54 protein-coding genes and 1 pseudogene (2 of these 55 cut by a window edge) are annotated in these 56,748 nt (G+C 55.6%); 23 read left to right on the top strand and 32 right to left on the bottom strand.

All coding sequences use genetic code 11. The features are described from left to right. From KRAC_RS33790 to KRAC_RS33780, 3 genes are all read left to right on the top strand, one after another. Window positions 1-248 carry the final stretch of a carbohydrate ABC transporter permease gene (locus KRAC_RS33790; protein ID WP_007915141.1) on the top strand. It extends 703 nt beyond the left edge of the window, so only the last 248 of its 951 coding nucleotides appear in the window; its start codon lies beyond the left edge, outside the window; the stop codon is at window positions 246-248. Then, complete coding sequence (locus tag KRAC_RS33785; protein ID WP_007915140.1) at window positions 248-1,144, top strand: carbohydrate ABC transporter permease; 897 nt, start codon at window positions 248-250, stop codon at window positions 1,142-1,144. Before KRAC_RS33790 ends, KRAC_RS33785 begins: the two co-directional genes overlap by 1 nt. Before the next feature lie 600 nt (window positions 1,145-1,744). Next, window positions 1,745-3,082: an Nramp family divalent metal transporter gene (locus KRAC_RS33780; RefSeq protein ID WP_007915139.1), complete on the top strand. Its 1,338-nt coding sequence runs from the start codon at window positions 1,745-1,747 to the stop codon at window positions 3,080-3,082. Between the two features lie 320 nt (window positions 3,083-3,402). Here KRAC_RS33780 and KRAC_RS76525 read toward each other — a convergent pair whose 3' ends face one another. Beyond that, window positions 3,403-3,732, bottom strand: coding sequence for a DUF2690 domain-containing protein (locus KRAC_RS76525; protein ID WP_420795834.1), 330 nt, complete (start codon window positions 3,730-3,732; stop codon window positions 3,403-3,405). Between the two features lie 594 nt (window positions 3,733-4,326). Continuing rightward, window positions 4,327-4,467 (bottom strand): annotated as a pseudogene (locus KRAC_RS66805) (transposase); the annotation flags it as partial. A 94-nt stretch (window positions 4,468-4,561) separates the two neighbouring features. Between KRAC_RS66805 and KRAC_RS66800 the strand changes: the two are divergent. Continuing rightward, window positions 4,562-4,795: a hypothetical protein gene (locus KRAC_RS66800; RefSeq protein ID WP_075164431.1), complete on the top strand. Its 234-nt coding sequence runs from the start codon at window positions 4,562-4,564 to the stop codon at window positions 4,793-4,795. A 74-nt stretch (window positions 4,796-4,869) separates the two neighbouring features. Here KRAC_RS66800 and KRAC_RS33770 read toward each other — a convergent pair whose 3' ends face one another. Both KRAC_RS33770 and KRAC_RS33765 read right to left on the bottom strand, forming a co-directional pair. Continuing rightward, window positions 4,870-5,850, bottom strand: a complete 981-nt coding sequence (locus tag KRAC_RS33770) for a GNAT family N-acetyltransferase (protein WP_007915137.1) — start codon at window positions 5,848-5,850, stop codon at window positions 4,870-4,872. Between the two features lie 83 nt (window positions 5,851-5,933). Beyond that, window positions 5,934-6,551 carry a TetR/AcrR family transcriptional regulator gene (locus KRAC_RS33765; RefSeq protein WP_007915136.1) on the bottom strand — a complete coding sequence of 206 codons (618 nt, stop codon included), beginning with the start codon at window positions 6,549-6,551 and terminating at the stop codon, window positions 5,934-5,936. Between the two features lie 188 nt (window positions 6,552-6,739). Between KRAC_RS33765 and KRAC_RS33760 the strand changes: the two genes are divergently transcribed. From KRAC_RS33760 to KRAC_RS33730, 7 genes are all read left to right on the top strand, one after another. Next, window positions 6,740-7,504 carry an SDR family NAD(P)-dependent oxidoreductase gene (locus KRAC_RS33760; protein ID WP_007915135.1) on the top strand — a complete coding sequence of 255 codons (765 nt, stop codon included), beginning with the start codon at window positions 6,740-6,742 and terminating at the stop codon, window positions 7,502-7,504. Window positions 7,505-7,596: 92 nt separating this feature from the next. Next, entirely contained in the window at window positions 7,597-8,019 is a 423-nt protein-coding gene (locus KRAC_RS33755) for an FAD-dependent oxidoreductase (RefSeq protein WP_007915134.1), read from the top strand. Between the two features lie 45 nt (window positions 8,020-8,064). Beyond that, on the top strand, window positions 8,065-8,307 hold the full coding sequence (locus KRAC_RS33750; protein WP_007915133.1) for a ferredoxin: 243 nt from the start codon (window positions 8,065-8,067) through the stop codon (window positions 8,305-8,307). Window positions 8,308-8,411: 104 nt separating this feature from the next. Then, window positions 8,412-9,668, top strand: coding sequence for a cytochrome P450 (locus KRAC_RS33745; RefSeq protein ID WP_157507420.1), 1,257 nt, complete (start codon window positions 8,412-8,414; stop codon window positions 9,666-9,668). Between the two features lie 104 nt (window positions 9,669-9,772). Then, window positions 9,773-11,035 carry a cytochrome P450 family protein gene (locus tag KRAC_RS33740; protein ID WP_007915131.1) on the top strand — a complete coding sequence of 421 codons (1,263 nt, stop codon included), beginning with the start codon at window positions 9,773-9,775 and terminating at the stop codon, window positions 11,033-11,035. A gap of 101 nt (window positions 11,036-11,136) precedes the next feature. Further along, window positions 11,137-12,768: a CocE/NonD family hydrolase gene (locus KRAC_RS33735; RefSeq protein ID WP_007915130.1), complete on the top strand. Its 1,632-nt coding sequence runs from the start codon at window positions 11,137-11,139 to the stop codon at window positions 12,766-12,768. A gap of 277 nt (window positions 12,769-13,045) precedes the next feature. After that, entirely contained in the window at window positions 13,046-13,771 is a 726-nt protein-coding gene (locus KRAC_RS33730; RefSeq protein ID WP_007915128.1) for a hypothetical protein, read from the top strand. On the opposite strand, the gene KRAC_RS33725 is transcribed toward KRAC_RS33730, so the two are convergent. Then, complete coding sequence (locus KRAC_RS33725) at window positions 13,732-14,046, bottom strand: hypothetical protein (protein ID WP_007915127.1); 315 nt, start codon at window positions 14,044-14,046, stop codon at window positions 13,732-13,734. The two genes, KRAC_RS33730 and KRAC_RS33725, sit on opposite strands and share 40 nt — an antisense overlap. A 434-nt stretch (window positions 14,047-14,480) precedes the next feature. On the opposite strand from KRAC_RS33725, the gene pdxR reads away from it, so the two are divergent. Further along, a complete protein-coding gene (pdxR, locus tag KRAC_RS33715) occupies window positions 14,481-15,938 on the top strand; it encodes a MocR-like pyridoxine biosynthesis transcription factor PdxR (protein ID WP_007915124.1) in 1,458 nt (485 codons plus the stop codon). A gap of 284 nt (window positions 15,939-16,222) precedes the next feature. Here pdxR and KRAC_RS33710 read toward each other — a convergent pair whose 3' ends face one another. Next, on the bottom strand, window positions 16,223-16,744 hold the full coding sequence (locus tag KRAC_RS33710) for a COG4315 family predicted lipoprotein (RefSeq protein WP_007915123.1): 522 nt from the start codon (window positions 16,742-16,744) through the stop codon (window positions 16,223-16,225). A 461-nt stretch (window positions 16,745-17,205) separates the two neighbouring features. Here KRAC_RS33710 and KRAC_RS33705 point away from each other — a divergent pair, with 461 nt between their 5' ends. After that, a complete protein-coding gene (locus KRAC_RS33705) occupies window positions 17,206-18,984 on the top strand; it encodes a L,D-transpeptidase family protein (RefSeq protein ID WP_007915122.1) in 1,779 nt (592 codons plus the stop codon). An 82-nt stretch (window positions 18,985-19,066) separates the two neighbouring features. On the opposite strand, the gene KRAC_RS33700 is transcribed toward KRAC_RS33705, so the two are convergent. From KRAC_RS33700 to KRAC_RS63010, 8 genes are all read right to left on the bottom strand, one after another. Next, window positions 19,067-19,636 carry a GNAT family N-acetyltransferase gene (locus KRAC_RS33700; protein ID WP_007915121.1) on the bottom strand — a complete coding sequence of 190 codons (570 nt, stop codon included), beginning with the start codon at window positions 19,634-19,636 and terminating at the stop codon, window positions 19,067-19,069. Between the two features lie 248 nt (window positions 19,637-19,884). After that, window positions 19,885-20,391, bottom strand: coding sequence for an RrF2 family transcriptional regulator (locus KRAC_RS33695; protein ID WP_007915119.1), 507 nt, complete (start codon window positions 20,389-20,391; stop codon window positions 19,885-19,887). Window positions 20,392-20,572: 181 nt separating this feature from the next. Further along, window positions 20,573-20,860: a hypothetical protein gene (locus tag KRAC_RS33690; protein ID WP_007915118.1), complete on the bottom strand. Its 288-nt coding sequence runs from the start codon at window positions 20,858-20,860 to the stop codon at window positions 20,573-20,575. Between the two features lie 8 nt (window positions 20,861-20,868). After that, window positions 20,869-21,192 (bottom strand): heavy metal-binding domain-containing protein, encoded by a 324-nt coding sequence (locus KRAC_RS33685; protein WP_007915116.1) that lies wholly within the window; start codon window positions 21,190-21,192, stop codon window positions 20,869-20,871. Between the two features lie 147 nt (window positions 21,193-21,339). Beyond that, a complete protein-coding gene (locus tag KRAC_RS33680; protein WP_007915114.1) occupies window positions 21,340-22,332 on the bottom strand; it encodes an alpha/beta hydrolase family protein in 993 nt (330 codons plus the stop codon). A 103-nt stretch (window positions 22,333-22,435) separates the two neighbouring features. After that, complete coding sequence (locus KRAC_RS33675; RefSeq protein WP_007915113.1) at window positions 22,436-23,206, bottom strand: ABC transporter permease; 771 nt, start codon at window positions 23,204-23,206, stop codon at window positions 22,436-22,438. Then, entirely contained in the window at window positions 23,196-24,137 is a 942-nt protein-coding gene (locus KRAC_RS33670; protein WP_052568777.1) for an ABC transporter ATP-binding protein, read from the bottom strand. Before KRAC_RS33670 ends, KRAC_RS33675 begins: the two co-directional genes overlap by 11 nt. 16 nt (window positions 24,138-24,153) lie before the next feature. Continuing rightward, complete coding sequence (locus tag KRAC_RS63010; protein WP_007915109.1) at window positions 24,154-24,624, bottom strand: GntR family transcriptional regulator; 471 nt, start codon at window positions 24,622-24,624, stop codon at window positions 24,154-24,156. A gap of 189 nt (window positions 24,625-24,813) precedes the next feature. On the opposite strand from KRAC_RS63010, the gene KRAC_RS33660 reads away from it, so the two are divergent. From KRAC_RS33660 to KRAC_RS33650, 3 genes are all read left to right on the top strand, one after another. After that, on the top strand, window positions 24,814-25,602 hold the full coding sequence (locus KRAC_RS33660) for a Nif3-like dinuclear metal center hexameric protein (RefSeq protein ID WP_007915107.1): 789 nt from the start codon (window positions 24,814-24,816) through the stop codon (window positions 25,600-25,602). A gap of 60 nt (window positions 25,603-25,662) precedes the next feature. Beyond that, on the top strand, window positions 25,663-26,418 hold the full coding sequence (locus KRAC_RS33655) for a carbon-nitrogen hydrolase family protein (protein ID WP_007915106.1): 756 nt from the start codon (window positions 25,663-25,665) through the stop codon (window positions 26,416-26,418). A gap of 125 nt (window positions 26,419-26,543) precedes the next feature. Then, window positions 26,544-30,164, top strand: coding sequence for an adenylate/guanylate cyclase domain-containing protein (locus KRAC_RS33650; RefSeq protein WP_007915105.1), 3,621 nt, complete (start codon window positions 26,544-26,546; stop codon window positions 30,162-30,164). 74 nt (window positions 30,165-30,238) lie between these two features. On the opposite strand, the gene KRAC_RS33645 is transcribed toward KRAC_RS33650, so the two are convergent. Continuing rightward, window positions 30,239-32,185, bottom strand: a complete 1,947-nt coding sequence (locus KRAC_RS33645; RefSeq protein WP_007915103.1) for a PAS domain-containing sensor histidine kinase — start codon at window positions 32,183-32,185, stop codon at window positions 30,239-30,241. A gap of 202 nt (window positions 32,186-32,387) precedes the next feature. On the opposite strand from KRAC_RS33645, the gene KRAC_RS71965 reads away from it, so the two are divergent. Both KRAC_RS71965 and KRAC_RS33635 read left to right on the top strand, forming a co-directional pair. Beyond that, complete coding sequence (locus KRAC_RS71965; protein WP_007915102.1) at window positions 32,388-32,945, top strand: hypothetical protein; 558 nt, start codon at window positions 32,388-32,390, stop codon at window positions 32,943-32,945. 228 nt (window positions 32,946-33,173) lie between these two features. Further along, window positions 33,174-33,635, top strand: a complete 462-nt coding sequence (locus KRAC_RS33635) for a carboxymuconolactone decarboxylase family protein (protein ID WP_007915100.1) — start codon at window positions 33,174-33,176, stop codon at window positions 33,633-33,635. Between the two features lie 96 nt (window positions 33,636-33,731). Here the strand turns inward: KRAC_RS33635 and KRAC_RS33630 are convergent, their stop codons facing one another. The 7 genes from KRAC_RS33630 to KRAC_RS33600 form a co-directional block, all read right to left on the bottom strand. Next, window positions 33,732-34,895 (bottom strand): site-2 protease family protein, encoded by a 1,164-nt coding sequence (locus tag KRAC_RS33630; RefSeq protein ID WP_007915099.1) that lies wholly within the window; start codon window positions 34,893-34,895, stop codon window positions 33,732-33,734. A 170-nt stretch (window positions 34,896-35,065) separates the two neighbouring features. Continuing rightward, complete coding sequence (locus KRAC_RS33625; protein WP_007915097.1) at window positions 35,066-36,418, bottom strand: LLM class flavin-dependent oxidoreductase; 1,353 nt, start codon at window positions 36,416-36,418, stop codon at window positions 35,066-35,068. A gap of 39 nt (window positions 36,419-36,457) precedes the next feature. After that, complete coding sequence (locus KRAC_RS33620) at window positions 36,458-37,453, bottom strand: ABC transporter substrate-binding protein (RefSeq protein ID WP_007915095.1); 996 nt, start codon at window positions 37,451-37,453, stop codon at window positions 36,458-36,460. Window positions 37,454-37,565: 112 nt separating this feature from the next. Further along, window positions 37,566-38,381, bottom strand: a complete 816-nt coding sequence (locus tag KRAC_RS33615; RefSeq protein ID WP_007915093.1) for an ABC transporter permease — start codon at window positions 38,379-38,381, stop codon at window positions 37,566-37,568. 15 nt (window positions 38,382-38,396) lie between these two features. After that, window positions 38,397-39,206, bottom strand: coding sequence for an ABC transporter ATP-binding protein (locus KRAC_RS33610; protein WP_007915090.1), 810 nt, complete (start codon window positions 39,204-39,206; stop codon window positions 38,397-38,399). Window positions 39,207-39,281: 75 nt separating this feature from the next. Beyond that, on the bottom strand, window positions 39,282-39,821 hold the full coding sequence (locus KRAC_RS33605) for a flavin reductase family protein (protein WP_007915087.1): 540 nt from the start codon (window positions 39,819-39,821) through the stop codon (window positions 39,282-39,284). Beyond that, window positions 39,818-40,435 (bottom strand): NADPH-dependent FMN reductase, encoded by a 618-nt coding sequence (locus KRAC_RS33600; RefSeq protein ID WP_007915085.1) that lies wholly within the window; start codon window positions 40,433-40,435, stop codon window positions 39,818-39,820. Before KRAC_RS33600 ends, KRAC_RS33605 begins: the two co-directional genes overlap by 4 nt. 286 nt (window positions 40,436-40,721) lie before the next feature. Between KRAC_RS33600 and KRAC_RS33595 the strand changes: the two genes are divergently transcribed. Continuing rightward, on the top strand, window positions 40,722-41,594 hold the full coding sequence (locus KRAC_RS33595) for a class I SAM-dependent methyltransferase (RefSeq protein WP_007915084.1): 873 nt from the start codon (window positions 40,722-40,724) through the stop codon (window positions 41,592-41,594). Window positions 41,595-41,660: 66 nt separating this feature from the next. On the opposite strand, the gene KRAC_RS33590 is transcribed toward KRAC_RS33595, so the two are convergent. The 4 genes from KRAC_RS33590 to KRAC_RS33575 form a co-directional block, all read right to left on the bottom strand. Continuing rightward, window positions 41,661-42,296: an AAA family ATPase gene (locus KRAC_RS33590; protein WP_040445512.1), complete on the bottom strand. Its 636-nt coding sequence runs from the start codon at window positions 42,294-42,296 to the stop codon at window positions 41,661-41,663. A gap of 463 nt (window positions 42,297-42,759) precedes the next feature. After that, the gene (locus KRAC_RS33585) at window positions 42,760-43,269 is read right to left on the bottom strand and encodes a hypothetical protein (protein WP_007915083.1); all 510 of its coding nucleotides are present in this window, start codon (window positions 43,267-43,269) and stop codon (window positions 42,760-42,762) included. 18 nt (window positions 43,270-43,287) lie between these two features. Next, window positions 43,288-46,524 carry an ABC transporter permease gene (locus KRAC_RS33580; RefSeq protein WP_007915082.1) on the bottom strand — a complete coding sequence of 1,079 codons (3,237 nt, stop codon included), beginning with the start codon at window positions 46,522-46,524 and terminating at the stop codon, window positions 43,288-43,290. Then, window positions 46,517-47,284: an ABC transporter ATP-binding protein gene (locus KRAC_RS33575; protein ID WP_007915081.1), complete on the bottom strand. Its 768-nt coding sequence runs from the start codon at window positions 47,282-47,284 to the stop codon at window positions 46,517-46,519. The genes KRAC_RS33580 and KRAC_RS33575 overlap by 8 nt, the downstream gene beginning before the upstream one ends. Window positions 47,285-47,609: 325 nt before the next feature. Between KRAC_RS33575 and KRAC_RS63005 the strand changes: the two genes are divergently transcribed. Together KRAC_RS63005 and KRAC_RS33565 are read left to right on the top strand one after the other, a co-directional pair. Continuing rightward, window positions 47,610-48,968 carry a sensor histidine kinase gene (locus tag KRAC_RS63005; RefSeq protein ID WP_007915080.1) on the top strand — a complete coding sequence of 453 codons (1,359 nt, stop codon included), beginning with the start codon at window positions 47,610-47,612 and terminating at the stop codon, window positions 48,966-48,968. Beyond that, on the top strand, window positions 48,961-49,665 hold the full coding sequence (locus KRAC_RS33565) for a response regulator (protein ID WP_007915079.1): 705 nt from the start codon (window positions 48,961-48,963) through the stop codon (window positions 49,663-49,665). The genes KRAC_RS63005 and KRAC_RS33565 overlap by 8 nt, the downstream gene beginning before the upstream one ends. A gap of 197 nt (window positions 49,666-49,862) precedes the next feature. Here KRAC_RS33565 and KRAC_RS71960 read toward each other — a convergent pair whose 3' ends face one another. The 5 genes from KRAC_RS71960 to KRAC_RS33540 all read right to left on the bottom strand — a co-directional run bounded on the left by KRAC_RS71960 (window position 49,863) and on the right by KRAC_RS33540 (window position 52,798). Continuing rightward, complete coding sequence (locus KRAC_RS71960) at window positions 49,863-50,459, bottom strand: hypothetical protein (protein ID WP_157507415.1); 597 nt, start codon at window positions 50,457-50,459, stop codon at window positions 49,863-49,865. A 38-nt stretch (window positions 50,460-50,497) separates the two neighbouring features. Then, window positions 50,498-51,115: a hypothetical protein gene (locus tag KRAC_RS71955; protein WP_007915077.1), complete on the bottom strand. Its 618-nt coding sequence runs from the start codon at window positions 51,113-51,115 to the stop codon at window positions 50,498-50,500. After that, on the bottom strand, window positions 51,087-51,386 hold the full coding sequence (locus KRAC_RS33550; RefSeq protein WP_007915076.1) for a hypothetical protein: 300 nt from the start codon (window positions 51,384-51,386) through the stop codon (window positions 51,087-51,089). Before KRAC_RS33550 ends, KRAC_RS71955 begins: the two co-directional genes overlap by 29 nt. 129 nt (window positions 51,387-51,515) lie before the next feature. Then, complete coding sequence (locus tag KRAC_RS33545; RefSeq protein WP_007915067.1) at window positions 51,516-52,346, bottom strand: inositol monophosphatase family protein; 831 nt, start codon at window positions 52,344-52,346, stop codon at window positions 51,516-51,518. Between the two features lie 20 nt (window positions 52,347-52,366). Further along, window positions 52,367-52,798 (bottom strand): cupin domain-containing protein, encoded by a 432-nt coding sequence (locus tag KRAC_RS33540; RefSeq protein WP_007915065.1) that lies wholly within the window; start codon window positions 52,796-52,798, stop codon window positions 52,367-52,369. A 316-nt stretch (window positions 52,799-53,114) separates the two neighbouring features. Here KRAC_RS33540 and KRAC_RS76520 point away from each other — a divergent pair, with 316 nt between their 5' ends. Then, complete coding sequence (locus tag KRAC_RS76520; protein ID WP_052568775.1) at window positions 53,115-53,588, top strand: RNA-guided endonuclease InsQ/TnpB family protein; 474 nt, start codon at window positions 53,115-53,117, stop codon at window positions 53,586-53,588. Further along, window positions 53,585-54,517, top strand: a complete 933-nt coding sequence (locus tag KRAC_RS62995) for an RNA-guided endonuclease InsQ/TnpB family protein (protein WP_052568773.1) — start codon at window positions 53,585-53,587, stop codon at window positions 54,515-54,517. Before KRAC_RS76520 ends, KRAC_RS62995 begins: the two co-directional genes overlap by 4 nt. A gap of 20 nt (window positions 54,518-54,537) precedes the next feature. Here KRAC_RS62995 and KRAC_RS33530 read toward each other — a convergent pair whose 3' ends face one another. Beyond that, window positions 54,538-56,748: the 3' portion of a phosphoketolase family protein gene (locus KRAC_RS33530; protein WP_007915062.1), read on the bottom strand. Its footprint extends 147 nt past the window's final position; the window shows 2,211 of its 2,358 coding nt (coding positions 148-2,358); the start codon falls outside the window, past its right edge; it ends in the stop codon at window positions 54,538-54,540.

The following is a 56,748-nucleotide window of genomic DNA, read 5'->3' as shown; positions in this document are numbered from 1 at the left end:
GATCGACCGTCTTGATTGTTATCTTGCAGGTGATCGCCTCATTACAGCTCTTTACGCAGACCTACCTCTTGACGGGCGGTGGCCCCAACTTCTCCACCCGTTCGATCATTCAATACATTTATGAAAACGGCTTCACCTCATTTCGCATGGGTCTCGCCTCCGCGATGTCCTATGTCTTCTTTATTCTGGTATTACTGGTCTCGTTGGGGCAGTTTGCTCTGCTCAACCGTCAAAGGAGGGATGCCTGATGGCCATACAGAGTGTACAACCAGCTGTTAGCAAGGAAAATAGCACGACGAGGCAGCCCTATGATTATCGCCGCGCCAATAAGCTTGCCTACTGGGCATCTTTTGTGCTCCTCGTTCTCTTAGCGCTTCTCTGGATTCTGCCTCTGCTCTGGGCCATTGATACCTCCCTGAAACCAGAGACCGAAACGACAACGATCCCAATCACCTGGCTCTCTTCACATTTCACGCTGGATGCCTTTACCAGTACGCTGGCAAACAGCCAGATGTGGCGCTGGTATTTCAATAGCACCTTGACCTCTGGCCTGATCAGTCTGCTGACTATCTTCCTGGCGAGCCTGGCGGCCTTTGCCTTTTCGCGCATCCCCTTCCGTGGAAACCGCATCGTGTTCTGGGTGATCCTGGCGGGTATTATGGTCCCGGGTCAGATCTTGATTGTGCCGCTATTTACCGAAATGCAGTCATTCGGACTGGTCGATACCTATTGGGGAATTATCCTGCCCCAGATCGCTTCGCCCGTGGCGGTCTTCATCCTTAAACAATACTTCGATGGCATTCCTGCTGAGTTCGAGGAGGCGGCTCTCCTCGATGGCGCCAGCCGCCTGAACATCTACTGGCGCATCTGGATGCCGCTCGCCAGGCCTGCCCTCGCCGCCGTTGCCATCTTTACCTTTGTGATCTCGTGGAACAACTTCCTCTGGCCATTCATCGTTATCTCCAACAACAATATGATGACCCTACCGGTGGGGTTAGCGACCGTTCAGACCTCGTTTGGTATTCGCTACGCGCAGATTATGGCTACTGCTCTCCTAGGCGGTATTCCGGTCTTGATTGTTTTCCTCTGTTTCCAGAAACAGATTGTACAGGGCATTGCCGGTACCACTGGCTTGAAGGGCTAGCGCTCTCATCCTCTTAGCGAAGCCAGTAAAAAGGCGATACAGGAAGAAATTCTCCCGTATCGCCTTTTTACTGGCTTCGCTACTATTGCCTATTCGTCCGAAAGCCCTTGACTTTTTGTGGGAAGCATAGCTATGATGAGCTTGGAACGTTTTGTGTCCAGTGGATGCGTGCAGGCATTCTTTTGCCAATGGAAACAAGTAGCGCGTGCCTCAGGCGCGCCAGTATGAAGAGGAGAAAAAAAGTCCGTATGGACGGTGACCCTGGCAAACCTCCGCAAGCTATGGAGGTTATCATCTGTTCCATGGCAGACGCCTATCTGAACTGGTAGCCACGATCTATCACCCTCTCGATATTTCCCCGCTATCACCTCACTATCGCGCTTGCCGTGGCCAATAATCCGGTAAGAAGCGAGAAGCTTGGGGTGGTACAGTCCTCAACGAATGTACCTCTACCCCTCCGCAAGTAAGCGAGCGCTACTTATGTGCTGCCTACGAGTTTGCCCTATGCATACGCGCCGGAAGTGTGTATGCGTTGCCCTATGCGAACCCAAACGCGTAGGCGCGTACGTAAGCGAGCGCATCATTCAGGAGGTGAAGACAATGGATATCCAGAAAAATTTGGTGATGGCGGTTTCCCAGCCGAAGGAAACAGGTAGAAAGACTCTGAGGCGAGGGCGGGTGCGCAGGCCTTTCCGCTGGTTGCGCTACCTGGGCATGCTGGGGCCGGGGCTGGTCGCCGCGAGCGCGGGCAATGACGCGGGCGGCATCTATACTTATAGCAGCATGGGTTCTCAGTTCGGCTATTCTATGATCTGGGTCATGGTGGTCCTGACCCTGGGCATGGCTGTCGTGCAGGAGATGTGCACGCGCATGGGCGCGGTCACCGGCAAGGGCCTCTCGGACCTCATTCGCGAGAACTTTCCCCTGCGCCTGGCGGCGTTGATTATGCTGGCCTTTCTGCTTGCCAATAGTGGCGTGATCGTCTCTGAATTTATTGGCATCGCCGCTGCGCTCAATCTCTTTCATGTCCCGGCCTGGATAAGCGCGCCCTGCGCGGGCCTGCTCCTGTGGCTGCTGGTCGTCAAGGGGTCATACGCCCGTGTGGAGAAGGTCTTTCTAGCCCTGACCCTGGTCTTTCTGGCCTACTTCGTGGCCGCGTTTATGGCGCATCCCAATGTGGGACAGGTGCTCCACGGGACGCTGGTCCCCACGGTGCAGTTGAATAGCAGTTATCTCTTGATGCTGGTGACGGCGGTGGGAACCACGATCAGCCCCTATATGCAGATCTATGTTCAGAGCGCGGTAGTTGAGCGCGAAGTCAGTATGCGTGAGTATAACCATGAGCGCGTCGATGTTTACAGTTCTGCCATCTTCTCCAATGTCGTCGCCTCCGTGATCATTATCGCCACTGCCGCGACCCTGTTTGCTAATAGCGGAGGCAAGGGCGTGATCCTTGCGGACGCAGCAGATGCTGCGAAGTCTCTGACCCCCTTTCTAGGCAACTTCGCGACTGATATCTTCGCTTTGGGCCTGCTGGGCGCCTCTTTTCTCGCGGCAGGAGTGATTCCGCTCTCCACCTGCTACTCTATTACGGAGGCGCTGGGCCTGGAGAATGGGGTCAGCAAGCGCTGGCGCGAGGCGCCCGTCTTCTGGGGACTCTTTACGGCCTTGATTCTGATCAGCGTCGTAATCGCGATGCTTCCCAATTTGCCCGTGGTGCAGATCCTACTCAACCTCTACCTGCTCAACGGTATGCTGCTGCCGATCATCCTCTTCTCGATCTTGCGCCTGGTTAACGATAAGCGCCTGATGGGGAGGCACACCAATGGCTGGTTCTTCAATATCCTGGCCTATGGCCTGACGATTACCGTTAGCCTGCTGAGCATTGCCTATCTCATTGTCCAGGTGCTGGGTCTCTTTGGTATCACCCTGTTGTGACACTCCACTGAAGCTGGCACAGGGTGTGGCAAGTTTTTTTGCGCCGAGTTCATCCAGGGAAAGCCGGTCCCGAGGGGGGGTACCATCACCACGGTGTACACAGGCCACTGAGGTGCCAGAGCATTGATCGTTGTTTGTCAATCCCACCATGCTGCTGACGGGATCTGTAGAACTATCCTGGTGTTCGGGATAACTCATCCGCAGAATACGTCTGCAATGCTCGCCAGCAGAAGGTTGGGATTGACATCAAGCGGCCTGGGAAGGGTATGCATTGGAAATTTGCAAGCCAGCCACTTGACTCAAGAAATGTCAGAGAGGGACTAATACGATACTGTGGTGGCTACCTGCTTCCATGTGCCGTTCGTCGAATAAAAGCCAGCAGCATAGGCAGATTCAGATGAGTGGTAATCACCCACCATTGGAGTATAGCACGATGTCTGACCGGGAGAAACCCACCCATTGCCGCCCGCCGAGGAACAATCATAATACTTACCACGTGAACTCTTAATCCCCGCATCTCCGTAGTGACCGGATGGCATCGATGCGTTAAACGTAACTTTTGCCCACGCGGCGCCGCACGTTGCGCTATAGCGAAGGGCAACATCTGCTCTCAACCCTCCTCCTAAATCGCTACTTGTTACCACATGCATATCTTGTCCATCACCAGCGCAGCCCGTAGATATGGGACTTTTCCCATCGCAACTTGTGTCAAGACAGCTTACCGCAGCAAGCGATGGAGAAGTTGTATGCGCGGAGGCAACTCCTGTGGTGAAAACCACCATGGTACTGAGCATGAGGAGCATAAGCCCCAACGATATCATCTGTTTGATACTGAACATCCTTTTTCCTTTTGTTTCCTTACGCTTGACGCAAGGATGGTGCTACATGGTATCCCTACCTCAAGTAGGGGTTTGCCTACTGTGATCATCACAACGTGATCACTACAAAGAAAGAGGGTTGAAAGGTCCTTTTTGGGACAGCTTTCCTGCTTTCTCGTGATGTGGGACGTTGCCAAGACGTCCACCACTTGTGATCGTCGCAAAGCAGACGATTCAACCGTCAGATATGTGACAACGTTCCTCTTTGATGCTGCCCATACCAGACATGTTGAAGAACTGTCCTCGCGATGTGGAAGGAGTGCGCCACGTTTTTGGACACAGTGAGGAGATTAACATGGCATGTGCATCACTGGCTAAAGCGTCCCCTGGGGTGGGTAGTGCAAAAATTCTTGGCGCACCCGCTGGCACATGGGCTTCTCGGCAGCGTTCCTGGTCATCGGTCCAGCTTTTCGGCAGATACAATTCGCGGTCCAACAAGGTGTGCCCGCGCGGGCTGGCATAGGAAAGAAACACGCCTACTTGGCAATTCTCAATGCTTCTTGCGCTTCTTGCGCGAGTGGCACCATCACATGACCATGGTCATTCTTGCCCATCATTTCCTGGTTCGTTGGCGACAGCGCCTGAACCAGAGAGGGGGATCTTGTGCCCGACGACCACCCGTTCCTTGCCCGCGCCCAGTGAGGTGCCCTGCTTGGATACGTATGCCTCTCTTCCACTCAGCATCGCTCAGGTGTGCCTCGTCGCCTTGCCCCAACCGGTGTTGGATCTTCCAGCGACCCTGGCGTTGATCGCTTACCAGCAGCGCCGCAACTACGCCGCCTATTGCTCGCATCGCAAGCGGCTTCTTGCGCAATTGCAAGAGCTACGTTGGTAAACTCTACCTTTGCACTTTTCCTAGAGGAGACTGGGAAAAGTGCAGAGTCAGAATTACGCTCGATCAACTACCAACTACAGCGGTTTGCGATAGCGCGGAAATTCTTTGACCACAGAGAAACCGATCTTTTCGTACAACGACCTGGCACCATGGCGATTGTTGGCGTCTGTGTGCAAGCGGACCCGTTGCACACCACGTTCGCGCAGGGCAATGAGCAAGTACAGGATGAGAGCCTGGGCAATGCCCTGGCGTCGATACCTACTGTCTACACTGACCTCGTCAATATAGCCACAACCCATGGAGATCCGCCCAAGAACCATGCCAGCAGGCTGATCTTGATCCCAGGCCACCTGCCAGAGTGTCTGATCGAGATCAGGTTGGTGGAGAAATTCCTGGTACTCTTCCTCAGAAGGAACCGCCGCGCCCCAAGAGGTTCCAGCCCAAAAACGAGCAATCGCCTCCCAGATCAAGCGACGTTGATCGGGCCTCACGGAACGCCGTTCAATCTTCACGGGCAGATGCGGCTTGGTGAGCTTGCGAAAGTCAGTGAAATCCATCTGGGCATTGATGTGAACGCACCGATACCCCTCGTTCAACAAGAGTTCTGTGGCGGTTTTCTCCGTACTCGAAGCGTTTGCTCCAAAAACACCCTTGCCATTGGTAGGATGCTCGTTGGCAAGCGCGCGGATACGCTCCTCCGCCCAGTGTAGCATCGCCGTGCCAAGCCCGCGCCCGCGCCATTGTGGAACAACCCGACCCAGATGCAGGTAGAGCCAGGTGCCATCTGCTTCTGTCCACCAGGAGAGACGGATTGAGGCGACCATTTCATCGCCATGCAGAGCAAAGAGCACATTCTTCGGGTCGCGATCAGCAAAATCGGCTCGCATCTCCTCAACGGTCGGGATCTCTTCCAGTGTGGAGAGAGGATCAATTGCATCAATCTCGCGACATGCTTCGATGAGCGCGACATAGGCGGGGGCATCTTCTGGACCATAGAGATGACGAAATGTGATCTCGGGTAGAGATGGTAAATATGGAAAGGGGATCTGTATCATACGTACGTGCTTCCTAAACCTTTCTCTCTCATAGTTTGCTTGTCATTCTATATACGCTGTGAACGGCCATCTTCTGTGTAATACTAAGCATGGTGGGAAAGCGACGAGAAGTCGTCCAGGTACCCACGAAGCAAGGAAACCAGATCTCCCTGCGCTTCTTGCTCCAGCCATTCCTCAAGAGCCACACGCAACGCTGCCATGTAGATGGCTACCAGGAAGCGGATCTCCTGGCGGTTTGTAGCCGCTTTTAGCCGGGAGTACAGCGCCTCACAGAGGGATGGCTCTGTTTTCATCAGGGCATAGACATAGATGGACGCGAGCGAGGGGACCTGCATAACCACGTGATAGAGGGTCAGAAAACTGGCCCGCTGCTGTTGATGAAGGCGTGCCAGGTACTCAAAGGTCGCTCGCAGGGCTGCGTGCGGTGATTCCGTTGGCGCAGCGTGCTGCAGAAAGCGGAGACCTTCGCTCTGGATCGCGCGCATGGGTTCCAGGAGCACATCTTCTTTGGAGGCAAAATAGCGAAAAAAGGTGCGCGGCGACATCATCACCACATCAGCAATGTCCTGGATGGAGGTGCGCTCGTAGCCCTTTTGCTGAAAGAGTTGGAGCGCTGCCTCCTCAATGGTGGCTTGAGCCAGACGTTTCTTGCGTTCTCGCAAACTCATTGGCTGCGATTCGTCGCGTGGTGAAGATACCATGGCATTCACTCCCCTTTTTTCTCCTATTGACTTTTGTCGTTGAGTGACATTATAATCCAAAAGGACACAGGTGACAACTGGGGACAGTATACACTTTGTGTCGATGCCTTGAGATGACGATTTTTGAGGGATGTGCCTCAGCGGTTTTTCTCACCCTGAAGCCATGTTCAGATAAGGAGCAAGAAGGTATGAGTTTTGAGCAACAGGTCGCCCTGGTGACCGGTGCCGCATCTGGCATTGGTCGCGCGCTTGTCCAGCGCCTGGTGACTGAGGGAGCAGCCGTGGTCGCGGTTGACATCGTGGAAGCACCACTGCAAGCCCTGGTCGCGGAATTGCGGGAACAGGGAGCAACGATTACCGGATGTACCGCCAATGTGGCGTCAGAGAGTGACGTGGACGCTATGCTGAACACTGCCACGTCTACCTTTGGGCGGCTCGATATCCTCTGCAATAATGCCGGGATTATGGACCTCATGACCCCTGCGGCCGAGGTCTCCCTGGACTTATGGGAGCGTGTTCTGGCCGTCAACCTGAATGGTCCCTTTCTGGCCTGCCGGAGAGCGATCCCTCTGTTCTTAGAACAGGGCGGAGGCAGTATCGTCAATACCGCATCGGAAGCGGGATTACGCGGCGGGGCTGCTGGCACCGCCTATACCGTTGCCAAGCACGGGGTGGTGGGACTGACCAGGAGTATTGCCTTCCACTATGGAGAACGCGGTATTCGCTGCAATGCAGTCTGTCCTGGTGCCGTGGCGACCGCCATCGGTATCGGAAATGGTGTCCCAAGTGAAGCCGGTCTTGGCAGGGTGATGCCGTTTCTCAAGGCCAGCGCTCCCTCGCGGGTCTCTACCCCTGAAGAGCTCGCCGCCGCTATTGCCTTTCTCGCATCCAAAGATGCCAGTTTTATCAATGGTGCAATTCTCCCCGTTGATGGCGGCTGGTTCGCCGCCTGACCTCCCCATTTCTTGATCGCAGCCCGTTTGCTGCTCTTTCCACTGAAGGAAATCTTTCTGTGAAAGAAGCGCAATAGCAAAGGAAACAGGAAATGAGGAATCTCAACAGGATCGAGATTATCGGTGCGGGCGCTGCCGGGCTCACCACCGCAGAAACGTTACGGCGGCTCGGATTTCAGGGAACGATCATGATGGTGCATGCCGAGCACACTCTTCCTTATGATCGTCCCCCTTTATCCAAACAGGTGCTTGCTGGCACCTGGGCACCCGAGAAGGTGCATTTACGTTCACCAGCCGCACTGGAGAAACTGGCCCTTGATTGGTTTCATGGCGTTGAAGCAATCCATCTGGATGTCGCGGCCTATTATGAAGCAGGCGAACGCCTCGTCGCGGTTCTGGGCTGGAATTGCCCGAAGCAACTCCTGTCCTATCGACAACGGTTGTTGGCAGCATATACGCCGTTCCAGGAAACCAATGCTGCCCATGAACACCAAAAGGCTTCTGGTATACTTTAAAAGAAGATTCTCAGGAAAAACCTATGTGAGAGGAAAGAAAGAGCAATGAAAGTAACAGCATTGACCAATCGATGTATTGCCAGTGGAGCCTGTGTCCTGGCCGCGAGCCAGGTGTTTACCCAGCGCGAGAGCGATGGCGTCGTGGAGCTGCTCCAGGAACGTCCTTCCCTGGACCTCCTGAAGAAGGTGCAGCAGGCGGTCGCGGCGTGCCCTTCCCAGGTCTTTGTCGTGGAGGAGGAAGAGGACCTCTCCGAACTCACTCTGACCACCAATGACCAGGATATGTAGTGCTGGATGAGCGGAGCACGCTTTCTTTTCTTGTTGAGAACACCCGAAAAAGTCAACCTGCGAGCTATCTGCGGCTACTAGTGAGTATAGATTGGAAGAAACAGATGAGCAAAGAGCAATTGATACCCACCAATGAAGCCAGTCAAGAAGAGCTTCCCACATATCCGTTTTCATTTGCCGATCATAGCCTGCGTCTTTCCGAGGAGTATGATCAGCTACGGCAAAAGTGTCCGGTCGCCCGGGTTCATATGCCCCATGGGGGCGATGCGTTTATGCCCACACGCTATCAGGAGATTGCACAGGCCTTCGCCGATCCGAAATGTGGCGCGATCCGAGCTTCAGATGGAGATGTTCCCCGGCTGGAAGCAGGCCGCGTCACCGGAGTGGAGAATTCAGCGGCAGCGTCGATTTTTGCCGTCTCCGATGCGCGTCATAACAAGCTGCGCCGCGTGATCGGCCCGGCCTTTACGGTCGCGGCGGCCAATAAGCTGCGTTCACGGGTAATCGAGGTCACTCATGCGCTGGTGGATGCCATGGAGCGTTCCGGTCCGCCTGCGGATCTGTTTGAGGACTATGCGATCCAGGTCCCGATGACGGTGCTGTGTGAAATGCTGGGGATTCCTCGGGAAGAGGAACATCTCTACCGCGAATCCGCACGGATGCTGGTTTCGACGACGGCAAGCGCACAAGAAAAACAGGCGCAGGCCATGAAACTGATGCACTATCTCACGCCCATTATCCAAGAGGCGCGAATGAATCCGGGAGATAACATCCTTGGTCTGCTCATCCAGGCCCGAGAGCAAGGGGACGAGGTGATGACGGAGACCGAAATGTATGGGTTTGCCATGGCCGTGATTGGGGCGGGCTTTGAAACGGTCAGCACGACCTTCACGAATTCCGCGTTCATTCTCCTGCAACAACCTGAACTGGTGGCGCAGTTACGGACCCGCCTTGAGCAGCCAGATCAGTTGGCGAATACGATCGAAGAGATCTTGCGTATCACCCCGATCGGACATGGCAGGCCAAGAATCACCCGCGAGCCTGTCCAACTGGGTGAGACCACGATCCCTGCCGGGGAAGTGGTCTTCCTTGTGCCACATGCGGCCAACCATGATTCATCTGTGTTTCCCGATGCCCGTGAGATTCGCTTTGATCGAGAATTGCAACCCATTCTGAGCTTTGGGCGCGGGATTCACGCTTGCCTGGGCCAGCAGATCGCCCGCATGGAATTGCAGGTCCTCTGGCAGACGCTACTCACCCGGCTTCCAAGCGTCCGTCTGGCCGTTGCGCCCTCGGAGGTTCCCTGGCGCGCGGATGAGGCGCTGACGTTTGGCCCTGAGCATTTGCCTGTGACCTGGTAAGTCTCACGGACCCTTCCTGCCATGCAGAAACACACATCTCTGTTCGTGTTGCTGCATGGCAGGAGGCGTTGAGAAAGAAGCGTACGAACGAAAGGAAGATCGTTATGAATATCCCGGATCAGACCACGCCAGGAGAAGCGGCGTTCAATCCATTTAGCGGTGATAGCGCTGCACTGGTTGAGAACCCCTTTGCGTTGTTCGAGCTGCTGCGGTCAATGGGCGCCGTTGTACCTATACCGTTCCCCCTCCCGGGAATGGATCGCCAAGCCTGGGCGGTCACGCGCATGGAAGAGGCGGTACAGGTCCTCAAAGATCATGCGCACTTTACCGTGGACCCCAGCTCCATCGGGGTTAACAGTCTTTTGGGGCGCAATACCCCCGAGACCTCCGACGCGCCTACCTTCTTCACCTCTAAAACGATGCTCTCGGTCGATGAGCCCGACCATCGACGCTTACGCCTGCTGGTGTCCAAAGCCTTCACGCCCAGATACATAGAAAGCTTACGCCCCCGCGTGCAGGAGATAGCCGACGAATTGCTCGACCGCGTGCAAGATCAGGGCCAGATGGATCTCATCAAGGACTATGCCTATCCCCTGCCTATCAATGTCATTTCTGAGATGCTCGGAGTTCCTCACGCCGACCGGGCCCAGATCCGTGTCTGGTCGGAGGCGCTGGCGCGAGGTTTGGGTTTTGGAAAGCGCGATCCGGAAGCCACGGCCCACATGCGCGCATTTGGGGAATACGTCACGCGCCTGGTGGCCGACAAACGCCTGCAACCGGCGGATGACTTGATCAGCCATTTGATTGCCATTGAAGAGGAAGGGGATCGGCTCAGCGAGGCGGAAATGATCTCGATGCTTACCCTGCTGATCTTTGCCGGTCATGAGACGACCTCGAACCTGATTGGCACCGGCACCTTGATGTTGCTAGATCATCCCGATCAGCTTGAGAAGCTTAAAACCGACGTCAGCCTGGTTCCTGCGGCGGTCGAAGAACTGCTGCGCTACAGCGGGCCAGCCAACATCGCAGGACCGCGCTTTGCCACCGAAGATATTGAGCTCGGCGGGCAGCAGATCAAGAAAAGCGATCTCATCATTCCCTTCCTGGGTTCGGCGAATCACGATGAGAGCCAGTTTACGCAGCCAGACGAGCTGGACATTGCGCGCACAATCAGTCGGCATCTCGCCTTTGGGCAGGGCATCCATACCTGTTTGGGGGCACCGCTGGCCCGTATAGAAGGCGACATTGCCTTTACTACCCTGCTGAGGCGCATGCCCAACCTGCGCTTCAGCGTTCCCCGTGAGAGCGTCACCTGGCACTACGCTCTGGTCTCACGGAGTGTAGCTTCCCTGCCCGTCGCTTTTTAGCCGAGAGAAGGACCTACTGGTATCGTGAGGAGGGCAGACACGATGGAGTGGCTGCTCTTTTCTCCCGGTTGGTATGAAATGAGTAGGAAAGGACCACGTGCATGACGATCCTCAGCCGTCTTATGAGCAGAATGGCTCACCTGCCACCAGCCGAAACCTATGATGTCCTGGCCGAGCGCGACCTGAAGGTACCCATGCCAGACGGCATGGTTCTGCTGGCGGATCGCTACGCGCCGCGCGGGGTCGAGAATCCCCCGCTGCTTCTGGTCCGCAGCCCCTATGGGCGGCGCGGGATCTTTGGCACGGCGTATGGCCGGCTGTTCGCCGAGCGTGGCTTCCAGGTGGTGATGCAGAGCATACGCGGCACGTTTGGTTCGGGCGGAACACTTAGCCCGTTCGACGAGCACGATGACGGCCTGGCCACCGTAGCCTGGCTCAAACAGCAGCCCTGGTATCCCGGTTCATTCCTGACCACTGGAGGTAGTTATCTGGGCTTAGTGCAATGGGCCATCGCACGCGACGCCGGTTCGGATTTGAACGGCATGGCCATCCAGGAAAGCGCTTCGGAGTTTCGCAGCCAGACCTATACCGGGGGAGCCTATGCCCTGGATGCCACGCTCTCCTGGACCGATCTAGTCATGCATCAGGAGCACATGAACCTGCTCCGGTCACTCTTGTTTCCAGCAAGCCGCCGGTTACAACTACTTTTCCAGCACCTCCCCCTGCGTGATCTTGATAAGCTTGCTGAAGGCAAGCATGCGGCGTTTTTTCAGGAATGGCTTGCACACAACGAGCCGGGCGATCCGTACTGGGAAGGGCGTGGTTTTGATCAAACAGTTCAGGATATCTCTGTGCCCGTGCATCTGATGGCTGGCTGGTACGATATCTTTCTGCCCTGGCAACTGCGCGACTATCGCACCCTGCGCGAGCATGGCCAGCGTCCGTTTCTGACCATCGGCCCCTGGTCGCATACCTCGCCCGAACTCAGCCTCTTCTCGCATGCTGAGGTTATTCCCTGGTTACAGGCCGTGGTCCGTGGAGAGGTCGAGCAATACCGGAAGGAGCGCGTGCGTATCTTTGTCACCGGCGCAAGCGTTTGGCGAGATCTTTCTGACTGGCCCCCACCAGGCGCAAGAGCGCAGCGCTTCCATCTCCAGTCGGGGCGCGGACTGGCTCCTGATCTGCCAGCCGTCTCGGAACCCGACCACTATCGCTACGATCCTGCCGATCCGACCCCCTCCGTGGCTGGCCCACTGCTCATGGGCAAAGCGCAACCGACCAATAATCGCGCGTTGGAGACCCGTGCGGACGTGCTGACCTACACCTCCACACCGCAGGAGCAGGATCTGGAAGTCATTGGACCCGTGCAGGCCGATCTGTTCGTGCAATCCAACCGAGAACATACCGACTTCTTTGTCCGCCTCTGCGATGTAGATCAGAAGGGCATATCGATCAACGTCTGCGATGCCCTGTTGCGCGTCACCCCAGGCAACCCGGCGCGGAGTCCAGACGGGACACTGCACCTGACCTTTGATCTCTGGCCGACCGCCCATTGCTTCCGCGCCGGTCATCGCTTGCGTGTGCAAGTATCGAGTGGCGCGCATCCGCGCTACGCCCGCAACCCTGGAAGCGGCGAACCATTGGGTACCGCAACCAATTTGTTGGTGGCCGACCAGTCGATCTATCATGATCCCAGCCATCCCTCAGCTCTCATCCTCTCCGTTACCTCTTAAGAGAACCCGGAACATAAGTATTGGAATCTTGCCGGAGATGCCAGCGGCGCAAGGTCTCTTCCAGCGTGCGGTCCTGCAAAGCGGCGCTGGCAGCGACTTGGCGACGCATTGGATTCGAGAGAAATATTTCGGTAGAGACATGGTAAACCAGGTTCCTAGCGGTTTGGAGAGCAGCTTGCCGTTGGTGGCGGCTTATTTTTATTTAGGGCGGGGCAGAGTTAGCGTCTATTCTACTGTAGATGGTTTATTGGCGGTATATCTCTGAGGAGTTGTTGAGATGCTTTATGTTGTGCTTTTACTTTGCGTGCTCTGCCTGGGTGGCTTGCTCATTTCGCGCCGCGCCAGCAATAGGCGGTCAGTCCAACGCAATACCGCACCCCGTAGCAATAGCCAAACCAGGCCGGTTTCTTATCCCGAGCGGCGCGTAACCTCTTCGCGTGATAGGCCGAGAGACGCAGGCTCTCAGAGGGCGGCGCATTCTGGTCTGGTGCGTGCCCTTGAGAAGCCGCACGCGTGTGTGGCCGCGCAGCTTACGCTGCCACCGCTCTGGCTGATCTCGCTGGTGCGCCAGCGCGCTATACAGCGCTACCAGGAGGAGATTGGCGTATCACCGGGAGAGTCCGAATGGGCGATACGAGAACTCGAAAGCAGTATTGAAGTTTATATGGAAAGCAATATGCACGTCAGTAATTTTCAAGGCGCATTCAGCGACGATATCGTACTCTCCGAGGTCGATCCCGTGGTTACATTTCTGTTGCTCCAGGCGGGATCTATTGGCGACGCCGTTGCCTACTTTAGTGCGGGTAGTGGCGCGTCACACGTGGAGGCGCTGGAGGCCATTGCTCACCTGCGCAAAGAAGTAGCAGGCGAGCAGATAGACTGGCTCTATCAACCACGCACGCCCGATCAGGCGGTGATGCGCTTCCTCTTGAGCCGTGGGCAAATGCGCGTCGCGGCGCGCTACTACAATGACTGCATCGGCGCCTGGTACCCCATCTCATAGTTGCTCTGAGGTTGCTCGTCCCAGGACGCGGTCTCCTTGGGATGAGGGAGGTCATCTCGCGAAGGCTTGCCCCTGCTGGTTCCACGCTGCTGTTCCAGTTGCAATTGCAGGCGCAGCTCCTCATTGCGCAATTCCTGCATGCGTTGGCGTGCTCGCAGATTAACTTTGTATACTTCTAATAAAATACCAAGCACAATACTCACGATTGTGATCATAAAAATCATGAGCGCAATCGATAAAAACAGGTTTTGAGCCATGATGGTCATAAAGTTCATATGCGTTCTCCCGAAGATGATGAGCTTCCACCAGAAAAAAAACTTGCCAGCTCAGCTTTTATTACGCAGGAGGGGCGGCAAAGTTGCATCTTTATTGGGCGAGGGGAGCATGAGCCTGTCCGCTTCTTCCGGTGTCACCCATGGTAAAGATAGCCTCTGGGATAGGTATTTTGAGCGTAGGTATGAGGTAGGCCCAGGATATGTACATTTTCGCAAGAAGCTTGGGAGTACCCTCGATCTTGGCCTCCCTCTAGTAGTGCGTGATGGATAGTTAGAGGCTACGTTATCCTGCGCACAACTTACCAGTGAAGGGTTTTCCCTATTGCATAAAGAGGCATTGAGTGGCAGTATGATAGGGATGATCGCGCCGCGCTGCCAGGTCTCGCGGATGTTGCCTGCTGCGTTTACCCTACAGATCGCTTGAAAGGACGTGTATGACCACCTCGCATGTCTCTCATATTTTGGAATTGCCGCTCTTCCTCGACCGTAACGCTAATGAACCTTTGCACCGCCAACTGGTGACACAATTGCGCGAGGCCATTCTTCAAGGAAGCATCTCTGCGGGTACGCGCCTGCCCTCTACGCGTTCGCTGGCCCTGCTGTTACATGTCTCACGCACCGTTACTATCGCGGCCTATGATGAGTTGTTTGCCGAAGGGTATATCGAGGGACGGCATGGCTCGGGCACCTATGTCGTCGAAGATCTCTCGTTGCTTAAGCGCTCGCCTTTTCCCAGTCCTGCCGGGCCGCCGCGCTGGCTGCGTAGCGTGGAGCCGCTGCTTCTGCCGCGTCCCGTTGTGCCGCGAGAGGCGATAAATTTTCGTCCAGGTACGCCTGATATGCAGTTTTTCCCTGAGCGGACCTGGCGTGAGCTCTGGCGCCAGCTTGGACACGCCGTGCCGCCCAATGCCTATGGCGAGCCTGCGGGTCTCCTCGAACTACGGGTAGAGGTCGCGGCTTATTTGGGGCGCGCCCGTGGCATTGCCTGTCAGGCCGAGGATATCATTATTACCTCGGGAGCCACACAGGCCGTGAACCTCATTGTTCAGGCGACCCTGGTGCCGGGCGATACCGTCGCCCTGGAGGAACCCGGCTATCCCCTGGCACGTTATGCTTTTCGTGCCAGCGGTCTACATATTGTTCCTATACCCGTAGATGACGATGGCCTGGACGTCAGCCAGCTGACCAATGGAGAGGCCGCTCCCTACCTGGTCTATGTCACGCCCTCGCATCAGTATCCGCTTGGTTCGCGTCTCTCTTCGGTGAGGCGGGTCGCGCTCTTGCAGTGGGCCGAGGCCAATGATAGCCTGGTGATTGAGGATGATTATGATGGCGAGTTCCGCTTTCATGCGCCTCCCCTGCCGGCACTGGCGAGCATGGATCGCGCCGGCAGGGTGGTCTACATTGGCACCTTCTCCAAGGTTCTGATGCCCGGGCTGCGGGTGGGCTACCTGGTTGCGACGGCCCCGCTACGCGAGCGGATCGCCCGTTTGAAGCGTGTGCTTGACTATCATGTCACCTGGCCCACACAGTATATGCTGGCCGCGATGCTGCGCGATGGGCACCTGGAGCGCCATATTCGGCGTATGCGCCTGCACTATGCCGAGAAGCGCAGGCAGTTGGCGGAGATCTTTGCTCCCGTTGCATCCTGGGCGCGCCTCTGCGGCCTGGAAGCTGGAATGCATGTCTCCCTGGCGCTCCATCCCGCCCTGGACGCATACGAGATCGCCCGCGAAGCCTCGGCAAGAGATGTGTATGTCCCCACCCTCGATGAGTACTATACAGGAACGCCCGACCGTAACGGTCTGCTCCTGGGCTATGGCGCCCTCGACGCCCAGCAAATCTGTACCGGCGCGCAGACCCTTGTCGAGCTTATTAACGAGCATATATAGGCGCTCGATTTATGACTTTGCTGGGAAATTGAGGAACGCGCTCCCCTTCGGTAGGGGACCAGTTTTAGCGCGTCCAAACGCCATTTATGGCAGTTCGGCGCAGCCATTTTTTTTGCGATGTGGCAAGCGCTTGGTGACGTGAAATGTGTTTCCAGCATCTTTCGGGCTGCGCCCACAGGCGATTAATCGCCTGTGGACGCGGTAAACCGGGTCCCTACTGGCCTCTGGATGTCCGGACAAAATTTGTCACAAGCATCTGCCTTGCTTGCCCTCCTATATAGGTGTTATTTTAAATCGGGGGTGACCGCGTACCAGCTATAGATGCCGTTGCCGGTCACCTGGCCGGGATGGGTGTCGCTGATGTAGGTGTAGAGGAGGTGCCCATTGTAGGCGACCTGGTTGCCAGCGGAGATCTTCTGTACGCTAAACTGGCCTGGCAGGGTGGTCATGCTAATTTGTTTCTGCTGGCTATCTACCAGGAGGGGAGGCCACGCCTTCAGGCAGCCACCTGTGCAGGCCGGTTTGCTGAGTGTGTCGGGTGTGTAATAGTAGAGCACGAAGCCGCGTGCATCGGTGAGGACTGTGCTGGACTTACCAGTCAGGGTGAGATGGGTCGTTTTGATGGGTAAGAGCGGATTGGCCGCAGGAAAGGATGTATTGTTGTTTGAAGTGCTGCTTTTCGCGGTATTGCTATTGCTGGTCACATCCTCGCGTGTGCCTACTTTACACCCTGTAAACAGGAAGGGCAGCAGCAATAGTAGTGCCATTGTGAGTTGGAAGCCGAGACGATAAGCGCTTCTAGACATCAAAAAACCTCCTATTACAGTCAGTTTTGATATCAATGCATGGATATCTACCTCTAGCATACACAGGGTATATGATGTGTGAGGAAGAGAATGGGCGAAAACTTTACTAACATGTAGAAATTAGCATGCTCTTCCATATATACTTATGTGTAAATGCGTGGACAATAGCGAGTTTGAATGTTACAATGGCACAACGCTGCTAAGGTTGCGCTGCTTTAGCAGCGTTGGTCGGGGCTGTAGGATTGGTCGGGGCTGTAGGATTTTTTGGGGATACACCGTAAGCACTATTTGGCAAGCAGACAAGTTTATTAAGCCGCTTCTGAAGCCATGGTAAATGCCTGTTAGCCGTGTATTGTTGATCACAAAAAAGGTGTATCATTACGTTTGAATAGCTTTCTATATATTGTGTACGTGTGTAGCAAATTGAATTTATTCTCATATATCCGCGTGTAGGGAAACATATGGTTAATTGTGAAGCGGATGTTGAAAAGGACTACTTCGCTATGGGTGTCAGCCAGCCTTCTATAAGTACGCGAGATCGTCGCAGGCATACACAAGGGCCGAGCAAAAGGGTGCGCTTCTCACTTCTCTTCCTTCTCTGTATGAGCATGTTGTCGGGGCTGCTTACGGCATGTGGAGGTGACGCTCATCTGCAACAGGATGCGCAGCAGCAACAAAAGTCTTTTGAGCAGGCATTGAGTCATGCTCAGAGCGTGGGCGTGCCCGACACACTATTGCAGCCGATTGAGAAACAGCAGCAGGACCTCCAGTCTTCCTCTGCGCCCTGGAACTTTTTTGATGCCAGTATCGTTGATGACTACTATCGCAATCTCTCCCAGCGTTACGGTGCACTCTCGATTCAGACCGAGGGCTTGATAGACTCCTCGACCGATCGCTATCGCCAGCAGGCTGTAAGCGACCTCGATCACCTGCAAAGCAGCCTCGCCAACAAGCAAAAACAGAACTTCCCTCTGGATACGCTGACAAAATTTTATCAGCAGAATATGAGCCAGGAGCAGAAGGCGCAGTATCCCAAGGATTATCTCGCGATCAGCGCCAATGCGAAAGAGGCGCTGGTGACGCTGAACCAGATGCCTACCACGCTTCAGAAACTTCAGACGCTCAAGGATATCATTGATCTGATGAAGGAGAGTAAGCAGGACTCAAGTACGCTCCAGAAGCAGTATGATGGCAATTACAGCGAGATCTCGAAAGCGCTGAAGTCGCAGGAACTGACCCAGATCGAGAAGAATATTGATAAGCAGACTGAGCAGGCGGCGGGAAGCTTCCAGAAATTGATCCCGCAACTGGTCAAAAACAAGGTCGACCAGTATGATGCCCAGGTGCAGCAGCTTAAGACCTATGGTGTTGATAACACGCAGTACCAGAAGGTCTCCGGTGATCTGCATACAAAAGGGGATAGCGTCAAAAATCTTCAGGACTACCTGGCCTTTGCCAAGGTCTATAACAGCGATCTACAGGGGATGCAGAAAGACCTGACGATGGGCAAGGCCTCCTACGAGATCAAGCAGTTCCACCAGGAGGTCGCGAACTGGGGTGGCGCGCATGTCTATCACAACCCATATGATGGCAAGGATTACTGGCCGGATATGGGGTATATGACCAAGGGCATCGGCGAGGACCTGGATCGTGAGTTGAGCACCGCCTCAACGCTGGCGGATTACCAGCAGGTCCTGACAGATGTCGAGAATGAGGTCTTCCACCTGCAAATGTTTGAGACCGACTTCAACGACAAGACGCCCTATACCCAGTCGCACGCTACAGATATCCAACTACTCCAGCACTATAAACTAATGGGAACACAGGTGATCGTCGTCTCGTTCGCTGAGCAGGCCCTGCGCCTGTATGAGAACGGCGTCGTGGTCAGGTCCTTCCAGATTACGGCGGGTCGCCCAGAACTGCCCGCAGTACCGGGACTCTGGTCGGTGATGTGGCGCAAGACTAAGACTGTCTTTAAGTCACCTTATCCTAAGGGGTCGCCCTACTACTACGCGGATACGCCCATCAACTACGCGATCATGTATCACGAGGGTGGATACTTCCTGCACGACTCCTGGTGGCGCAACGACTACGGCCCGGGGACGCAGTATTTCCACCGCGACTCCAGTGGCAATTCCAGCGCCAATTATGGGACGCATGGTTGTGTCAATATGCCAACTGACCAGGCTGCCTGGATCTATGATCACACCAGTTATAACACCTCAATTTTGATGTATTAGGCCACCTGAGAAAAATACTGGACCCGTCGCATTCGCGGCGGGTCCAGTATTTTTCTCAGGTAATATTATCAGGCTATGTGGCTCAGGCTGGTATGAGGTGCTGGCAGGTCCATTCAGCGCGGGTGATTTCGTAGACATGCTGGGTCTCGCCATGTTCTCGCTGATGCATCCCTAGTTTCGCAAGCGTTTGTGCCAGGGCCCGCTCCAGCGCCGGATTCTCCTCATGGGTGTGGGCGATGATACGTTCAATCCCCAGAACGCGGAAACCATAAGCCAGGCAGGCGGTCGTGGCCTCTGTGGCGAAGTCGTGCTCCCAATACTCTGAGGTGAGCGAATATGTCAGCTCTATCTCGTCCTGGGTACGGGTCAGACCACAGAGCCCCGCTGGTTGGTGTTTACCACGCTCGAAGACGCTCCAGCAGCCGAAGTCGTACTGGTCCCAATGGCTTAGTACGTTAGCGATGCACTGATGCGTCTCCTCCTGTGTGAGCACGTCTCCCGATGGTTGATGAAGTTCATCCGCAAGCCAGCGTTGAAATAGCACCTCGCCATCCTGCTGCGTGGGGCGGCGCAGTACCAGGTGTTCGGTCTCAAGTTCAGTGGTCAGCGTGTACTGACTATGGTCTGAGACTTGCTTTCCTTGCTTATGCACGTCTTCCTTTTGCCTTTCTGCTAATCGATACACTGCTTCTGCAAAACCAGTTTATAGCTTCCCTTGTGGTATATAACGAACGAATGAACGAAGATTATTGATGAATTGAAGCTTTTGCGAGATTTGGAGGCGAAAGAAAGAGGCTAAGCGGGCTTTTCAGGCTGATTAAGCAGGTAAACAGATACACAAAAGTACATGATGAGACATTTGGGTATATGCATGCGATATGTAGGCGGGAAAATCGTGGGTCAGGCTTTTTCGCTGGCTGTACGCACGTGCTCTGAGAGCCACTTCTCCGCCAGGTGTTGCACGCGTTGAGGAACTCTATCGTCTAGTTGCGCCACAATATCGGCGATGGTTTGTGCGCGTAGCTCGTTGCGCCAGAGTTTTTCGGCCCGTGCCATGGCTACATGGATGGTGCAGGGGAGGTGATAGGCGGACGATTCTATGGCGCAGGGACCCTGCTGGCGAATCTCTGTACAGCGGAAGGCTGGCTCTGGCCCGTCGATGGCCTCGACGACATCCAGCAGGGTAATCTCGGTGGCTGGGCGTGCCAGGCGGTAGCCTCCTCTGGGACCCGGCACCGATTCAATAATGCCTCCCCTGGTAAGGGCCTGAAGATGCTTGGAAAGGTAGGTCTCCGAGACGCCGTGATATTCGGCCAGGGCCTTTGTTGGCAGGGTGGCCTTTGTCGGCAGGCTTGCTAGCACGCTGGTGCAGTGCAGTCCCCACTCAACCCCTTCGCTTAGCTTCATATATGCATCCTTTTCTCATGTAGCGGTCATAATCAGACATTATATATCCTGGATGCAATTTGTCCAGATCTGTAAGTAGACTTTTCGCGCCTATGGCGTTCACAGGGTATGGGGGTATTGGGGCCATGGTTGGGCATTCGCCCAACCATGGCCCCAATACCCCCATACCTTGTGAACCAAACTACGTCTCTCTGTAATCGCGCTCACCGGTTGCGGGATTGTAGAACACTTCCATACGTCGCTTGCTGGTTGGATCAATGAAACGCTCGCCAGTGGGCTGCCAATGCCCCTGCGTTCGATCCACCTGAGTGCGGTATCTTTGGCGCTCCAAGAGCATTGCGCAGATCAGAATGAAGCCATTCACTGCTAGATACAAAACCAGCCAGAGCGCCGCATGGACAATGAACAGCAATACGGCTGCACCAATCAAGTAGAGCAACCCATACACAATGATCCCTCTCCGCAGCATGCTGCTCCCTACCTCTCTGGCTCGACCACCACTGCCGTGCCGTAGGCCACGATTTCACTCATCGTGCTGCCAATCTCCGCAGAATCAAACTGCATCCGCACAACCGCATTCGCACCCATAGCGGTTGCGTTTTGGACCATGCGATCAATCGCGTGCCGGCGCGCATCTTCCAGGAGTGCGGTGTATTCCTTGATCTCGCCGCCTCCAAGGGAGCGCAGACCCGCCATGATGTTCCCCCCCAGGCCCCGGCTGCGCACCACCACGCCAAAGACCTGTCCTTTGGTTTCCACAATCCGATGCTGGGCGATCCCTTCTGTCGTGACAATGAGCATGACTTTTTCCTTTAGTTATGGATGTGTGCAGGCGTCCTGCACAAAAAGGTGAAAACAGCGTGCAAAAAAACTTGAAGCGAGCTCGCGTATTCACCTGGGAATGCTCATTTACGCCTGAGCTTCGCTTCTTCGATCCGCACTATCTACTCAAGCGTGAGCAGCCAGCCACGCTTGAATGCTGGCCAGCGCCTGCGGGTCCAGGCGGGTATCGGGGCCATTATAGCTCTCCGTTATCTCGACAGGTACCAACTCCGACCGAGGCCGCAGTTCTTGCTTGAGGACGTGATTGGTGTTTTCCGGGAAGAGAAAGGTCACTTCCTTCTTGCCTGCAGCAGCCTGCTCAAGCTTCTCACCATCAGCCTGCCAGTCTACCTGGAGGTCTTTCTTCCCGATGATGACCAGTACTGGGACATTCACCTGCCCGAGCAGGGGAGCCGCATCAGCCGTCCAGAGCTCACGGGCAAAGGGCAGGTTGGCCGGGGTTTCCAGACTCTTCAGCAGCATTTGGACACCCTCCGGCAGTGCTGGATCTGGGACGATGGGCTCTCCTGCCAGGAAGCGGGCGATGGCAGCATCGTAAAGCGCCAGCAATGCATCTCCATTTGGGACGCGAGCTGCCTGCGCGGCCAATTGGGAGCGCCCAACCGTGCCAACGGGCCGTCCAGGAGGGCCGATGAGGACGAGTCCCGCTAAAGGAATCTCAGGGTTGTGCAGTTGGTAGTTCAGGGCGTGAAGAGTCCCTTCGCTGTTGGCAAGCGCGAAGATTCGGTCAGAATGGATGTACTCCTGGCTCGTCATGACGCGTACCGCTCCGGAAAGCTCGTCGGCATGGCTCTGCATGCTCACCTTGCCGATCAGCAATGCCATGTTCTCGCGAGCATGGGGGCCAATCACACGCTTGTCGTAGCGCAGTGAAGCGATGCCCGCCCGTGCTAATGCCTCCGCAAGGAGACGCGCGCTGCCATTGGTTCCTGGCAGGAGTGGGGAATTCCAATCGCGGTCAGTCGGGCCGCTGCCCGCCACCATGACGACAGCAGGAAAAGGTCCGGGGCCAGAGGGTCTGACCAGTGTGCCATCCACCGTCGTCTTATCCAACTGCCAGCTGACTTCCAGGCTTTCTCCATACGCGTGTTGATTCATCTTTTTCTCTCCTTCATTGGCAAATATTACATTATGCTTGCCTTCTCTGTCGTGTGCAACGGCGTGTTCTTGCGCGTTTGTAAGTGAATGGCGCACAACTCTGCTAATACGCTTGCTTGCGAAATAGTGGAATCGCCAGTGCCACGGGCACAATAGCCGCGATCAGGCAGATAAGCAGCGCTTTCAGCGGGAACAGCGTGCCCTGATAGGCCGCAAAATTGGACCAGTAGAGAGTCAGACTCCAGTCATTGAGCGTGGCATTTGGAATGAGACCCGGAATACTCAGCAGCAGCGTGAACAAGAGTGAAAAAATCAGGGGACGGAGCACGTCATGAAACAGCACCGAGAAAAGCAGTGCCAGGCCCAGGACAAAGAGCATCCCCAGCCAGAGCAGAACCGTCGAGATCAGTACTCCGCCCACATTTTGCGGATGGCCCACAATTGCCGCCGCGACGAGAATTGCGATGCCGCTCAGCAGTGACACCCCTAGCAGAATAAGCGCACTGACCAGATATTTCGTTAGCAGCACACGATCACGACTCACCGGCTTGCTCAACAGAAAGAAAATCGTGCCTTTGTTGACTTCACTGGCAATCAGGCTTGCCCCCAGCACAGCCGCCAGAATCGCCAGGATATCTGGCCCATTCTTCGAGAACCACTGTGACCAGACATACCCATCATAGCTGCCGGTAAGCTGTTGAATTGTGCCCTGCAATTGCGAAGGAATCTGCTGGGCTGCGTCGCCAGTCAACTGACCCGCCAGCCCATTTTTGATCAGGTTGTACGTACTCGCCAGTGCAGCAGCGGCCATGACCGCTACCACACTGCCGATGATGGCCTTCCAGCGCGCCTCAATGAACTCCTTAACGACCATTGCTTTCCTCTTTCATGTATGTCAGGAAGAGATCTTCCAGATCAAGATCAACGATGTCCACATCGCGTAGCGCGTGGGGCCGCGCCTGAATCGTCTGCGAGAGGGACTCCACATTGCCATGTGTCAGCAATCGCACGCTACGCCCCTCCTGCTCCAGGCTCATTACGCCCGGCAGGCCGCGCAGCGTGGTTACTTCCGCTGCCGGTGGGAGTTCAACGTAGGTCAGCTTCAAAACCTTCTGTGTTTGCTTCAAATGGTCTAATTCATCGCACACAATCAGTTTCCCATCGCGGATAATGCCCACCCAGTCGGCTACCGCTTCTACCTCGGAGAGAATATGCGAAGAGAAAAAGATCGTCTTGCCCTGGGCGGCAATCTCTGCCACCAGCTGGTTCAAAACCTGGTGGCGTGCCACCGGGTCCAGTCCCGCTGTTGGCTCGTCCAGAATCAGCAGATCAGGATTGCTGCCCAGCACCAGGCTGAGCGCCAGTTGCGATTTCATTCCCCTGGAAAATTTGCCAACCTTGCGGTTCGTTGGTAGCCCGAACAAACTCACGTAGCGGTCCACCATCCCTTGATTCCACTGCTTGCTGACCGAGCGGCAGAAGGCGCAGTGCTGCGGGATCGTTAGGGAGTCGTACAGGCTGTTGACCTCGCTCATATAGCCCACGCGACCCCGCACCTCCAGGCTTTGCGAGACGGCGTCATAGCCCAACACGCGCACGCTGCCGCCATCCGGCTTGCGCAATCCCAGCATTGTTTTGATCGTCGTCGTCTTGCCTGCGCCATTGGGACCGAGAAAGCCAAAGATTGCCCCTGCTGGAACGGTCAAGCTCAACCCATTCACTGCTGGGCGCCCGCCATATTTCACCTCCAGGTTCTGGAGTTCAATAGCTGCCGATATCGTGCTTTTTGTTTCCAGCTGATTCATTGCTCCCACAGACGTGCTACTCCTTTCCAAAGAACTGCTGCTGACCAGGGGGGGGGGCTGCAGGTTTGCTATCAGTATTCTCCCCTTGCCTGTCCTGCTGCCCATGATAGAAGCGAGCGAGTTCTCTCTCAAACTGTTCACGCAACTCTTGCTTACTGATTCCGAGATTTGCAGCATCACGCACCAGCGCACTTATCTGCTTAAAGAGCGCATCAAGCTGGTGCTGGCGCAGCGCGCCATTCAAGTTCGCGGTTACAAGCGTTCCTACCCCCTGGCGACTCTCAATCAACCCTAGCCTTGCCAACTCATCATAAGCCTTGACAATGGTATTTGGAGCAATAGTAAGCTCGCTTGCCAGTTGGCGCACCGTGGGCAATTGATCGCCGGTCTGCAGGATGCCGATCTCTAGCGCATGTGTGATTTGTTGCACCAGTTGCACATAGATCGGTACACCACTGCGAGGATTGACATCGAGCCAGTTTGGCATCCTTCATCTCCTCTGCTAAATTGTACCAGAGATATAATACATTGAAACATTGGTACAGTCAAGGGCAATGGCAGGGTAGGTAGCCGCGTACGCAAGTAGCGGGGCCAGTGGTGTATACTGTAGAGCAGGCAGGAGCTAGAGAAGGCGCTAGGCTGCGATGGCTGGTGCATCTAAGGGAAGGATATTTTTATGGCGAGAACGATTCAGGAAGTGCTTGATCTGATTATTGCGGCGGTGCCGGGAGCGCCGCAGGCTGGCTCGGTTGATGTATTGAAGAGTGGCGATCCAGCGTGGGAGGTAACGGGAATCGTAACGACCTTTACGGCCTCGATGGATGTGCTACGCCAGGCGGTCGAGCTGGGCGCGAACCTGGTGATTACACATGAACCTACGTACTATGATCACTATGATAGTGACTGGCTGGCGGGCGATCCCGTGGTGCAGGCCAAGCGTGCCTTTATTGAGGAGCATAAGCTGGCGATCTTCCGCTTTCACGATTACTGGCATATGCATGAGCCCGATGGCATTATTACCGGTATGGTCAGGGTCCTGGGCTGGGAGGCCTATAAACAGGAGGATGAATGGATGGTGGTGGTGATACCTGGGATGACGGTCGGGAAACTGGCGGCCAGCCTGAAGGAGAAACTGGCGTTGCCAATTGCACGCGTCATGGGCGAGCCGGAACAGCCCTGTGAACGCATCGGACTCATTGTGGGCGCGATGCCGGGAGACTTCCAGATCAAGGCCTTCGAGCGCTGGCACCTGGACGCGATAATTTGTGGCGAGACCGCCGAGTGGCAGACGTGCGAGTATGTGCGCGACGCCAATGCGCTGGGCTTCAACAAGGCCCTGCTCATCGCCGGACACGCCAAAAGTGAGGAAGAGGGCATGCACTATCTCGTCGAATGGCTCCAGCCCAAGGTCCCTGAGCTTTCGATCACCTATATTGCTGTGGGCGACCCGGTCTCTCTCCTCTGACCTCTCGCACGACAACTAGATGTAGTAGCCGCGTACGCAAGTAGCGGGAAAGTGAGCTGTATGAGAGTAACTGTATGTGAGTTGCCCGATGAGCGGCGGGCCTTTGCTCCCGCCTGGGAAGCGCTTGTAGCCTATGTCAAAGAGCAGAAAAGCGAACTGGTGCTGTTGCCGGAGTTGCCCTTCTCGGCCTGGTTCGGGCGGACGCCTGAGTTTGAGGCTGGAGCCTGGCAGCGGGCCGAGGCGGAGCATGAGGTGATGATGAGGCGCCTGCCAGAGTTGGCGCCCGCGACCGTCCTGGGAACGCATCTGCTGACCGAGGAGGGACGGCACCTCAATCGTGGTTTCTCCTGGTCGTCTGCTGAGGGCTACAGGGGCATTCATGATAAATACTATTTTCCCGACGAAGAGGATTTCTATGAGCGGCGCTGGTTTGACCGTAGCCCGCGTGATTTCACGGTGACACATGTGCAGCAGGACCTGGCGCTTGGTTTCCTGATCTGTACCGAGGTCATGTTCAATGAGTGGGCCAGGCACTATGGGCGGCAGGGCGCGAATATCATCGCCGTGCCACGCGCCGCGACCAGGCATGAGCGCTGGGTGATCGCGCCCCAGATGGCCGCGATTGCCTCCGGCGCCTTTGTGCTCTCATCCAACCGCGTGGATGAACGCCTGTTTGGTGGGCGTGGCCTGGTGATCGATCCCGATGGCAAGCTGCTGGCCGAGACATCACGTGAAAAACCATTTGTCACCGTCGACATCGACCTGGAGCAGAGCACCCAGGCGAAGCGAACATACCCACGCGACGTCGTGGAGTAGCCGCGTACGCAAGTAGCGGGTGCCCAATCCTTCGCATTTTGTGGTAATATACTCCACAATATAGATATATATCATTCCAGGTACGAGGCCTGTATACCTCCGAATGGGGGTTCAAGGAGATGCTCATGCCCGAAGAGCGCAAACTGGTTACCATTCTTTTCGCCGATGTTACTGGTTCGACCGCCCTGGCCGACTCCCTCGATCCCGAGGATGTGCGTGCCCTGATGAGCCGGTACTATGATCATGCGCGCCGTGTGATTACTCCGCGTGGCGGCACGCTGGAGAAGTTTATAGGCGACGCGGTGATGGCGATCTTTGGGCTGTACCAGGCGCATGAGGACGATCCTGAACGCGCCCTGGCTTCCGCCCTGGCGCTACGCGAAGCTGTCGCCAGCGATGAAATTCTCAGCCCCGTCTTCCGCCTGCGTATCGGAGTGAATACCGGCGAGGTAATTGCCACCAATAATCCTGACCGCCTGGATTTCCTCGTCACGGGCGATGCCGTGAACGTCTCGGCTCGCTTGCAGCAGGGTGCCAATCCGGGCGAGATTATTGTGAGCGAGCGTACGGCTAACGCGACACGCAAGGCCTTTCTCTTTGAAGAGCCACGCTTGCTCCAGGCAAAGGGGAAGCCACAGCCATTGCAGATCTTCCCCTTGCAGTGCAAGCGGGCCATGCGCCTGGTGGAGCGCTACCCCTTCGTGGGTCGTGTCCAGGATCTCCGCCAACTGGAAATTTTAAAAGAGCGTGTGCTGCAAGAGCGTAGCTCGCGAGTGGTTTCCATCATTGGTCAGGCGGGCACGGGTAAGTCGCGCCTCCTGGAGGAATTTCTCGCGCAGATCAAGCCTGAAGAGGGCCTGCGCGTCTCCTCCGCTCAATGTCTCCCCTATGGCGAGACGCTGACCTACTGGCCCTTGCGCGGTTTGCTGACCCAGTTGCTGGGCAGGCCTCCCGAGAAGGAGCAGGTGCAGGCCATCTATCAGCAAGGGGGATATGAAAGCATAGACGCGGCCCGCCTGGCTGACTTGATCATGACCACCCTCGGTATGAAAGAGGATGGCGAGAAGCGAGAGCGCAAGGCCCCTTCTCTGATTCCAGAAGGTTTACCTTCAATGCCAGAAGGCCTGAGGCTGAATTTGAGCGGCGCTGAGGCCAGGGATGTGTTCGCGGGCTTTAATAAGAGGCTTATAGGCAACTTCAAGCAGTCTAACGCCTTGAAGCGCCTGGGCGACCTTAGAAACGGGACAAAATCTGGCAAGCAGGTTAACGATACTTCCGCCAAAAAGATCTTTAATCTGGACTCCTTGCTGGAGTTAGATGGGTTGGATGAACTGGTTAGTTTAACGAGTTCCCCGGGGCCAAAGGATGGCGAGCGCCTGGGAGCGCTTGGGGAGAAGCTGCGGGTGAGTGGCGGGGCCCTCAGGGACGCGATCAATGAGAGCGTCTATAGTACGCTACGCGAGGTTGTGCCCTCGCGCTTCCTGGCAACTGATCGTGAGAGCCTCTTCGCGGCCTGGCGCCTGCTTATTGAACTGCTGGCACGCCAGGCTCCCCGCGTCATTGTCTTTGAAGATCTGCACTGGGTCAGCGACGCCTTGTTTGACCTGGTGGAACATATAGTGCAGCTCGGGACCGCCGCCCCCATCTTGTTTGTGATCTTGAGTCGTCCAGAACTGTTAGAGCGCCGGGCAAGCTGGCGTGATAATCGCTGGCAGATGACCGTCCTGACGTTGGAGCCATTGGCAGAGGCGGAGACGCAGGAGCTGCTTGAGCGGGTACAGGCTGATGTGCCGGATAGGATCAGGCGCCAGATTGCCGAGCGCTCAGGTGGCAATCCCTTCTTCACGCTTGAACTGTTGCGTGGGTATGCTGAGCGTGCGCAACGCGGCGAGGTGGACGCTAACCTGGACTTGCCCGATACCGTGCACGCGGCTATCCTGGCGCGTATCGACCTGCTGTCCCGCCAGGAGCGCTCCTTGCTGCAAGCGGCCTCTGTCTCCAAGCGCGCCTTCAGCCGCCAGTTGCTCATGGCTCTTATGGATGAGCAGGAACTAGATGCAGCTCTGAATGGCTTGAAGGGCCGCAATATGCTTATGGCCCTCCCCGAGGAGCGATATACCTTCCAGCATGTGCTTATTCGTGACGTTGCCTATGGAACACTGGCACGCCCCGAGCGCATTCGCCTGCACGGCAAAACCGCGCTCTGGCTCGAAGATCTTAGCGCCCAGCAACCCGGCGAGCGCGATGACTACATTGAACTAAGCGCCTATCATTACCGGAAGGCCGTGGAACTGGCGCGCCAATCGGCGGTGCCGCTGGCTCTGCCCTTCAAAACAGAGCGTGCGGCCCAGGCTTTCGAGCGCGCGGGCCTCTACGCGGGGCGCTCCGGCGTCTTCTCCGAGGCCAGTTGTTACCTGCAACTGGCCATAGATCTAGCGCCTCCCTCCGAACATGCACGCCTGTACGAGCTATTAGGCGAGAACGTCTCGTATGGTGATATCTCGTTTGAGGCCTATCAGAAAGCGCTCGCAAGCTGGCGTGCGGATACAGCGCGTCAGCCACAGGTGGGAGCGCGACTTATGCGCAAGTTGCTTATGGAGGGTACGCGTAACTCGCTGGTATCCAGGTTCTCCATAGAGGAGAGAGAGGCGTTACAGCGGGAGGCCCTGGCCCTGCTTGAAGGCACAAACGACGAGGACGAGCTATGGCGTATTCGCCTGACAGAATGCTTCAGCCCGCAGGTATGTTATGGCGAGAATAACCCCGGTGAGAATGACCCCGCCCGGCTGAGCTTGATTAAGGAGAAGAGGAGCCTGGCCGAGCAGGCGGTGAACTATTTCGAGCGGCGCCGCTACTGGGAGGCATTCAGCGAGGCGTTGGACGCGTATGGCGTGCTCTCAATCTCCTCGCATGCTCTGCCTGAGGCCCTGGCTGCGATGGAGCGTCGGCTCACCATTCCAGATCTCCCAATCACCGAATGGGCGGACGCGGTCGGCTCTGTGGTCTGCTGTCTCTTCCTCATGGGCGATTATGCCTGCTGCATTACCAGTGTGCATGAGACATTCGCGAATCTGAAGCCGGGCCAGCCGGTGGCGCGTTTGGGAAAAGTCGTGAGCTATGGTCTGCTGGCGGCCTATCTCTCTGGTCGCTGGGAGGAGATGGAGAAACTGCTGCCCAGGCTGGACGAGATTCATGAACTGGTGCTCTATGATCCCTCCGCATCGGCCCAACTCGCGCGCGGCTATCATGCCATGCTCTTGATGGCGCTTGCCCGCGAGGATCAATCTCTAATTGATGCGCTAACCCAAAAATTACGCAAAGACACTCTATCGCTTGGATCGGCCTTGCTGAGCGTGATTGATGCCATCGTGGAGGATGACGTGCGCAAACTGCCTCAGGAGAGGCCTGATCACGTGGGAGATATGCTCAGCGTGGCCCTACTGCTCTTCGCGAACGAGCATGGATTCTCGCTCTCGGAGGAGATGCTGGGGCGTGTCAAGGACATTGGAGATGGAGATCGCCTCCTCCGCGAGATCGCCCTCGCCCTCACCTCGAATGACCTGCCCCGCCTGGCGCACGCGATTGACGAGGCCGAGGCCCACAAGTTAGTCCACCACGCGGCGCGCATGCGCGTCATCCAGGCCGAGCGCAGCCATGATCCCAGGCCATTAGCCCTTGCCCGTCCCGTGCTGGAGCGCCTGGGCGACCACCAATTCCTGCGCCATCTTGAAGAGGTTATAAAATAGGATAGTAGATGTGGTGGTATGGGTTGGCAGCCTCAGTCTGCCAACCCATACCACCACATCTACTATCCTATTAATTACTCTCCTACCGGGAAGGTGACGTAGAAGGTAGAGCCCTGGCCCTCCTCGGAGTCGAAGCTGATGGAGCCGCCCATTAGTTCGATTAGTTCGTGGCAGAGGTAGAGCCCCAGGCCGATCCCTGGGATCTGGCGGGCGCGGGCGTTATCGGCGCGCATAAAGCGTCCAAAGATGCGTCCGTGCTGCTGTTTGGGGATGCCGATGCCTTGATCCTGCACTTTACCGAGGATGCGTTGCTGCTCTGGCTCCTCTTTGAATGCCATCAGGATGGGGCCTCCCTCGGGGCTGTATTTGATGGCGTTATCGATGATGTTGTGCATGATCTGCTCCAGGCGTGCGGGATCAACGTGCGCAAGCATGGTCTCGCTGCTGGCCTGAAATTCGATCTGGTGCCTGCTGGTTGTGGCCTGGAGGCGGGCGATCACCTGTTGGATGAGTGGCACAATATTTACTGACTGGAGATTGAGAACAAGTCGCCCAGCTTGTAGACGTGTGACATCGAGTAGGTCCTCGGTCAGTGATGAGAGACTGCTTGTTGACTCTGTTATAGCAGCTATGGCCTTCTGTTGGTGTGGTGTGAGGGCGGGTATGTTCTCTGCTTTGATGTCTCTTTGTAAGAGATCCGCATAGCTGGCAAGGGTGTTCAGGGGATTTTGTAGTTCGTGAGCGACGATTTCCACAAACTCATCTTTGAGATATTCGGCCTCCTTGATGGCGGTAATATCTTGATACATGAGTAGTACGGCACGCTCGGAGGCTGGTAACCCCATGTTCGCGGGAAGCTCGAATGGTTCCGCATAGATCAGGATGGGAAGCCGTTTTCCGTCGTGGCGGCTCACAATTGATTGTAGACCATGTACATGCTCCCCTTTCTTGAACGCCCGAAAAGTAGCCATCTCATCTGGCGCATATGGCTGCCCCTGGGCATTAAGGATCGTGATATCGTGTGTGCGAAGGAACTCAATCAGTGGCTGGAGGAATGGCCATTGAGTACCCCATACTTGATGGGCGGAACGATTCGCAAAGAGGAGGCGCGCATCCGCTCCCGTCACCAGGAAGACGCCGCAGGATAAGCTGTCAAGGATGCGGAGGAAGAGGGGATTACTGCCGGGCTTCTCTCCCTGGGAGTGCTGTTCCTGGCCCCGGCGCTCGGTAATATCACGATTAACCTCCAGGATGGCCTGGGGCTTGCCCTGATCATCACGTATAAGCGCCTGGCGGCTTTCCACTACGACCGTGCGCCCATCACGGCTGGTATGTGTCAATTCGCCTTCCCACGCTCCCTTTTGCTCAAGGGCTTCGTCGGTCGCGGCCTGGCTCTGGGGAAAGCGTGTTTCCAGCAGGCTATGTGTGATTCGGCCCAGGACTTCCTGCTCGCTCCAGCCATAGAGCTGCTCTGCTCCGTGATTCCAGAAGAGGATACGGCTGACTGGATCGCGTATGAGAATGGCGTCAGCAGCTAGGTTGACGAGATTGGTTAAGAGGTTCAGGTGTAAGGCCTGAGCCGCTTGTTCCTGTTCCGCGGCCTTGTGGTCAGTCATATCATGAATGACACATAGGGCATGGAGCTTATCGTCAAGCATAAGCTGATGCAGGTCGATTTCTACCGGAAACTCATTACCATCCTTCTTTTGTCCATACAACTCCAGGCCTTCTGATTTGGGATAATTCTGTGGAATGGCGAAGTACTGCTCTCTCTCATAAAGTGAGGCCTCGTGAAGATGGGAGGGAAAGAGAAACTCAAATGATGCTCCATACAGCTCCTCCTCTGCATATCCAAAGAGTTTCTCTGTATGTTTATTCGCCATAACAATCTTCCCTGCCTTGTCGAGTAACAGCAGTGCATCCAAAGAAATATCTAGAAGAACATGAAGATGCGCGTATGGAATCTGCCTGGGCGGAGATGAGGCAGAGAACTGCTGGTTAAAATCCTCTGTATGAGACATTGCAAAGCTTCTCTTTCTTAAGCCACATGTATTGTGTATGGAATATCCTCTCTCTTCTATTTTAGTGGATAGGCAATGCGCATCTCGAAGCGCGTGATCAGGGTGAAATAGAAAAGTGATACATGCATCTCAGGTGATTTGCACTTTTTATTATTCTATAGGTAGATGGTTGATTTAATCATTTTATAGAGAGGAAACCGATATGAAGAGAGTCATCTTATTTGTGGCCCTTTGCATGTTCGCAGGCGTTCTAGCCTTTTCCCATATTTCTCATGCCTCTGCGCATGAGAATCGTTATGCCGTCAAAATGGGAGGTGGATTTGCTACTGGCGATGCGAACACCGTTGATCCGCAGCAGTATGCGATCAGCACTGACCCGCAAAACGCCGATCAGCAGCAAGGCGCGACCACTAGTGACCAGCAGCAAGGCGCGACCACTAGTGACCAGCAGCAGGGCGCGACCACTAGTGACCAGCAGCAGGGCGCGACCACTAGTGACCAGCAGCAGGGCGCGACCACTAGTGACCAGCAGCAGGGCGCGACCACTAGTGACCAGCAGCAGGGTGCGACCACTAGTGACCAGCAGCAGGGCGCGACCACTAGTGACCAGCAGCAGGACACAACCAGCACCGATCAGCAGCAGGGCGCGACGAACACTGATCAGCAGCAGGGTGCGACGAACACCGATCAGCAGCAGAATGCAACCAACGCTGACCAACAGCAGGACGCGACTAGCGGCACGGATACCCAGAATCAGTAATTTGGGTAGATAGCCCTGGCGAAACAGCGTCGCAAGTAAGCCCATGCTTGCATGGATCCTACAGGTAAATTGAGACGCAGGAAAAAAAGAGCTTTCTGACAAAACTTTGCCAGAAAGCTCTTTTTTTCCTGGACAAATTGTGTCTAAGTATGGTATATATAAGATATAAACTATCCAGGATAAGAAATATCCATGATGAATAGTAACGTGAATTTGAAGGAGAATCATATGACTCAGCGAATCGAATATGCTAAGGCCGCGCCCGGGGTTGTGAAAGCGATGTATCAGCTTGAGCATTATGTGCGCAATTGTGGCATAGAGCACTCCCTTCTGGAACTGGTCAAGTTTCGTGCCTCGCAGATCAATGGATGCGCCTATTGTATGGATATGCACACGAAGGATGCGCGCGCGGCGGGGGAGAGCGAGCAGCGTCTCTATTTGCTTTCTGCCTGGCGTGAGACGCCGTTCTATAGCGAGCGTGAGCAGGCGGCCCTGGAGTGGACCGAGGCCCTGACACTGCTGCCGAGCAATGATGTCCCTGATGAGCTTTATGAGCGCGTGCATGCCCAATTTAATGATGAAGAGCTGGCCAACCTGACGCTAGCTATCGTCGCTATCAACGGCTGGAACCGCTTCGGAGTTGGCTTCCGCTCCGAGCCAGGAACCTACCAGCCCGCGCAGAATCGGTAGTAAATATAAGTAAGTAGAGTGATCAAAGCCGGGTGGGCACCTGCCCACCCGGCTTTGATCACTCTACTTACTTATATTTCACTGGCATATTTATTCCTAAGAGGACGTGGGCTGGTGCTGGTCTTGTTCGGTTTCTTGCTTGATGCCCAGGCGGCGGCGGACTTCGAGCGCGCGAAGGACGGCGTCGCGGCTCAAGATACCGAGCAGGCGGCCATTTTCGACCACGGGGAGCTGGTTGATGTCGCGATCATTGATCAGGGTGATGACATCGCGCAGGTTTTGTCCTGGTGCGACAACGTGTAACTGGGAGACTGGCTTCATGACGAAGCCAACGGGGGTAGTGGCCCATTGTTCGCGTGGGATATGGCGAATATCGCTGAGCGTGATCAGGCCAGCGAACTGCTCGCCCTGCGTTATCAACGCCGAGCGCAGACCCTGCGGGAGGATATACTCATCGATGAGGCGCTGGAGCGAGATATTGGCGGGAATGAGGATCACATTATGGCTCATGACCTCCTGAACGGTAATATTGTGGAAGGTATCCTCGAAGGTGCTCTGGGTGCGTGCGGCCTGGGAGGCGCCAAGCATGAACCAGCCGATAAAGGCGATCCAGATACCGCCAAAGCTGTTTCCGCTGAAGAAGAGGAAGATACCCCAGATGATAAAGCTGATGGCGACTACCTGCCCGATAGCGGCGGCGATATTCGTGGCGCGATTGATATTTCCCGTAAACTTCCAGACAATGGCGCGCAGGATGCGCCCACCATCCAATGGGTAGCCGGGAATCAGATTAAAGAGGCCGAGCAGCAAGTTGGCCGCTGCCAGGTAGAGCAGGATGGCCGCGATTGGGTTATCCGCGCCCCTGGTCAAGAGGGCCCAGAGCGCGTAACAGATCCCACTTATGAGCAGGCTGGCCAGAGGGCCAACGATTGCGACCTGGAAATCGGCCCCCGCGCTCCGTGGCTCGCGCTCGATGTTGGAGACGCCGCCAAAGATGAAGAGCGTAATATTTTTTACAGGCAGGCCACGCGCTCGTGCCACAAACGAATGCGCCAGCTCGTGCAGGAGCACGGAGACAAAGAGGAGCAAAGCCGAGACCAGGCCGAGCAGAAAATAAGTACTACTCGTAAAGCCCGGAAAAGATCGAGGAAACAGCCCGGTCGCGAGCGAGACGGTCAGGAGCAAGAGGATAATAATCCAGCTAAGGTTGATATGGATATCAATGCCCGCGATTGTAGCGATGCGAAATGAGCCAGGCATGGCAGTACTCCTTGTGATATCACAATGTACAGGTACTCTTACCCTGATCACGGAGAAAGCAAGAAGTTGGTTACTATTCCCTTTGCGCCTGCGGCGCTTGGCTTAGTAAGAGGTGTGGTGCCGGGTGGGCAGGCGGAGCCTGCCCACCCGGCACCACATATGCTTATCCTTTATGCCGAGGCTGTGATTGAGCTAAACTGGTTGGCGGGGCGAGGGAGCCCGAGATTTTCGCGTAGGGTCTGGCCCTCGTACTCGCTGCGGAAGAGACCTCGCTGCCGGAGGATGGGGAGCACCAGATCCACAAAGTCATCCAGTCCAGAGGGTAGGTAGGGCGGCATAATGTTGAAGCCATCGGCTGCGTCCAGGGTATACCATTCCTCCAGTTGATTGGCGATCTGCTCCGGTGTACCCCAGATGGTGCGGTGACCACGTGCACCGGCAATGGCCTGGTAGAGCTGACGGATGGTCAGGTTCTCTCTCCGCGCCAGGTCTGTGACCAGCTTCTGGCGGCTTTTATTAAGATTCGTCTCGGGCAGGTCGGGCAGGGGACCATCGAGGGGATAGGCCGAGAGGTCAAAGCCACCCAGGTTGCCGGAGAGCAGCGCCAGACCCACGCGTGGATGGATCAGGTTTTGCAACTGATCGTACTTTTCCTTCGCCTCGGCCTCGGTCTTGCCAATGACGGGGAAGACGCCGGGCATGATTTTGAGGTCTTCGGGTGAGCGTCCATAGGTGGCGAGTCGCCCTTTCAGGCCTTTGTAGAAGGCTTGCGCCTCCGCGAGCGTTTGTTGGGCTGTGAAGACAACCTCGGCGGTCGAGGCCGCGAAGTCCTGTCCATCATCGGACGCGCCTGCCTGCACAATCACGGGGTAGCCCTGTGGGGGGCGGGCCACGTTGAGCGGACCGCGCACCGAGAAATGCTTCCCTTTATGGTTGAGTACATGCAGCTTCTCAGGCTCGAAATACAGGCCGGATTCCTTGTCGCGGATGAAGGCGTCGTCCTCCCAGCCATCCCAGAGCCCAGTAACTACTTGCAGGAACTCGCGGGCGCGCTCATAGCGTAGGGCGTGCTCCATGTGCTTCTCGCGATTAAAGTTATGTGCCTCGGCCTCAGAGGCCGAAGTAACCACATTCCACCCGGCGCGTCCATTGCTGAGATAGTCCAGAGAGGCGAACTTGCGTGCGATATGATAGGGTTCGTTATAGGTCGTGGAGGCCGTGGCGACCAGGCCAATATGCTCAGTAACGGCCGCCAGGGCTGAGAGCAGAGTCAGAGGCTCAAAGTGGACGATCTGGCCAGAGCGGCTTAGCGCCTCTCGATCACTATCGCGACGCACAGCAACCCCATCGGCCAGAAATACCATGTCAAACTTGGCACGCTCGGCTGTCTGGGCCAGTTGGCGGTAGTGAGTGAAGGTCAGGCCATTGTTTGACCAGGCGTCAGGATGGCGCCAGGCGGCGACATGGTGACCAGTATTCATTAAGAAAGCGCCCAGCTTGATCTGTCCTTTGCGTGTGCTCATTGTATATCTCCTTATCAAAGTGTCTTATCTATTCATACGTTAGTTTCCAGTACCCGAGACGGTGGGTAGTTCCAGGTCGTTGACGGAGTTGGGGGTCTTGGAAATCAGGCCAATCGAGTGCATAAATTGGGCGTAGGCGAGCAGGCCAGTAGGAGTTTTCTCGTAGACAAGGTTGGTTGTCTTGATCAGCTTCTGGAATTGCTCAACTGTGCCGCCGCCACCGCTGGCTTTGTCCTGGGCCAGGTATTGCGCGACCTGCTCGGGATGACCGGCAACATACGTCGAGGCTTCGGCGAGATCCTGGTACACCTGCTTACTGAAGGTGGGATACTGGTTGTAGAAGCTTTGAGGGAGGACGATCAGGCCTGCCCCCACTGGCCCAAAGACATCTTTGGTATGTAGGAGCACATGCCCACCTGCCGCGACCTCGCGCTCCTGAAAAGGCGAGCCGGAGAGGTGCGCGGCCAACTGCCCGCTCAGCAGGGCTTGCTCGCCATCCGCCGAGCCAATCGAGACCATGTTTTTGTCCAGGGCGTGAGCATCGCCCAGTTGCTGCTGGGCCGCTTTGCGCAGGACGATGGCCTGCTGGGAGTCGAGCGCGACCACGCCAATTTTGTCGTTAGGGCCAAAATCTTTTAAGCTCTTGAACTTGGGATTTAAGGCTACCAGCCAGCTATCGCCGCGACTGCTGGCCAGCAACACTCGCCAATCCATGCCTCTATCCCATCCCACCAGGAAAGGAGGCAGGCCCAGGGAACCTAGCTGCCCCTGATTAGAGAGGATAGCCTCACGTACCGCAGCCCCGCTATTCACGATCTTCCATTGAATATTGGTATGTGGATACTGCTTCTCCAGGGTTTTCTGGAGCTTTAAGGTGACGAAGATAGAGGCGCCCAACCCCGGCTGGTAGACAAAGGTGAAGGACGCGGGGACGCCCGGCGTCGCGCTGGCATCCGCCGCGCTACCGCAGGCGCTCACAAATAATGAGGCAAGCATAGCGAGCAGCAATAAAAACGACCAATAACGTTTTTGCACAGTAATATATCTCCTATGGTTTAAATGTTTTTAACACCTGTCTTGTTGTTGGTGTGGAGGGTGATGGCAGCCTGCGGTTGCCATCACCCTCCACACCAACAACAAAAATTTCCTAACGTGTCTGCTTCATTCCCCATTTGACAATGGTCCATTGTTCTATCCAACTGAAGAAGGTATCGAGCAGAATACCCAGGAGCGAGATGACGACCAGGCCTGCGAAGATGGCGGGCGGATTGAGAAAGTAGCGCGCATTGTTGATATACCAGCCCAGGCCGCCGCTGGAGCCGGAGACGCCGAAGACAATTTCGGCCCCGACCACCGTGCGCCAGCCAAAGGCCCAGGCCAGGCGTAAGCCCGATAGGATATATGGAAGTGCGGCTGGCAGAAAGACGTCGCGCACGGTCTGGGTACGGCTCAGACCCAGGTTGAGCGCAACCATGCGTGTCGTGTTGCTTATAGTACGGAAGCCGGTATCGGTATTGGCGGAGATCGGCCAGATCGAGCTAAAGACCACCACGAAGATAATCGAGGACGAACTCAAGCCGAACCAGATCATGGTCAGTGGTAGGATCGCGATTCCCGGTAAGGGGCTGAAGACAGCAGTGAGCACAGTCAGTAGATCGCGGCCGAACGGGAAAAAGATGGAGAGCGAGGCCAGGATCAGGCCAATAGTGATGCCAATGCCAATGCCAATGGCCAGGTTTTGCAGCGAGACAAGCACCGCCCCTGGAAGCTGACCATTGCTTGTGTCGGTAATGAGCGCCTGCATGCTCGAGAGCGGCGATGCCACCAGGAGTGGATTGACACCACTTAACGAGATATAGAGCTGCCAGATCACAAGCAGGCCGATAGCAATAGCCGTGTAGCGCAGCCAGCCGGGTAGCGTAGTTGTCCTGCTCGTGGCTGGTTGAGAGATACTGAGACGCACGTGAAACTCCTTTCTTTATTCAACCGCGCTCAACTGCGCGACAGGTTCAAGTAGTGGTGCCTGGCGAACGAGCAAGGATTGCAGGTGCTGTGAGAGATCAGTGAACGCGGCGCTGCTGAGGTCCTCTGCCGTGCTTGTATCGACGATTTCGCGGATACGAGCCGGTGAAGAAGACATAACCATGACCCGATGTCCGAGAAAAATGGCCTCCTGAATCGAGTGCGTCACCAGCACAATCGTGACATTAGTGCGCCGCCAGATCTCGTTAAGTTCGAGTTGGAGCTGATTGCGTGTGATCGCGTCCAGGGCACCAAAGGGTTCGTCCATCAGCAGGATATCTGGCTCAAGAGCCAGTGCTCTAGCCAGGGCGGCACGTTGTTTCATCCCCCCTGAGAGCATATGGGGATACTTATCCGCCGCTGCTGCCACATCAACCAACTCCAGGTAGAAGCGGGCCTTGTCGGTAGCCTCCTGGCGAGATAAGCGCTTCGTGACCTGGAGCGCGTACACGATATTGCCCAGGACGGTGCGCCAGGCGAACAATTGCTCAAAGTCCTGAAAGACGAAGGCTCGATCTGGACCTGGACCCTGAACTGGCCTCCCTTTGACCAGCAGTTCTCCCTGGTAAGGAGGGAGAAAGCCGCCTATCGCCTTGAGAAGCGTCGTTTTGCCGCAGCCCGATGGCCCGATAAGCACAAATTTTTCCCCACGCTGGATAGAGAAGCTTGTGTCCTCGACAATCGTCACCTCCTGTTTACGCTTCCTGGAATATCCCAGGGAGACGTGAGCTGCCTGAACTATTGGCTCTACATCCTGTTGTGCCATTGTTGTTTCTCCTTCCCTTGCTTTCCGATTTGACTTTTCGCGTCGGCGGTGGTTGCCTTAGTAAGTGATGTGGTGTCAGGTGCGCGTAGTGGATAGCGTGTCGGTTGTCAGGTTGACCGTTTTGCTGTGCAGGCGCTCATACTGACTACGGAAATAGAGTAAGGGCTGATGTTGAGGATAAGTCCTGGTCGCTAGTACCTCGCCCACGAAGATGGAGTGGTCTCCGCCGGGATAGCGGGCAACCAGGCGACACTCCAGGCTTGCGACCGCATCTTCAAGCAAGGGAACGTTGAGCTTACCTAGAGTGTAGGAGATGCCAGAGAATTTATCTGGGATACGCCGAGCGAAATGGCGTGAGAGTGTTTCGGCATGCTCGGCAAGGATATTCACAGCGAATACCTCGCTAGCGATAAGCAGATCGTGAATAGTGGCGTTCGTGTCAATGCTCACCAGCACAAGCGGCGGATTTAAGGACAGAGAAGAGAAGGCGCTGACGGTCGTGCCATGAGGCTGGTTCTCGTGCTGCGTGGTGATGACGGTCACGCCCGAAGCAAAATGCCCCAGGGCCTGGCGAAACTCGGCCTGATCGACCTGGTCAAAATGGTTTTTGCTCACTGTGCTACCTCTTTCTGGCGCGTGCCGACACGCTCCGCATGTGAGATATCTGAGGTACTGGCGAGGAAGCGCGCCAGGGCAATGACCTCCTGCCCTAACTGCTCCAGCTCCGTCACCAGCCTGCCCTGGACCTGCTTCTGGGCATCGAAATCTCTGGGCGAGGCATAGATCACGCGCGCGGGCGTATAGGTACCGAAGAAGCCAAAGAGGGGGCGTAACTGGTGCTCCAGGGAGAGATAGTGATGATCGCTGCCGCCTGTCGCCAGCAGGCCGACAACTTTCCCCCGCAAGGGATCCTGCCCCTTGGGGTCGTTAGGGACCAGGTCAAAGAAATTCTTGAGCGCGCCAGTATAGGTTCCCCGATAGATAGGGGTCGCGACCAGGTAGGCGTTGGCCTCATTCACCAGTGCGAGGGCGCGGCGTGTGTCGCTGTTATAGTCAGCGAGGGCGCGACCATCACAGAATTCCAGCTCATAGTCGCGTAGTTCCAGAACCTCCGTCTCTATGGCAGAAGCATACCTCCTGGCGCCCGTCAGGGCGATATCCAGCACACTACGTGTACGTGATGGTGAGGGCGTAAGGCTACCATTGATAGCCAGTAGTTTGAAACTCATACACCTTCCTTTTCAGCTTCTATGAGTTTGTTGATTTACTTGATCAACATTATTTACAATAATAACTGAACGAATTGCCTTTTGTCAATGGAGAATAAAAAATTGCTGTAGATGTGTGGCTGTGGGCGAAGCCCGCAGCCACACATCTACAGCATCATACTCTGGATGTCAGGTGGACGAGAGTAAGGGTGTGAAGATTGAAAGGGGGCTTGAAGAAAGCATATAATGAGGGTTCAGGGGTAGAAAACTACTTGCTGGCGGATGGAATTAAAAAGAGATGGAGCGTATGAGAGAGCCTTCCTCGCAGAAAAAGCGTGAAGACATGTATGTCCTGGACCCGGAAGATATGGCGGAGATGTTACGCCTGATGCGTCAGGACGAGCTGGTAAACCAGGGTATGAGGGGACTGTTTCCCGAATTGCAGAATCAGTTGCCCAGTCAGTATAAGCGTATCATTGATATGGGATGTGGTCCAGGGAACTGGGTGCTCAATGTAGCCTATGAGTATCCAGAGGTTGAGGTCGTCGGCATCGATATCAGTAAACTCATGATTCGCTATGCGCAGACGCAGGCGCGGACGGAAGAGCGCGGGAACGCCCTGTTCGTGGAAGGCAATCTACTCAAGCCTTTGCCCATTGACGATGCCTCTTTTGACCTGGTCAATGCGCGCTTTATGACCGGTTTTGTCCTCCGCAAAGACTGGACTGCTGTGGTCCAGGAATTTTTTCGCATCTTGCGGCCAGGAGGTATGCTGCGCCTGACGGAGATCGATACTGGAGGCATCTCCAACAGTGCCGCGCTGGAAGAAATACTCTCTCTTACTACTCGTATGATGCATCAGTTAGGGTATGGCTTCTCGCCCAATGGTCATAGCTTTGGCATGACGCCCATGCTGGGAAAGTTCCTGCGCGACGTGGGCGGCCAAGAGATCCAGCACCAGGCGCACGCCATTGATTTCTCCTACGGCACCGAGTTTCACCAGAGCCAGTATGAAGATTGGCGCAGCGGCTTCCTGCGCCTCCTGCCTGTGCTAAAGAAGTGTGGCCTGACCACTGATGAAGCCTTTACGACCCTCTATGAACAGATGCAACAAGAGATGCTCGCGGAAGACTTCCGTGGCATCTGGTACATCCTGACCGCCTGGGGACGTAAGGGGTAGGGTAGTCTGGTAAGAGACGTAGAGGGTGCCAGCACCCTCTACGTCTCTTACCAGACTGTATCATTATTAGGCTGATTGCTGGTTAGTGAGTGGGAAGCCCTTTGGTTGCAGGCGCAATTGGAGCGCAGAGGTGCCATAGGTGCCGGGGAAATGCAAGAGAAACTCTTGCTCATCTTTATAGCCAGAGGGAACGAGTTTGAGGATATCATCGCGGGAGGAATCGGAGGAGGTTAGCAGGACTGTGGCGCCGAAATATTGCCATAAGCGGTAGGCAAGCATGCGTGCCTGGAGTTCTCTGGTGCCTTCGACATCCAGGATGATGAGCGATGGCGGATCCTGCATATCCTTGATCTCTTCTACGAGCTGTTCACTGGCCGCAAGATAGTTCTCTTCAGAGAGGGCCTCTAGCTCAAGGAAGGAGATCGGAGTGTGCTGGACGGGGAGATCGATGTCCGACTGGTAGGTTGTGTACCAGGCGCGTGCCCGTTGTCCAAGATCCTGCAATTTCTCGGTGGAGCAGAAAGCTACCGAACCAGGATGAACCAGATGCCCAAACCAGGATTTGCCAGTGGCGGAGCAGAGCGCCCAATCGAGCAGGAGCAGCGATCTACCAACGTGGAGCGGGCCTTGCATAACGGTAAGTTCTCCCCGAGGGAGGATGTGCTCAATTAGCCAGGTGAGACCAGGAGTCGCGTTTTTCATATGTGCCCTCGATCTTGCCAGGGGTGGAGACCACCCAGTGAGTACGCCTTGTACGGGATTGCCAATGAGAGCGTTGGGAAGACCGCCCTCTTGTCTCCTTATTATTCATTATTTATGTCTATATGTCAAAGGTTTGAATAAAGAATTGACACAATGTATACAAAATATGTAAATTTTGCCTTTTGCCTTTAGGGACGTGCTTGAAATTGAGATGCTCTATTGTATAGTTTTGCTTGCAGGCAGGGAAGGCTGTTGAGGCATACGGGGAAAGAATATTTCATCTGGCGAATGCACCATATCTGGCGAAAAAGGTGGTGTGAGTGTTAGCGGGTGAACATGCTATTTGACGTTTTAGCAATTTAGAAGAAGACCTGGATGAAACATATATGTAGAATAGGAACCATGAATATATTTCTATTTAACACATCCAGCACAGGATCCTGTGCTGGATGTGTTACTTCGGTTAATGTTTGAGTGAGTCAGTCACTTCATCATCTAGTTGTAAGGGCGTTAAGACACGGAAGCGTTGTTGATTGTTGTTGTAATCCTGTGGTGAGAGGCAGCCCTGGCGTTGCCATTGGTTGTTTCCATCCTCGAAGGCCTGTATTTCAATAGCATGCAGGCGCGCAAGCGAGATGTTCCTGCTTGCGGCGAGATCACGTAGCTTTTTACCTGTGCGTACCTGTTGCTTGACCTGGTCGAGGTTCATTTGAAGCTGGTTAGCTATCTCTTGTGAGATGCTATCCATGGGGAGGCGGGGGCCACAGGCAGGGTTTTTGTTACCCTTCGAGCTGCTTGAAGATGTCTCATCTTGAGCAACATGTCTTGGAGGCTGTTGCGTAGTTACCTGCCAGAGAATTATGCCTCCGCCTAGCAGGACAATGGCGCTCAGCGCGACGGCAAGCAGTATCCTGCCCCATGTACTGGACCTGGTTTGCGGTTTTTTACTTAGATCAGGTTGTGGTGCTGGCATGATGAAGTTTCTCCTTTTTTATTCATAGCGCAGAGCTTCCGCTGGCGAGAGGTGTGCAGCCTGACGAGCCGGGAAAATGGTCGCGAGAAATGCTGTTAGGTAACAGGTCAGGAGTATCAACAGCAAGGGCAAGATGGGTAATGGGAAGTTCTCGGAGTAGGCGGTAAAGACCTGGTAAGCGAGGCCACAGGCCAGTAGTGCTCCCAGTAGCAGACCCAGAGTGACAATGATGACCGCTTCTAGCAAGAAGGAGCGCAGGATTAACCCTCGCGAGAAGCCCAACGCACGCAACATACCAATTTGTTGTCGTCGCTCAACTACTGCGCGGCTGATGATAATAGCGATTGCCAGGACGCCAAAGATGAGCCCCAGGCCGAGATACCCTGTGATAGTCAGTGTCAGGATAGCTGTGGCCGTATTGCCCTCGCTGGGATCGAGTACCTGGAAGGCCAGGCGTCGATTGCCCGGACTGAAGACGTGATTCAGTACGCGTATGGCCTGGCTGTTTTGCGTCCCATCGCGTTCTTGGAAGAGGTAGGTGTAGTACGTGACGTCGCCTTTACCTTTGCTTGCCTGCCCGAGCATAAGATCACGTGCCGTACGCTGAGATACGAAGAGGGAGGGATAATAGGTGTCGGGCGCGAGGATGCCAATAATGGTCACAGGATGATAATGCACGCCTTGAGGGACTGTGCGATCAGGAATATCAACCGTAAAGGGCTTAAAACCATTGCCTGTAGGTAGCCCTGGCGCGTCGGTGTCATAGCGCAACACCGCATATCCAGCCTGATTTTGTAGCGTGTCCCAGACCTGGCGGTCAGAGGTATAGGACTGGGCGCGTGCCTGAAAGGGAAGCCGAGTTGCTGCCAGGAAGGCGTCACTGGACTCAGTTGGCATCAGACTCTTAAGAGTGGTATCGCCGTTGGGCAGATGCAGGTGTAGCGGCACATTGAGGGCTACCTGATTGCCTTTGATAATGCCGAGCAGTGCGTGTAGGGATGCCATACGCTGAAACTGTTGTTGTAGTTCAGGTGTGGACTGAAACTGCCGCTCCAGTTCCGGCCTGGGGTCTGTCATACCAAGCTGGAAACCGCCTGTGATTGTATCAAGCTGATTGTGCTGGATGTCTACCAGATTGATGGTGGTAAAGAATGTCACAAGCAACATGACCAGGCTCAGCAAGGAGATGGTTGCGCCAGTGCGGAAGCGGAATGTCAGCGGGTAGACCAGGCTTGTACGACTGATAGGCGCCAGGCCACGTACATATCGTATAAGTCCTGAAAGAGCGTGAAGTAGGAGATCAACATTGGACATCGCCAGGATGACTGCTCCACTCACGAGCGTTAGTGTGCTCAACAGCGTATCGAGCGTCAGGAATGGCTCATTGTCACTCGGAACGTCGATGAAGAAGCCCAGGAGAATGTTTTTATAGAGGCCGAATGCCAGCCAGCTTAATCCCAGAAGCGTAAAGCCCAGGCGGCGTGCCAGGCTGGAGGGTACCTTGAGGCATTGGAGGAGCCAGGCACTAAGCAGGCCGCTCCCGGCGCAGGCGAGGGTAATGCCGAGGTGTTGTAACCAGATCTGCTCCTGGAGCATGCCCAGTTGGAGCAGGTAGAGCCCTAGCGGAAGGCTAAGTATGCCGCGAGCAAAGAGTCCCCAGAGCAGTTTCCCTATGGCCTCGACTCGTCGTCCAATCTGGCGCGCCAGGGTTTCAGGGATAACCAGGCCAGCTTCGTCGCGAGGCGGTAGCCACAGCGCGAGCACAAGTTGTAATAAACGTGCTGTAAGGGTAGGAGGCTCATCGAGGTCGCGGATAGCCGCGACAATATTTGTGCCACTGATCCAGATGGCGCTGAAGAATATGGCCAGCAGCGCCACCAGTGTACCCAGGCAATAGGCCGTTCCAAGGTTCTGCCAGCTAACCCAGACGTGTAGCGCTATTGATGTGCCCCCTAATTGTGGAACCGAGGAGAGAAGTACCAGTAGGGCGGCGATAATGCCCAGCCCCAACGGAATGCCAAGCAAGCCTCCTACCAGGGCATAGATACTGCCCTCAAGTAATAACAGCTTGATGAGGTGTCCGCGTTGGAGCCCAATTGCACGACTGATTCCCAGTTCAGAACGTCGCTCAGCCGCCAGCAAGAGGAAGAGGAGGACCAGAAGCAACAGAGCCGCACCGACCAGGAGATCACTGAGCAGGGGAATAGAGAAGCGGAGCTGCTTCGCGGCGCTCGTCTGGCGCAAGGCGAAGCTTAAAGGTACACCATAACGCTGTACCATATCCGGCTTGAGCGGATGAATTAGCACATTGTCGAATTGCGTATCGAGGTCAAGGCTACCATTTACATCGAGAATGGGAACGCCGACAATACGGCTGAGAGCACTCTGTACGGCCAGGCTGCGTTCTCCGGAAGGCCCGATGTCAGCCATGCCTCCGGCTCCCACATTTTTTACGCAGATAGTATTGGCAATAAAATCCTGGTGAAGTTGTTGCGTAGCCAGGCGTTGCAAGGTAGCGAGTGGTAAAATGATCTCTCCTGTGGGGTTGTTGCTAGCCAGTTCACCAGAGGTAAAGGCCAGGTCGTTAGGCAGCAGGGCGCGTACACGAGCGCTTGTCGAGATAGATTTTTCGACACCGCTAAAGAAGAATTGGATTTGCAGGGTATCTCCTGGTTGTACATCAAAGAGATTGACCAGGGTCTTGCTCAGGTAGACCTCGTCTGGACGCAGGTCGGAGAAACGGATGTGTCGCCCATGGGTGTCAGTGAGTGGCCCATAAACGGCATCGAAGTCTGGAGGGATGGCGTAGGTTGATAAACTGCCTATGGAGGTACCTGTGCGGGTTGACCAGACATTTGAGCCACCAGCTCCATGCGCATAGAAGAGTGCTGAGACCGCTTGCACATCGTGTTGCTGTCGTATTTGTGCCTGGTAGGTAGAGACCTGCTGTTGAGTGAAGGTTCCAGTGACCGCTTCATCAACATTGCCCATTTGCGCCAGGCGATAGGGAGCCATTGAGGCGTTGAAACTATCCTGAATGCCTAGCGCGGCCACAATGATACCAGTTGCCAGAGCCAGGCCGGATACCAGGAGCAAGGCTTGCCAGGGGCGGCGTATAGTGTTGCGCACGCTCATTTTGAGCAGAAATGGCTGTAAGCTTCCTACCAGGAGTATACCCAACAGGAGCGTACCAGTAATAAGCCCGAGCCAGTAGACGAGGATCGTAGGAGAGAGGTCATTGATAATATTATGCATGGCTTTCTCCACTCTGCTGAATTGCGGTTAAGGGGGATCCAGTTGCTGAAAGTGGCTGATCTTCCACAATAGAACCATCACGCATCATAATCAAGCGCTGAGCCTGGCGCGCGACCTCAGGTGCATGTGTTACCCAGACAAAGGTCAGGTGGTAATCGCGATTGAGTGCAAGCATCAGATCGATAATCTCCTGGCTGGTCTGGCTATCGAGCGCACCAGTTGGCTCATCGGCCCAGATGATTGAGGGGGCTGTAGCGAGGGCGCGAGCGATAGCAAAGCGTTGACGTTGCCCCCCGCTCATCTCGGCGGGTCGATGGTAGCGCCAGTCGCTCAGCCCAACCTGTTCAATGCTGAGCAGGGCCCGTTCACGAGCCTCTTTCGCCCGCACCCCGCTGGCGAGAAGGGGTAACTCAACATTCTCCAGGCCCGTGAGAATCGGTAGCAGGTTATAGATTTGGAATATGAAACCCATTTCGCGAGCGCGAAAGGCGGTAAGCTCGCGGTCTGAGAAACTGCGGATATCCTTGCTCGCGATTTTGATGATACCGGAAGAGACGTTATCGAGCCCGCTCAAGCAGTTGAGGAGCGTAGTTTTTCCGCATCCACTCGGACCCATTATCGCAACGATCTCGCCTGATTGAATGTGAAGATTGATGTCTTTCAATGCCTGAACATATAATTTTCCTGTGGCGTAGTTTTTGCGCACATCAATGGCCTCAATAATACCTGCTTTGTGCGCCTGTACCTCTGGTGTTAACATAAATTGCTGCTCCTGTTATGTACAGTGCTTGATGGAGACTTTACGCTGTATTAGATCTGTTTAAACTGTACGCAACATTGAGGCGGAAGACATCGTATGTCTATGCAAATCTCATTGATCAAACCTGTATTGCACAACTCTGCAATCTGGAATGCATGCTTTGACAGCTTGGCTTTCTAGTGAGCAATGCTATACTTGGGTAATATCACTCGCAGGGGTAGAGGATGTGGTGTGCAAATGCCTGCGCATTTGCACACCACATCCTCTACCCAGACGAAGCGACGTAGGCGCTGAGAATATCCTGTAAAATGGAGCGATGCGTAAGATGCAGCAGCAGAATATAGTTGTTGGCCAGAAACATCCTTTGCGCTGGCTTCTCTTGATATGGGTAGGAGTTGTATACGCGCAAAGTGTGTTGATGTACCTCTCTGCTATACAAGATTCTATGGGTGTCGTGAGGAAAGATGGAGCGGCGGGGCTCTACTCAGTCCTTGGTGACCTGGTGTTTGTCTCCTGTGGATTACTGTTACATGGCGCGCTGCATTGGATCGTGCTCTACAGGCATCTCAAGCAGCGCTACCTCTGGGCCTATTTCCTTGTCCAGGCGTTACTCGTAGAGGGTATGCTGGTGGTTACTGGCTCTCAGTTTGCGATCTCAACCCTCTTTCTGGCATTAACGCTTGAGGCTGTAAGCTTACTTAAGTGGACGCGCCCGACGATTATCATCTCGGGTAGCTACCTTGTTTTATATACGCTTGCGACTCTTCCACAACAAGGTCTATTTACAACTAACTTCCAGAATGCCCTCGTCAAGTCCGCCAACTTCCTGGTCATTCTGATGTTTATCATTGCCTGCCTCCTTCTCTACCGCCAACGCGCACAGGCTCACCAACGTGATCAGGAGTTGCTCAGTGAGGTTGAACAGGCGCACCACGAACTGGAACGTACCCATGCACAGTTGGAGGAGGCACATATGCAGCTTGAAGACTACGCGGCCCAGGTGCAAGACCTGACCCTGGTTACCGAACGCCAGCGGCTGGCACGTGAGCTACATGACACGCTTTCTCAGGGCCTGGTTGCGCTCACGATGCAGTTGGAGACAACGAATGGTTTGCTGGCACGTGAGCAAGTTGTCCAGGCGCGCATTATTGTGCAGCAAGCGATGGCGCGTGCGCGTGCAACTCTTACGGAGGCTCGCAACGCCATTGATGATCTGCGCGCCGAAACCCCTGGCTCCCTTGATCTGCAAGAAGCTATCCAACAGGAAGTCAAACGCTTTACTGAGTACACAAGCATTCCTTGTGAGTGTGATATTGAAGCCCTTGCCCTGGCTCCTTCTGCCTCATATGAGCACATACAGCGCATGATTAGCGAGGGACTTAGCAATATTGTGCGGCATGCCCAGGCGCATAACGTTTTTTTGCGTGCCATGTGTGAGCGGCAACAGTTAATCATTATGTTGCGCGATGACGGGGTTGGTTTTTTTCCTATCCAGGCGCAGCAGCTACCCGGTCATTTTGGTTTGCTCGGACTACGTGAGCGCGCGCGCCTGATAGGGGCTCGCTTTGAGGTATGCAGTGCTCCGGGCCAGGGAACGACCCTGCGTTTCTTTTGCCCGCTCTCCTCGGATCAGTGCCCGCAAGAGCAGCGTGAAGCGATCAGGGAAGAGGTGCGTCATGAGTGAAGAATATATGCGTACGAAAGCGAATCAGCATGAGCAGGGGCTCATCCGTGTTGTTGTTGTCGACGATCACCAGGTTGTGCGCGAGGGCTTGCGTATGATGCTGGAGATATTGGGTGAGGGCTTTGTCATGGTGGGGGAGGCGGCAGATGGAGCAAGCGCTCTTAGTGTCGTCAAAGAGACGCAGCCCGATGTGGTACTGATGGATCTGCGTATGCCAGGAATGGATGGGCTGGAGGCGATCACTCATTTACGAGGGCGATGGCCGCATATCGCTATCGTTATTTTGACTACCTATAACGAGGACGATCTAATGTTGCGCGGTCTGCGTGCCGGCGCTTGCGGTTATCTGCTGAAAGACACCAGTAGTGAAACGATGTTTCAAGCTATACGTAGCGCGGCGCGTGGAGAAACGCTTCTTCAACCAGGAGTTGTGGCACGCCTGCTCTCTCGTGCTTCTCAGGAGCGGCGTCCTTCTTTAGGGACCAGGAGTAGTGGCGAGGGTGAGCTAAGCGAGAGAGAGCTAGAAGTTTTGCGTAAAGTAGCGAGTGGCGAGCGCAGCAAAGAGATTGCAGCCCAACTCGGCATCAGCCTGCGCACGGTGGGAGCGCATCTCACCAGTATTTATACCAAGCTTGGGGTCGACTCACGTACCTCAGCCGTTGCGGTCGCGCTTGAACGAGGGCTCCTGTCTCGTTAGCTTGCACCTGCGGTGCTTCGCATAACATAGGGGGGATAGCGTGATGATGGGCTGGCGAAGCCAACCCATCATCACGCTATCCCCCCTATGTTATCAAACCGGCCCGTAAAACCCCTGGCTTGAGCCATGGGGATACAAGGGCCGTTCCTTGTGGGAGTAGCTTGGGTGGTTGGGACAACAAAGAAAAGGGGTGAGCGTCACTTTTTTGCAGAGCCCTTTGGATGAGTTACCAGCGCCCGTTTCCAGGGATGGTGAGGAGACGGGCGTGAGGTTCCGGCGATCATGGCTGGGGGAGAAGAGACCCGCGGTAGAGGTATGGGAGGCGGGGGAACAGAGAGAGCAGGGCACAGGTATAGGGAGAGCTTAACCAGCGAGGAAGCCAGCGCCAACAGCCGGGGATGGGCACGCTCTCGGCGCTGCTGCAAACGGAGCTTTATCTGGTGGAGTTCGGCCTGCTGGAAGCTTTCATCCCACCGATCATTACACACGCTGGTGCGCAAAGCCAGCATGGGATTAACGTGAGCCGGTGCCCAATGCATGCCAGCACCTTTGAGACGAGCCTGAACGACGAGCTTGTTGGCGCTCTCCACTATGCCTGAGCCAATAGGCCAACCCTGTGCACGATAGGACGGGTATTGCATAAGGGATTCACGTTTGCGGAAATAGCGGATTTGTACCTGAACGGCGTCCCGTTCGCAGATGGCGGGTGGCACGCGGTCCAACAGGCGGAGCAAAGGACGAGGCCCACGGTGTTTGACGATATGTAAGCTGCGCTCCACAATGTCAGCGGGCATGGCCATGCCCGCTTGCCTGAGAGCTTCGACCAGCGCGCTCAGATGTTCTGCGGCATGGGGAAAATCGAGAATGCGTACCGCATCAGAGCGTTGGAGGTCGATAAAGCCCTGTACCCAGTCTGCCCATCGGCTACCGCGCAGACCGCCGTCGCCTGCCGCACCTCTCGCCGTTGCATTTCTCCCTCAGCCAAATCGGCGAAGGAGGAAGCCGAGGTAATGCGCGAAAAGTACGAGAGGTGGGTTACGTGCACGTCCTGCGAGTCTTGATCCGCTGCTCGCTGGTCTGCCTCCTCCACTTGCCCGACTTCACCAATGGCCACGGTTCGCACTTCTGCCCACTCTCCTCCGACCAGTGGCACATAGGCTCCATCGGCGCTCATAGCGAGCCGCTTCTCGGTGGTCCCACATGGGTCCTCGTTGCCTGGCTTCAGGCTTTCCTCCGTCTGCACTGTTTCCATCTGTTTCCCCACCTGTTCCGTCATCCGGCGCGCTGTCGCTTCACTCACGTGGACTCCCAGCATCCGCTCCAGCATTTGGCTCGCACGGGCAAACGGTATCCACGTCCCCAAATGCACCAGATGTTCGTGCTGCGTCGGCGTCAGGCTTCCGGGGAGCAACTGCAACTCGTTATCCAGGGGGAAAAAGCCCGGTTCCACACACCGGGCACATGCCGTAACTCCGCTCCAGTTGGATCTCTTTGCCGCCTCGTCCTTGCAAGTTGCGCAGGCGTTTCCCTCGCTTCAAGAGCCTCTCGTCACACACAGGGCAGCGCGGTGCCTGTTCTGTCTCGGCTCGCCAATCTCGCTGTGAACTGGCCTGCGCCGTCTCTTGCAGCAATCGAGCTTCTAACCGGCTCATCTGCTCGGCGACTGCCTGCTCGATCTCCCGGAATGTGGCCTTGGGATGAGCTTGTCGCCACTCTTTCATGCCGCTCAGCACCTCTGCCGCAAGCTCTTGCTACTGCTGGTCCAACTTGTCATCCATCCGTTTCTCCCTCATCGTTTTCCCTGTCTGTCCATCCCCTGGAGGATCTTGGGAGGATGGACAACGAGGTCGTTATTTCTCGAAGGCCCAAGCGGACTGCTTCTTCCACGTGGCAATCATCTGCTGAAGTTGGCCGTGTACAGCCGGGGGAGCTGCGCAAAAGCCAAATGGCGTTGTGGCTTTCGTCAAAGGATGCCTGTAATCGATTGGCTGGCCGAAAAAATCGGTGTAGAGAACGCCCGCTTCCTCAAGCACGATGTGTTGAGCAACATTGTCCCAGATTTTACAGTCTCGATACAGAAATCCCCCATACACTCCTTTCGCTGTCATTGCCGCATCAAAAACGCTGCCGCTGGTTTGCACCCCCCTGCACGCCAGGACCAGTTCTGTGAAAAGTTCACATTCGCTTCTCGTACTCATTGGATCGCTCTGATTTCCCTCGATCCCGTAGGAAATGAGGACTGAGCACAGGTCCTTCCCATCCTGCACCTGCAGGCGCTGCTGGTTGCAGTAGGCCCCTTGCCCTCGTTCAGCGGTGTCGATTTCGTGAAACGCAGGGAGCGCGAACCCACCGGCAACGGGTTCGTGCTCCCTGAGCAGTCCCAGCATACAGCCATAGAGCGGACTGGCCTGCGCGAAATTACTGGTGCCGTCGATGGGATCGACAACCCAGGTATAAGGCGAGCGGTTGTCAACGCTTCCCGTCTCTTCATCGATGATATTATGGGTCGGATAGGTCTGCTGGATCGCCTCGACGATCATGCTTCCGATCTCTATATCCGCCTCGGTGACCACCTGGGTTGGGTCACCCACTTTGGTCGTTGAGGAAACCTTCCCAAAACGGTCTCGTGCAATGTGCGCAGCATCTTCAAGCGTCTTCACGAGAAATGTTCGATACTCCATCGATTTTTCCTTCCTCATCCTCAGGCCTGGTGCGAGCATTCAGGATCTTCTGTCATCTTGCATACGCTCGGCTGATCCTCTGCTGGAAGCTGAGAAGAGAGACCCACCTCTTCTATGAATTCTGTCGTCGCTTGGGTGTGCTCAAAACAGAGGTTGACCGTGCGTTGTGAAGACCGTGTGCGATGGATACGACCTGCGGGAATCGTAAACAGATCATTGGGAGCAAGGGTCACGGACTCCTGATCCGTGAAATCAATGGTGAGTTCGCCTTCGAGCACCAAAAAGAGTTCATCCGACTCTGGATGGCGATGCCAGGGATACTCTCCGGTAAAGACGGCGAGACGCAGGCAACTCTCGTTGACCTCATTCACGACGACGTTTTGATAGCGTTCATTCATTCGTTGGGAAAGGTCGCTGAGATTGATGCGTTGAAACGGCTGCATCAGTTCCATGAAACATCCTGTTCTGAAGAAAGATTTGAAAGAGAGAGGCCAGTCGGCCACCTCTCTGCTTCAGTATATGATGTGGAAAGGCCAGCCGCAATCCCTTTCCAACTCGTTTTTGTCACTCAATCCTGTCAATCCCAACAGGAAGATGGGCGCTTTCCTCTGGGTACTTCGGTGCAAAAAAATGACGCCTACCCAAAGAAAAGCGAGGACTTGACAGAAACGCGAGGCTTCTGTATACTGCTTCTTGAAATCCTGTTCTATACCTGTAACAAGATCTCAGCACCGAAGTGAGCAGAAATACCGTGAGAGGAGGGGATACATGGAAGATGCGAGGGAGACACCAGAGCGACAGCCAGATGAGACAGCGTTGCCGGTGCGCGTCAAAGCCTCTGTCTATCGCCTGTATCCCACCCGCAAGCAAGAAGGCACCCTTCTCTGGACGCTTCGGCGCTGTAAAGAGCTCTACAATGCGAGCCTGGAAGAACGCACCGCCGCCTACAAAATGGCAGGCGTCTCGGTCTCCTATGGCATGCAATCCGAGCAATTGCCTCAGCTCAAAGAGGAGCGTCCCGAGTATCAGGAGATCTATTCCCAGGTCCAACAGGATGTATTGAGACGCCTCGATAAAGCCATGAAGGCCTTCTTTCGGCGCGTTGATGAGGGGCAGACCCCAGGCTATCCACGCTATAAATCCAACGCGCGCTATCGCTCCTTCACCTATCCGCAGAGTGGCTATGAGATCATCGGCGCCCTCACGTCCCATGACACCAAGAAGAAGAAACCTGTCGGTTGAAGCTCTCGAAGATCGGGCATCTCAAGATGGTGGTGCATCGACCCATCAAAGGCACCATCAAAGGCTGCACCATCAAACACGATGGCGACCAATGGTATGCGGTTTTCAGCGTGGAGCAGGCCATTGGTGCAACGCCGGTGCATCCCTCCACGAAGACGGTGGGCATTGATATGGGCATTACCTCCTATGCCACGCTCTCCACAGGCGAGCAGATCGCCAATCCGCGCATCTACCGTTCCACCGAGCAGCAGATCAAGGAGGCCCATCGCAGGCTCTCTCGGCGTAAGCAGGGCAGTCATCGACGCGCCCGAGCCAAGCGTGCCTTGACGCGACTCTACCGCAAGGTGCGCCATCGTCGACAGGACTTCCTGCATAAGGCGTCGCGCCAGTTGGTCAATCAGTATGGGATGCTGGTGTTTGAAGCGTTGCAGATCCCCAATATGACGGCAAGACCCAAACTCAAACCTGCGGAAGCCCCTGCACCTCTGCAGGGGAGCAACAGTGGCACGGCAGCGGCGGTGACGCACTATCTGCCCAATGGAGCGGCAGCCAAAGGCGGCCTCAACAAGAGTATCCTGGATGCGGCCTGGGGTCGGTTCATCACACTGTGTGCCTGCAAAGCGGAAGAGGCTGGCGGCATGGCGGTGAAGGTGGCGCCCCAGCAAACGAGTCAGCTGTGCAGTGGCTGCGGGGTCCTGGTCCCCAAAGACCTCTCGGAGCGATGGCATTCCTGTCCCACGTGTGGGGCTGAGTTAGATCGCGATGAGAATGCCGCTCTCAACATCCTGCGCCGCTATGAGCTGCACGGACCCATTCGCGAACGCAAGAAACGCAAAGCCACCAGGAAGGTGGTCGGGGTGGGAAGCGCCCCACAGAGATCGTTTCCCTCCAAGAAGGGTGCCGACCACTGTCGAAGCCCCCGCCTTTAGGCGTGGGGTACTTCACATCGCTAATCAGTCCAGGCCCAGTCGCGGATCTCGGGCATATCTTCGAGGTGGGCGCGGACGTAGGTATGGTGCTTGGCGAGCAGATCGTTGCATTCGGCGATCAGGGCCGGAATAAGCCCGTGGACACGCCGGGCGCGGCGCAACACCTCAATGCAGAGGTGGTAGCGGCTCATGCCGTTGAGCACCACCATGTCGAAGGGAGTCGTGGTTGTTCCCTCTTCGTTGAAGCCGCGTACGTGGAAGCGTTCCTCGTTAGCGCGACCATGCACGAGTTCGTGAATGGCGCGTGGATAGCCGTGAAAGGCGAAGACGACCGGTTTGTCCTCGGTAAAATGCTCGACGAATTTGGCCTCCTCCATGCCATGAGGATGGAGATAGGGGGGATAGAGCGTCATCAGGTCGACCACGTTGACCACGCGTACTTTTAGCTCTGGGATGTGCTGGCGTAGCCACCAGGCCGCCGCGATGGTCTCCAGAGTGGGAATATCGCCCGCGCAGGCCATGACCACGTCGGGCTCAACATCCTGGTCGTTGCTGGCCCACTGCCAGGTAGAGAGGCCGCGTGTACAGTGGTCAATGGCATCCTGCATATTGAGCCATTGGAGTTGGGGCTGTTTATCGATTACAATCAGGTTGACATAGTTGCGGCTGCGCAGACAGTGATCGGCCACCGAGAGGAGGCAGTTGGCATCGGGTGGCAGGTAGATACGCGCCACGGTCCCTTTCTTGGAGAGCACGGTATCGATCAGGCCGGGTCCCTGGTGGCTGAACCCGTTGTGGTCGTTGCGCCAGCAGGTTGAGGTCAGCAGGATATTGAGCGAGGAGATATCCGCGCGCCAGGGGAGCTTGATGCCCTCCTCCATCCACTTGGAGTGCTGAATGGTCATGGAGGCCGAGACCATGGCGAAGGCCTCATAGGTGGCGAAGATACCATGGCGTCCGGTGAGGAGATAGCCCTCCAGCCAGCCCTGACAGAGATGCTCGCTTAAGACCTCCATCACGCGCCCATCGGGCGAGAGATTGTCATCATCGCTGATAATTGGCTCGACGAAGCAGCGATTCTCGACCTCAAACACATTGCCCAGGCGGTTGGAGTTGGTCTCGTCGGGACAGAAGAGGCGGAAGTTCTGCTGCTCTTTATTGGCGGAGAAGATGTCGCGCATCCACATGCCGAGCTGGCGCGTGGACTCATGATGCTCCGTGGCGGGCTTCTTGACACCCAGGGCGTAGTCGGTAAAAAGCGGGAGATGCAGATCCTGGAGCAGGAGACCACCATTGGCGTGAGGATTGGCGCCCATGCGGCGCGTGCCCTGTGGTGCCAGCTCCGCCAGTTCGGGGATGAGCCTTCCGTTCTCGTCAAAGATCTCGCCTGGCTGGTAGCTGCGCATCCACTCTTCGAGCATGTGCAGATGCTCTGGATTGTTTTTGACTCCGTCGATGGGAACCTGGTGTGCGCGGTAGGTTCCCTCGATGCGTTTGCCATCGACCTCCTTTGGCCCGGTCCAGCCCTTGGGAGTACGCAGAATGATCGCGGGCCAGGGAGGCACGCTCTGGACGCCGTGTGAGCGGGCATACTCCTGGCAGGCGCGAATCTTCTCATAGCAGGTATCAAGTAGCTCGGCGAAGGCGCGGTGCATCTGCATGGGATCATCGCCCTCCAGGAAATGCACATCGTAGCCATAGCCTGAAATTAAATTGCGAATGTGGTCATCAGAGGCGCGCCCCAGCACCGTGGGACCGGAGATTTTATAGCCATTGAGATGGAGGATGGGGAGGACCGCGCCATCGCGGATGGGATTGAGATAGCTCAGACTCTTCCAGGCGCCTTCAAGCGGCGCGGTCTCCGCCTCGCCGTCGCCGATCACCGCCGCCACAACCAGGTCAGGATTGTCGAAGGCCGCGCCAAAGGCATGCGAGAGCACATAGCCCAGCTCACCGCCCTCGTGAATGGAGCCAGGGGTGGGAACGCTGACGTGGCTGGGAATGCCGCCTGGAGTCGAGAACTGGCGGAATAGCCTATGCATCCCATCGTGATCCTGTGTAATATGGGGATAGACCTCACTATAGGTGCCCTCCAGGTAGACATTGGCCACGATAGCGGGTCCACCGTGGCCGGGGCCAGCCAGATAGATCATATTGGCGTCGCGCTCCTTGATGAGCCGATTAAGGTGGACATAGATAAAGCTCAGACCAGGCGAGGTCCCCCAGTGGCC

It is taken from the genome of Ktedonobacter racemifer DSM 44963 (assembly GCF_000178855.1).
GTDB lineage: Bacteria > Chloroflexota > Ktedonobacteria > Ktedonobacterales > Ktedonobacteraceae > Ktedonobacter > Ktedonobacter racemifer.
The sequence above is the reverse complement of the archived record's forward strand: the minus strand, read 5'-3'. Positions and strand labels throughout refer to the sequence as shown.

Excerpts from the sequence above, each read along its gene's own strand:
- KRAC_RS33785 (WP_007915140.1), top strand. The coding sequence starts at position 248 with ATGGCCATACAGAGTGTACAACCAGCTGTTAGCAAGGAAAATAGCACG.
- KRAC_RS33780 (WP_007915139.1), top strand. The coding sequence starts at position 1,745 with ATGGATATCCAGAAAAATTTGGTGATGGCGGTTTCCCAGCCGAAGGAA.
- KRAC_RS76525 (WP_420795834.1), bottom strand. The coding sequence starts at position 3,732 with ATGCATGTGGTAACAAGTAGCGATTTAGGAGGAGGGTTGAGAGCAGAT.
- KRAC_RS33770 (WP_007915137.1), bottom strand. The coding sequence starts at position 5,850 with ATGATACAGATCCCCTTTCCATATTTACCATCTCTACCCGAGATCACA.
- KRAC_RS33765 (WP_007915136.1), bottom strand. The coding sequence starts at position 6,551 with ATGGTATCTTCACCACGCGACGAATCGCAGCCAATGAGTTTGCGAGAA.
- KRAC_RS33760 (WP_007915135.1), top strand. The coding sequence starts at position 6,740 with ATGAGTTTTGAGCAACAGGTCGCCCTGGTGACCGGTGCCGCATCTGGC.
- KRAC_RS33755 (WP_007915134.1), top strand. The coding sequence starts at position 7,597 with ATGAGGAATCTCAACAGGATCGAGATTATCGGTGCGGGCGCTGCCGGG.
- KRAC_RS33750 (WP_007915133.1), top strand. The coding sequence starts at position 8,065 with ATGAAAGTAACAGCATTGACCAATCGATGTATTGCCAGTGGAGCCTGT.
- KRAC_RS33745 (WP_157507420.1), top strand. The coding sequence starts at position 8,412 with ATGAGCAAAGAGCAATTGATACCCACCAATGAAGCCAGTCAAGAAGAG.
- KRAC_RS33740 (WP_007915131.1), top strand. The coding sequence starts at position 9,773 with ATGAATATCCCGGATCAGACCACGCCAGGAGAAGCGGCGTTCAATCCA.
- KRAC_RS33735 (WP_007915130.1), top strand. The coding sequence starts at position 11,137 with ATGACGATCCTCAGCCGTCTTATGAGCAGAATGGCTCACCTGCCACCA.
- KRAC_RS33730 (WP_007915128.1), top strand. The coding sequence starts at position 13,046 with ATGCTTTATGTTGTGCTTTTACTTTGCGTGCTCTGCCTGGGTGGCTTG.
- KRAC_RS33725 (WP_007915127.1), bottom strand. The coding sequence starts at position 14,046 with ATGAACTTTATGACCATCATGGCTCAAAACCTGTTTTTATCGATTGCG.
- pdxR (WP_007915124.1), top strand. The coding sequence starts at position 14,481 with ATGACCACCTCGCATGTCTCTCATATTTTGGAATTGCCGCTCTTCCTC.
- KRAC_RS33710 (WP_007915123.1), bottom strand. The coding sequence starts at position 16,744 with ATGTCTAGAAGCGCTTATCGTCTCGGCTTCCAACTCACAATGGCACTA.
- KRAC_RS33705 (WP_007915122.1), top strand. The coding sequence starts at position 17,206 with ATGGTTAATTGTGAAGCGGATGTTGAAAAGGACTACTTCGCTATGGGT.
- KRAC_RS33695 (WP_007915119.1), bottom strand. The coding sequence starts at position 20,391 with ATGAAGCTAAGCGAAGGGGTTGAGTGGGGACTGCACTGCACCAGCGTG.
- KRAC_RS33690 (WP_007915118.1), bottom strand. The coding sequence starts at position 20,860 with ATGCTGCGGAGAGGGATCATTGTGTATGGGTTGCTCTACTTGATTGGT.
- KRAC_RS33685 (WP_007915116.1), bottom strand. The coding sequence starts at position 21,192 with ATGCTCATTGTCACGACAGAAGGGATCGCCCAGCATCGGATTGTGGAA.
- KRAC_RS33680 (WP_007915114.1), bottom strand. The coding sequence starts at position 22,332 with ATGAATCAACACGCGTATGGAGAAAGCCTGGAAGTCAGCTGGCAGTTG.
- KRAC_RS33675 (WP_007915113.1), bottom strand. The coding sequence starts at position 23,206 with ATGGTCGTTAAGGAGTTCATTGAGGCGCGCTGGAAGGCCATCATCGGC.
- KRAC_RS33670 (WP_052568777.1), bottom strand. The coding sequence starts at position 24,137 with ATGAATCAGCTGGAAACAAAAAGCACGATATCGGCAGCTATTGAACTC.
- KRAC_RS63010 (WP_007915109.1), bottom strand. The coding sequence starts at position 24,624 with ATGCCAAACTGGCTCGATGTCAATCCTCGCAGTGGTGTACCGATCTAT.
- KRAC_RS33660 (WP_007915107.1), top strand. The coding sequence starts at position 24,814 with ATGGCGAGAACGATTCAGGAAGTGCTTGATCTGATTATTGCGGCGGTG.
- KRAC_RS33655 (WP_007915106.1), top strand. The coding sequence starts at position 25,663 with ATGAGAGTAACTGTATGTGAGTTGCCCGATGAGCGGCGGGCCTTTGCT.
- KRAC_RS33650 (WP_007915105.1), top strand. The coding sequence starts at position 26,544 with ATGCCCGAAGAGCGCAAACTGGTTACCATTCTTTTCGCCGATGTTACT.
- KRAC_RS33645 (WP_007915103.1), bottom strand. The coding sequence starts at position 32,185 with ATGTCTCATACAGAGGATTTTAACCAGCAGTTCTCTGCCTCATCTCCG.
- KRAC_RS71965 (WP_007915102.1), top strand. The coding sequence starts at position 32,388 with ATGAAGAGAGTCATCTTATTTGTGGCCCTTTGCATGTTCGCAGGCGTT.
- KRAC_RS33635 (WP_007915100.1), top strand. The coding sequence starts at position 33,174 with ATGACTCAGCGAATCGAATATGCTAAGGCCGCGCCCGGGGTTGTGAAA.
- KRAC_RS33630 (WP_007915099.1), bottom strand. The coding sequence starts at position 34,895 with ATGCCTGGCTCATTTCGCATCGCTACAATCGCGGGCATTGATATCCAT.
- KRAC_RS33625 (WP_007915097.1), bottom strand. The coding sequence starts at position 36,418 with ATGAGCACACGCAAAGGACAGATCAAGCTGGGCGCTTTCTTAATGAAT.
- KRAC_RS33610 (WP_007915090.1), bottom strand. The coding sequence starts at position 39,206 with ATGGCACAACAGGATGTAGAGCCAATAGTTCAGGCAGCTCACGTCTCC.
- KRAC_RS33600 (WP_007915085.1), bottom strand. The coding sequence starts at position 40,435 with ATGAGTTTCAAACTACTGGCTATCAATGGTAGCCTTACGCCCTCACCA.
- KRAC_RS33595 (WP_007915084.1), top strand. The coding sequence starts at position 40,722 with ATGAGAGAGCCTTCCTCGCAGAAAAAGCGTGAAGACATGTATGTCCTG.
- KRAC_RS33590 (WP_040445512.1), bottom strand. The coding sequence starts at position 42,296 with ATGAAAAACGCGACTCCTGGTCTCACCTGGCTAATTGAGCACATCCTC.
- KRAC_RS33585 (WP_007915083.1), bottom strand. The coding sequence starts at position 43,269 with ATGCCAGCACCACAACCTGATCTAAGTAAAAAACCGCAAACCAGGTCC.
- KRAC_RS33580 (WP_007915082.1), bottom strand. The coding sequence starts at position 46,524 with ATGCATAATATTATCAATGACCTCTCTCCTACGATCCTCGTCTACTGG.
- KRAC_RS33575 (WP_007915081.1), bottom strand. The coding sequence starts at position 47,284 with ATGTTAACACCAGAGGTACAGGCGCACAAAGCAGGTATTATTGAGGCC.
- KRAC_RS63005 (WP_007915080.1), top strand. The coding sequence starts at position 47,610 with ATGCAGCAGCAGAATATAGTTGTTGGCCAGAAACATCCTTTGCGCTGG.
- KRAC_RS33565 (WP_007915079.1), top strand. The coding sequence starts at position 48,961 with ATGAGTGAAGAATATATGCGTACGAAAGCGAATCAGCATGAGCAGGGG.
- KRAC_RS71960 (WP_157507415.1), bottom strand. The coding sequence starts at position 50,459 with ATGCCCGCTGACATTGTGGAGCGCAGCTTACATATCGTCAAACACCGT.
- KRAC_RS33550 (WP_007915076.1), bottom strand. The coding sequence starts at position 51,386 with ATGAAAGAGTGGCGACAAGCTCATCCCAAGGCCACATTCCGGGAGATC.
- KRAC_RS33545 (WP_007915067.1), bottom strand. The coding sequence starts at position 52,346 with ATGGAGTATCGAACATTTCTCGTGAAGACGCTTGAAGATGCTGCGCAC.
- KRAC_RS33540 (WP_007915065.1), bottom strand. The coding sequence starts at position 52,798 with ATGGAACTGATGCAGCCGTTTCAACGCATCAATCTCAGCGACCTTTCC.
- KRAC_RS76520 (WP_052568775.1), top strand. The coding sequence starts at position 53,115 with ATGGAAGATGCGAGGGAGACACCAGAGCGACAGCCAGATGAGACAGCG.